Origin of the sequence: Streptomyces sp. NPDC048481, from assembly GCF_043200075.1 — a bacterium.
GTDB lineage: Bacteria > Actinomycetota > Actinomycetes > Streptomycetales > Streptomycetaceae > Streptomyces.
This window is the reverse complement of the sequence record NZ_JBICXC010000002.1, coordinates 851348-909018: the sequence shown is the minus strand read 5'-3', so window position 1 is coordinate 909018 and position 57671 is coordinate 851348. Positions and strand designations below refer to the sequence as shown.

Here is a 57671-nt window from a genome sequence, read left to right as displayed (position 1 = left end):
AGAGGTAGGTGCTCGTCGACGTCCAGACGGGGGCGGTGGCGGTGGCGGGTCCCGGGCCGGTGTTCGTGCCGTGGGCCGCAGCCGTGGCATGGTCGGCGGTGGTTCTCAGCTCGGTGACGACGACCGCCTCCGTCCCCTTGCGGTGCGGGGCCAGCCGGTCGACGTGGACGGCGAGTTCGTAGGTGCCGGTGGCCGGGATCGCGGTACGGCGGGTGATCTCGATCGACGTGTGGACGAGGCCGAGCAGCGGGAGCGGGAAGTCCCGCGCACCCATGAGCCGCATGGCCAGCGGGAAGCCGAGGACGTGCGGATAGGTGAGCGGCAGCGCGTCCTCGCCGGTCGGGAAGGCGCAGACCCGTTCGTAGGCGGCGAGCCGGGCCAGGTCGACGCGCAGCGCGGGCACCACGAGACGGTCGCCGGCGCGGGGGAGCGGCGCACCGGGGCGGGGCCGCTTGAACGGGGAGCGCAGGGCCCCGAGCGCGAGGATCGGGCCGAGCGGCGGGGGCCCGGAGAGTGTGGTCACGGTGCCGGCCACTACGCCCCCAGCAGGCTCTGGCCGCAGACCCGCACGACCTGGCCGTTCACCGCGCCGGAGGCGGGGTGGGCGAGCCAGGCGGCCGTCTCGGCGACGTCGACGGGCAGTCCGCCCTGGGCGAGGGAGTTCATCCGGCGGCCCGCCTCGCGGATGAACAGCGGCACCGCGGCCGTCATCCTCGTCTCGATGAAGCCGGGGGCCACCGCGTTCACCGTGATCCCGTGCTCGGCGAGCGCGCGCGGCGCGAGCGAGCGGACCAGACCGGCCACGCCCGCCTTGCTCGCGCCGTAGTTCGTCTGCCCGGCGTTGCCGGCGAGCCCGGCGATGGAGGCCGTGGCCACGATCCGGCCGCCCCGGCGCAGGGTCCCCTTGGCGAGCAGCGCGTCCGTGGTGCGCAGCACGCTCGCCAGGTTGACGTCCAGCACCGAACTCCAGCGTTCGGACGGCATGTTGACCAGCCGCCGGTCCCGGGTGACGCCGGCGTTGTGGATCAGCACGTCGAGTCCGCCGGGGAGTTCGGCGGCGATCCGCTCGCCCGCGTCGGCGGCGGTGATGTCGAGGGCTAGCGCGGTCCCGCCGAGTTGTCCGGCGACCCGCAGGGCGTCGTCGCGCGCCTGCGGCACGTCCAGCACGACGACATGGGCCCCGTCGCGGGCCAGTGCCCGGGCGACCGCCTCGCCGATGCCGCGTACGCCGCCGGTGACCAGCGCGGTGCGCCCGGCCTGGGGCAGCGACGGGTCGGCGGGGGCCGGGGACCCCTGGGCCGTCACCGCGATCACCTGGCCGCTGACGTAGGCGGACCGGGGGGACAGGAGGAAGCACAGGGTGGACCGGGCGGCTTCGGCGTCGGACAGCCGCAGCAGGTTGACCGTCCTGCCGCGTCCGATCTCCTTGCCGAGGGAGCGCACGAACCCCTCCAGGGCCTGCTGCGCGGCCGCTTGGTGGTGGTCGCCGCCGGTGTCGAGGGGGGAGCCGAGCACCACGATCCGTCCGCTGTCCGCGACCGAGCGCACGACCGGGTGCAGCGCCGCGTGGACCTCGGCGAGCGTGTCGACGTCCCGCACGCCGGTGGCGTCGAGGACGACGGCGGCGAGGGCGGTGTCCGCGGGGCGTCCGGCGGTGGGGGCGGCGAGGGGGAGGCCGGTGCGGGCGAGGACCGGCGCGAGGCCGCGGAGCCCGGACCCGGCCGTAAGGTGAAGCAAGTCGCCGGGGAGACAGGGCTGTTCGGGCGACCAGCGCCGGAGCGCCGCCGGCTGGGGAAGACCCAGCCGCCGGGTGAGGAACCGGCCGGGGGCGGTGGCGGTGAGGCTCAGATAGCGGTCGGCCATGTTCGTCTCGTCTCCCACGGGCTTGACGCACAGGATATTTTACTTACTCCGGAGTAAGGTTACCGCGGGTAAGTCTAGGTCAAAGGTGAGGAGCAGGTCGAGATGAGTACCTCGGAGCCGTCGAAGGTGACCTACCTGAGAGGGGCCCGCAAGAGCCCCCTGGAGCCCCCGCGCGCCCGCCGGGTCGCGATCGTCGGCGGCTCCCGCATCCCCTTCGCCCGCTCCGACGGCCCCTACGCCACCGCCTCCGACCAGGACATGCTGACGGCGGCCGTGAACGGGCTCGTGAACCGCTACGCGCTCGACGTGCCCGGCGTGGTGGGCGAGTTCGTCGCCGGGGCCGTCCTCAAGCACAGCCGGGATTTCAACCTGGCCCGCGAGACCGTCCTCGGCTCGAAGCTCGACTCCCGCACCCCCGCCTACGACGTCCAGCAGGCCTGCGGCACCGGCCTCCAGGCCGTGATCGCCGCCGCCAACAAGATCGCCCTCGGCCAGACCGACTCCGCCATCGCCGGCGGCGCGGACACCGCGAGCGACGCCCCCCTCGGCGTCAACGACGCACTGCGCCGCATCCTCCTGGAGGCCCGCCGGGCGAAGTCCACCGGAGACCGCCTCAAGGCGCTGGCCCGCATCCGCCCCTCCCACCTGGTCCCCGAGATCCCGCGCAACGCCGAACCGCGCACCGGCCTGTCCATGGGCGAGCACGCGGCGGTCACCGCTCGCGCCTGGGGCGTCGGACGCGAGGCCCAGGACGAACTGGCCGCCACCAGCCACCAGCGGCTCGCCGCCGCCTACGAGCGGGGCTTCTTCGACGACCTGGTGGTCCCCTTCCGCGACCTGACCCGCGACCAGAACCTGCGCCCCGACTCCACCGTCGACAAACTCGCCCGTCTGAAGCCGGTGTTCGGCGTCGACGGCCCCGAGCCCACCATGACGGCGGGCAATTCCACCCCGCTGACGGACGGTTCGGCGGTCGTCCTGCTCGCCTCCGAGGAGTGGGCCGAGGCCCGCGGTCTGGAGCCCCTCGCCTACCTGACCGCCTACGAGACGGCGGCCGTGGACTTCGTGCGCGGCGACGCGGCCGGGGGCGAGGACGGCCTGCTCATGGCCCCCGCGTACGCGGTCCCCCGCATGCTGGAGCGGGCCGGCCTGGGCATCGAGGACTTCGACCTGGTCGAGGTGCACGAGGCGTTCGCCTCCCAGGTGCTGGCCACCCTCGCGGCCTGGGAGAAGCAGGGGCTCGCCCCGGTCGACCGGGACAAGCTGAACGTGACCGGCTCCTCCCTCGCCACCGGCCACCCCTTCGCGGCCACCGGAGCCCGCATCACGGCGACGCTCGCCAAACTCCTCGCCGAACAGGGCGGCCCCGCACGCGGGCTGATCTCGATCTGCGCGGCCGGCGGACAAGGCGTCACCGCCGTCCTCGAACGAACGTGAGCACCCCTCACATGATCTCCGAGGTTGCACAGCCCCGACCCCGGAACATCCCCGAACACGCACATGCCTTACACCTACGAGCCGTACGATCCCGTACCTGACCGGGGGTAACCCCTTCTTGGCGGGCATCCCGGTTGAACGCGTCGGTGCGCCAAGCACGTACGTCATGCAGCAAGCAGTTTCGTCGCTGCACGCCAAGGGAGCCGCCCGTGTCCACCCCCTCCTCCGTCGCCGGCTCGGCCCACGCCGACCATGACGCTCCCCCCGTCCTCGTCGCGCCCGAGACCCGCCGGCTGGACGGCGCGGTGCGGGAGGCGTCCGTCCCGGCCCTGGCGCGCCCGGTGACCTACGGCTCGCTCGCCGACCTCCCCTACGACAACGCGGCCGCCGCCCCCGGCGCGGTGGTCCTCAGCCGCAAGGGGCCGGACGGCGACTGGACGGACATCACGGCGGAACGCTTCGCCGCCCAGGTCCACGCGGTGGCCAGGGGACTGATAGCGGAGGGGCTGGTCCCCGGCGACCGGCTCGCCATCATGGCCCGCACCACCTACGAGTGGACGCTGCTCGACTTCGCGGCCTGGGCGGCCGGCCTGGTCACCGTCCCGATCTACCCGACGTCCTCGACCTTCCAGACCCGCTGGATACTCCAGGACTCCGGCGCGGTCGCGCTGGTCACCGAGACGGCCGGCCAGGCCGCCGCCCTGGGCCCCGAACTCGACCGGCTGCCCGACCTGCGCCACCTGTGGGTGATGGACAAGGGCCACGTGGACCGGCTGATCGAGGCGGGCGAGCGCGTCCCGGACGCCGAGGTCGAGATCCGCCGGGGCATGCTCGTCCCCGACACGCTCGCCACCCTCATCTACACCTCCGGCACCACCGGCCGCCCCAAGGGCTGCGCGCTCACCCACGGCAACTTCTTCGCCGAGGTCGACAACGCGATCGAACTCCTCTACCCGATCTTCCGGTCGAAGGACGACGAACTCTCCGTCCTGCTCTTCCTCCCCATGTCCCACGTCTTCGGCAGGATGGTCGCGATCGCCTGCGTACGGGCCCGCGTCCGCCTCGGCCACGCCCCCAGCATCAAGTCCGAGGACCTCCTGCCGGACCTCGCGGCCTTCAGACCCACCTGCCTCCTTGCCATCCCGTACATGCTGGAGAAGGTCTTCAACACGGCCCGCGCCAAGGCGGAGGCGAGCGGCCGGGTGTCGTCCTTCGACCGCGCGGCCGGCGTGGCCCGCCGCTACGGCGAAGCGGTCGAGGCCCACAAGACCGGGAGCGGATCCGGCCCGACGGCCACCCTGCGCGCGGCCCGCGCCCTCTACGACCCGCTCGTCTACCGCCGCATCCGCAACGCCATGGGCGGGCGCGTGCGCCACGCCATCTGCGGCGGCTCCCCGCTGGGCCGCCGCCTCTCCGCGTTCTACCTCGGCGCGGGCATCGAGATCTACGAGGGCTACGGCCTCACCGAGACGACCGCCGCGACCACGGTGACACCGCCGATGAAACCGCGTCTGGGCACGGTGGGCTGGCCGCTGCCCGGCACCAGGATCCGTATCGCGGCGGACGGCGAGATCCTCGTCGCGGGCGAGCACGTCCTGCGCGGCTACTGGGACCCGTCGGCCGGCGGGGTCGTGCCCGCGGCCCCCGACGGCTGGCTGGCCACCGGCGACCTCGGCGAGCTGGACGACGAGGGCTACCTGACGATCACCGGCCGCAAGAAGGAGATGATCATCACGGCCGGCGGCAAGAGCGTCGCCCCCGCGCCTCTGGAGAACTGGCTGCGCTCGCACCCGCTGATCTCCCAGGCCCTGGTCCTCGGCGACGGCCGCCCCTACGTCACCGCCCTGCTCACCCTCGACCCCGACGGCCTCACCCACTGGCGTCAGATGCACGGCAAGCACCCCGTCCCCGCCGAACTCCTCGTCGACGACGAGGAGCTGAAGGCCGTGCTCCAGCGCGCCGTCGACGAGGCCAACAAGCTGGTCTCCCGCCCCGAGTCGATCCGCCGCTTCGCCGTCCTGCCGACCGACTTCTCGGAGCACGCCGGCCACCTCACCCCCTCGATGAAACTGCGCCGCGAGACGATCATGCGCGACTTCGCCGACCACGTGGAGAGCCTCTACCCGCGGTGAAGGGCGGCGCGGCGTGCGCGGCGGGCCGGGGCCGGGAAGGATGCGGTCCGTGAACGGCGTCGAGTTCTTCCACTACCCCTGGGACGGCGGCCCGTCGCTCGCCTGGGGGCTGCGCGTCGACGGCGTCGACCTGCGCGCCCGCACGGCCTGGGCGACGCGCGAGCTGTGGCGGCCGGAACTGCACGACCAGTTCGAGGACCAGGAGCGCGAGTCGGCCGAACTGATCTGGCGCCAGCACGACGGCCTGGGCGTCCTCGACGTGCCCGGGGATCCCTTCCGCGGCACGGGCCGCACCACCGTCCTCGGCTGTTCCTGCGGGATCCCGCAGTGCTGGGCACTGACCGCGCACGTCGAGGCGACCGCCCGCACCGTGACCTGGTCCGCGTTCCGCCAGGTGGAGCGCGAGCAGTGGGGCGAGCTGCCGATCGGCCCGTTCGTCTTCGCGCGCGGCGTACGAGGCGGCCCTCCGGTCGCCCACGCTCCTCACGGCGGACCCCCTGGGCCCGGCCCCCGCCGGGCTGGGGGTGTGAGACGCGCGAGCCCGTCAGGCGCCCGGCCTGCGGGCGATCAGGAAGGCCTGGGGGACCTGCTCGGCGAGAGCGGCGTCCGGCTCCCGCACCGTGCGCGACACCATCGCGAAACCGGCTCCCGTCAGCAGCTCCTCCATCCGCTCCGGGCGGCGGCGCTCGAAGTCGAGGGCGACCGGGCGGCCCCACGGCTGCTCGTGACGGCGGGGCTCGTCGCCCACCTGGAAGGCCAGCAGGAGGTGACCGCCCGGGGCCAGAACCCGGCGGAACTCCGCGAAGAGGGAGGGCAGCTCGTCCACCGGGGTGTGGATCGTGGAGTAGAAGGAGACGACCCCGGCGAAGGCCTCGTCGGGAAATTCCAGCTTCAGCATCGAGCCCTGCTCGAAGGGGATCCCCGGGTTCTCGCGCCGGGCGATCGCCAGCATGGCGGCGGACAGGTCGAGCCCGGACACGTCGAGCCCGAGCGAGGCGAGCCGGCGGGTGGTCCGGCCGGGGCCGCACCCCAGGTCGGCCACCCGCCCGCCGGCCCCCACCAGCTCGGCGTACACGGCGAGCAGGGCCCGCTCCAGCGGCCGGGAGACGAGTTCCTCGCGGAATCGCGCGGCGTAGTCCTCGGCGACGGCGTCGTAGAAGACCCGGGTGGCGGTGACGAAGGCGGGGACGGACGCCGCGGAGGGCGACGTCGAGGGGCCGGGCGCCGAAGGGCCGGAGGCCGTGGTGTCGGTCATGGGCAGCGAGCCTAGGACCCACCGCCGACAAGGCAGGAGCCCCGTGCCGGAAGGCACAGGGCTCCTTGGGTACTGCTCTCAGAGACTTGCGATCTCAGGGTGTGGAGATCAGACGGGGGTGACGTTCTCCGCCTGCGGACCCTTCGGGCCCTGCGTCACGTCGAAGGAAACCTGCTGGTTCTCCTCGAGCGAACGGAAACCCTGCGCGTTGATCGCGGAGTAGTGGACGAAGACGTCGGGGCCGCCGCCTTCCTGGGCGATGAAGCCAAAGCCCTTTTCGGCGTTGAACCACTTCACGGTTCCGGTAGCCATAAGCCCTCCTTGGGCCCAAAGGGTTGCCCTGCTCCAGAACCCTGCAAGCGTGAAAGCAAGTGCCGCACAACTGCATACGTCTGAAAACGACGAGAGCCCGCGGTTACATGCTCCGCAGGCTCTGTACTGCAAGGGAAACCAAACTGCAACTTGCGGCGAGCCTAGCACGCAGGCACCCGGATGCAATAGAGGTCAAGATCACGTCACCCGCAGGTTTGAAGATCCCCGAAAGGGGTTGACCCAGGGGCGAAGACCCGGGAGCGCCCGAAGGGGTCTAGCCTCGCGATGTGGACAATTCTCGCACCCGGCCGCGCGTCGGCCACATCCAGTTCCTCAACTGCCTGCCCCTCTACTGGGGGCTCGCGAGAACCGGCACCCTCCTCGACTTCGAGCTGACCAAGGACACCCCCGAGAAGCTCAGCGAGCGGCTGGTGCGCGGCGAGCTGGACATCGGCCCCGTCACCCTCGTCGAGTTCCTCAAGAACGCCGACGACCTGGTCGCCTTCCCCGACATCGCCGTGGGCTGCGACGGCCCGGTGATGTCCTGCGTGATCGTCAGCCAGGTCCCGCTGGAGGAGCTGGACGGCGCGCGCGTCGCCCTCGGCTCCACCTCCCGCACCTCCGTGCGCCTGGCACAGCTCCTGCTGGCGGATCGTTTCGGCGTCCAGCCCGACTACTACACCTGCCCCCCCGACCTCAGCCTGATGATGCAGGAGGCCGAGGCGGCCGTCCTCATCGGCGACGCGGCCCTGCGGGCCAACCTGCTCGACGGTCCCCGGTTCGGCCTGGAGGTCCACGACCTCGGCGCGCTCTGGAAGGAGTGGACCGGCCTGCCCTTCGTCTTCGCCGTGTGGGCGGCCCGGCGCGAGTACCTGGAGCGCGAGCCCGTCATCACCCGCCAGGTCCACCAGGCCTTCCTCGACTCCCGCAACCTCTCCCTGGACGAGGTCGGCAAGGTCGCCGAGCAGGCGGCCCGCTGGGAGGAGTTCGACGAGCAGGTCCTGGAGCAGTACTTCACCACCCTGGACTTTCGTTTCGGCCCGGCCCAGCTGGCGGCCGTGACCGAGTTCGCCCGCCGCGTCGGCCCGACGACCGGCTTCCCGGCGGACGTCAGGGTGGAACTGCTCCAGCCCCGTTCTGCGTAGTCTGCTGCAAGCCCGCGGCACGTAATCCGGCCACGGGCCGCGGGCCGCGGTCGACGCGGCCCGAGGGTCCTGACGGGGGAGGGGTGGACGCCCATGCAGCCGCTCGGAGACGACGAACCCGCGACCGTGGGCCCCTTCCGGCTGCTCGGCCGGCTGGGCTCCGGCGGGATGGGCCGCGTCTACCTCGGCCGCAGCGCCGGCGGCCGCACGGTCGCCGTCAAGATCGTGCACCCGCACCTCGCGCTCGACGAGGAGTTCCGCGCCCGCTTCCGGCGCGAGGTGGAGGCCGCGCGGCGCGTCGGCGGGGCGTGGACCGCGCCGGTCCTGGACGCCGACCCGGAAGCCGCGGTGCCCTGGGTCGCCACCGGCTACGCGGCCGGTCCCTCCCTCGCTGCGGCGGTCGCCTCCGGCGGGCCGCTGCCCGCACACTCCGTGCGCGTGCTGGGGGCCGGGCTGGCGGAGGCGCTGGCGACCGTGCACGCCCTGGGGCTGGTGCACCGGGACGTGAAACCGTCCAACGTGCTGCTGACCGTGGACGGCCCGCTGCTCATCGACTTCGGCATCGCCCGCGCGATCGACGGCACGGCCTCGCTCACCTCGACCGGCGTCTCCGTCGGCTCGCCCGGCTACATGGCCCCGGAGCAGATCCTCGGCCGGGGCGCGTCCGCTGCGGCCGACGTCTTCTCCCTCGGCGCGGTCCTGGCGTTCGCGGCCACCGGCCTGCCCCCGTTCCCCGGCGACTCCTCGGCCGCCCTCCTCTACCGGGTCGTGCACGAGCCGCCCGAGCTGGGAGCCCCGCAGGGCGCGCTGCGGGGCGAACTGCGGGACGTGGTCGAGGCCTGCCTCGACAAGGACCCGGCCGCACGGCCGGCCCCCGGCGAACTCTGCGCCCGTCTCGCACCCGAGGGCGCGACCCGTCTGGTGGCCGCGGGCTGGCTGCCGGGCCCTCTGGTCGCCCAGGTGAGCCGCAGCGCCGTCCAGCTCCTGAACCTGGAGGGAACGGCGGCGGGGGCCGGGGCGGGGACGGCGGCGGGGACGGACCCGTCGGCGTCCCGCCCGTCCGGTGCGTCGGGTACATCCGGTCCGTCAGGTCCGTCGGGTCCGTCAGGTCCGTCCGTATCCGGGCCGGTGGAGTTCAGCAGTCCGGCGGTGAGACCCGCGGGCGGTTCCCCGGCCGGCTCCTCCCAGCCGGCGGGGAAGTTCGGGCCGCCGCCGGTCATGGACCGGACGCCCCCGGCTCCCGGCGGCGCGCCGGCCGCCGTGCCCGAGCCACGGGACGCCGGGCCCACGGGGGGCGGGGACGGGCGTCCCGGCCGGATGTCCGTCACCGTGGCCGCCGCCGCGACGCCGGGCGAGGGCGGCCGCGGCCGACGGCTGAGCTGCACCGTCGCGCTCGCCGTCGCGGGAGCGCTGGCGGCGGTGACGGTCGGTTCGGCGTTCCTGTTCCACCTGCTTCCCGACGGCGGCGACGGCGACCGCGACTCCGCCTCCGGCAGCGACGCCCACTCCTCCCCGCCCGCGGCCGCCCGGACCCCGGACCCCACCGACGGCGGGACGTCCGCCGCGCTCCCGGCCCGCTACGTCGGCACCTGGGAGGGCCAGGGCGCCGGCCTCGGCGGCTCCCTCCCCATGGGCACGTTCCGGGTGACGGTCCGACAGGCCGGCGTCGGCCAGAAGCTGGGCGAGCTGCGGCAGACGGACGTGCTCGGCGGGGTCTGCCTCGACGTGCTGACGCTCAAGCAGGTGACGCGCGAAGGGGTCGTCGCCACGTCGGCCGGCGCGAAGGGCAACCACGGCGGCTGCAACCCGACGGCCCACACCGTCCGGCTCACCCCCACCGGCGACGACCTGACGTACGCCTCGGACAGCGCGGCCGAGGGCAACCCGGTGGCGCGCATGTCACGGGTGGACCCGTAGCGGGCCGCGGCCCGTGGCCGTGCCCTGCCGCGGATCCCTACGATCGCCGACGATGACCACACCACCCGACGACCTGACACTGGCCGCCGTCGCCGCGCTATGGGGTGCCGTCACGGGCGCGCTGCTGCCCCGGGCGGCCTACCGCTTCTCCACACCCTGGGAGGAGGCGGACGGCGCCTGGCGCACGGCGTGCCCGGCCGGGCACCCGGTCCGCGGGTGGCTCGGACGGGCGCGCTGTCCCCGGTGCGCCCGACACGCCGAGCCGGGTTCCCCGGCGGGATACGCCCCCGGCGGCGTCCTGCTGCCCGTCGCCACCGCCGCCGTGTGCGCGGCGCTGGCCCTCGCCACCGGAGTGCGGCCCGAACTGGCCGTGTGGCTGGCGCTCGCGCCGGCCGGGGTACTGCTCGGCGTCGTCGACCTGCGGGTGCACCGGCTGCCGGACCCGCTCACCCTCCCGCTCGCGGCCGCCGCCCCGGCCCTGCTGGGCTGCGCCGCGCTGCTGCCCGAGCACGCGGGTCACTGGACGACGGCCCTGCTGGGCGCGCCCGCCCTCGGCGCGGCCTATCTCGTCCTGCACCTGGTGAACCCCGGCGGCATGGCCTTCGGCGACGTGAAGCTGGCGCTCGGGGCGGGCGCCGTCCTCGGCTGGTACGGCTGGTCCACGGTCGTGCTGGGCACGTTCGCGGCGTTCCTGTCCGGCGCGCTGTACGTGGGCGTGCTGGTCGTCGCGCGGCGGGCGGGGCGCAAGACGCTGGTGCCGTTCGGGCCGTTCATGCTCGCCGGGACCCTCGCGGGCGTGCTGATCGGGGCGTACGCGGCCTGAGGTCGGGACGCCGGGACGGCTGGCGTAGGCTGGCTTGGTCTGTCCACAACCCTTGACGAAAGGGACGCTCCCGGTGACCGAGAAGGCCGACCTTCAGTCCGTCCTCGACCGTGCCGCCGCCGGTGGGCGGATCACTCCGGAGGAGGCGCTCGACCTCTACCGCGACGCGCCCCTGCACGCGCTCGGCGCCGCCGCCGACGCCGTGCGCCGCCGGCTGTACGCGGGAACCGAGCACATCGCCACGTACATCATCGAGCGGAACATCAACTACACGAACGTGTGCGTCACGGCGTGCAAGTTCTGCGCCTTCTACGCGGCCCCCAAGGACACCGCCAAGGGCTGGTCGCGCGACCTCGACGACATCCTGCGCCGCTGCGCCGAGACCGTCGAACTGGGCGGCACCCAGATCATGTTCCAGGGCGGCCACCACCCGGACTACGGCGTCGAGTACTACGAGAAGCACTTCGCGGCCATCAAGGAGGCGTTCCCCCAGCTGGTGATCCACTCGCTGGGCGCGTCCGAGGTCGAGCACATGGCGCGGATCTCGAAGGTGACGGTCGAGGAGGCCATCACCCGGATCCACGCGGCGGGTCTGGACTCGTTCGCGGGTGCCGGCGCCGAACTGCTCCCCGCGCGGCCGCGCAAGGCCATCGCGCCGCTCAAGGAGTCCGGCGAGCGCTGGCTGGAGATCATGGAGATCGCGCACGGACTGGGCGTCGAGTCCACGTCCACGATGCTGATGGGCACCGGCGAGACCAACGCCGAGCGCATCGAGCACCTGCGGATGATCCGGGACGTCCAGGACCGCACGGGCGGCTTCAGGGCCTTCATCCCGTACACGTACCAGCCCGAGAACAACCACCTGAAGGGCCGCACCCAGGCGACCCTCTTCGAGTACCTGCGGATGATCGCGATCGCCCGCCTGTTCCTCGACAACGTCCGCCACATCCAGGGCTCCTGGCTGACGACGGGCAAGGAGGTCGGCCAGCTCTCCCTGCACTACGGCGCGGACGACCTCGGCTCGATCATGCTGGAGGAGAACGTCGTCTCCTCGGCGGGCGCCAAGCACCGCTCCAACCGCATGGAGATCATCGACCTGATCCGCAAGGCGGGCCGGGTGCCGGCGCAGCGCGCGACGACGTACGAGCACCTCGTCGTCCACGACGACCCGGCGAACGACCCGGTCGACGAGCGGGTCATGTCCCACATCTCGTCGACGGCGATCGCGGGCGGCACGGCCCACCCCGAGCTGAAGCTGCTGGCGTCCAACTAGCCGCCGCATGCTGACCATTCACGCGGATTCCCGGGGCCGGGCCCTCGCCGTCGAGGGCGCCTGGATCACCGGCGCCGGGTCGCGGGACGAACTCCTCGCCGTCCACCCCGGCGCACGGGTGCGGACGTGGCCCGGCATCCTGACGCCGGGCCTCATCAACCTGCACGGCAACGAGCTGCTGGAGGAGGCGTACCACCCGGACCCGCGCGAGGCCGGCGAACTGGGCGTCGAACCGGTGACCGGCGACGCGCTGGCGGCGCTCGCCATGGACGACGCCCGCTGGAACGCGAGCGTCCGGCGGGGCGTGCAGCGCATGCTGGCGCACGGCACGGTCCGTGCGGCCTGCGAGGAACTGCGCAACCCCGTGGTGCGCAAAGCCCTGAGCCGCTCCGCGCTGGCGGGCATGGGGCGGATCGGACGTCCCGGCGGTACGCCCGCGCTCGATCCGTACGCCGCCGGCATCCCGGTGGAGTTCGCCGAGCCGCGGGAGCGGCACTCCTCGGCCCGCTTCGCGGTGTTCGACGTACGGGACGAGGCCGAACTCGCGGAGCGCGGCGCGAGCACCTGCGTGGCCACGGTGGCGGAGGGCCGCCTCGTCTACAGACGCCGGTAGGGCCCGTAGGGCAGGTAAAGCCGGCAGAGGCTTCGGCGATGCGGCGATGCGGCGATGCGGAGATCCGGCGGGGCTGCGGGGTTTTCGCGGGCGGGGCGTCACCTCGAGAACGCCTCCGCGAACGCGCCCGGACTCTGCTTCACCCCGCTGCAGTTCGTCAGGGCGTCGTCCTTCGCCGAGTCGGCCGCCGAGCACTGCCGGTCCCGGAACGTCGACCACATGGAGACCCAGGAGATCCCCTTCTGCACGGCGAACGCCCGCACCTGTGCCGCGTCGGCCAGCGAGAACGTCTCGCCCGCGACGTCGTTGGTACCGATCATCGACGTGAGCGCCATGCCCTTCCACGCGTCGGCGTCCGTCGTGCCGAACGCCTTCCTCAACTGGGCCTGGGCCGCCGTCGCTGAGGCGATCGCGTATCCGCCCATGTCGGCGGCGTACGACTCGCCGTAGTTCATCGTCATGAGGTTGACGGTGGAGACCTGCACGTCGTACTTGTTCGCGGACGCCAGCAGCGCGAGACCGTCGGCGTCCAGTCCGGACGGCATCACCGGGAGCGTGAAGGAGACCTCCAGGTCCGGGCGTTCCTTCTGCAACGCGGCGATCGCCCGGGAGCGCAGGTCCACCGAGCCGGCGTCGGTCAGCTCGTCGCCCTCGACGTCGAAGTCGGCCTGGGCGGAGCCTGCCGCGTCGAGCGCCTGGCCGTAGGCCCTCGCCAGCGCGGAGACGCTGTCGCAGGAGGCCGCCAGCTCGGTGCCGGAGGCGCCGCCGAAGGAGACGCGTGCCGTGGCGCCCGTCGTCGTCAGCTTCGAGATACGGGACGTCACGACCGGGTCGCCGATGGCGTCGACGCCGTTCCACGTCGGGGTGCAGGCGCTGCCGCGGGAGATGACGAACGCCAGGTTGTACGCCGTCGGCGAGCCGGCCGAGTCGGTGTCCGAGGCCTCCGCCGCGCTCACGTAGGGCGCGTAGGAGGTGCCGGCGGCGGCGGGCGACGCGGTCCCGTCCCCGGGTGAGGGACCGCCGGAACTGTCGCCGCCGGTCCGCCCGGCGGCCGGGGGCGCCGCGTCCGACGTGGCGCCGGATCCCGCGGAGCATCCCGTGACGGCCAGGGCGAACAGGCAGACCGCCCCGGCCGTCGGCATCAGGAAACTCCTCATTGCGTATGCACCCGCTCTCATGGATTCCGTCCCGGCCGGGAACAATGCCTGCGCCCGAAAGGGAAATGTCTCACATGCGGGCGGCCCGCGCGGGAACAGCGGGCACGCGGTCGCTTCATGGACGCAAGCGCGCAAAAGGTGACAACTGCCTGTACGAAAAGGGGCAATCAACCCTGCTGTAAGGATTGAATGCGGTGCGGGATATCCCCGGACTCTCAGGCGGGGGACAGGTTCGGGCGTTTCTCATCGGCCTTTCACAAGCAGCGCAGAGTTTGCACCGCATAAAGGCTCCCTAACATCCGGGGAATGCAATCCGAGCCTGTCATCGAAAGCCGTGCCGCCGCTCGCGGCAGCCGTCACGGCCGCAAACGTGACGACGCCTGCGCCGAGGGGCCCGTGTTCGTCGACAACTCCGGACGCAGATCGAGGCTGCTGCGCCGTATCGGCCTCCTGCTGGGCGTGGGCTGTCTCGCCTACGCGACCGTCCTCGGCGCCGCGTTCCTGGGCTGGGGCACCTCGCTGACGCCGTCCTCGCTGCTGCCGTTCGGCGGCGGGAGCCCGCGTGGCGCCCAGGACTCCGGGCCCGGCGGCTCCGGGCCGCCGGGCGGCGCGGGCACCCCGCCCGCCCGTCCCACCGGCGCCCCGCCCGAGGGCGCCGCCACCGGCGGGGCGCCCGGCCCGGCCCCGACCGCCGCGACCGCGACCGGGACCGCCTCGACCGGGACCGCCGCCGCGGCCGCCAACTGACCGGAGCACAGCCACTTCCATGACGACCACCACCTCCCGCGGCCGCGGCCGCCGCCGCGCCCCGACCCGTATCGAACGGGCGGCGGGCAGGGCCGCCGCGCTGCAGAAACCGCGCGTCATCCTCGCCCTGCTGCTCCTGCTCGCGCTCACCAGCGTGATGCTCCTCGACGGCTATCTGCGTGCCGAGGTCGGCGGCGACCAGCGCGTGCGCACCGGGGCCAGTGCCGACGACGTCCCCGACGAGGTCCTCGACGGCGGCCCCGTCCTGACGTTCCGGGGCGGCAGGGCCGTCACCGTCTCGGTGCCGGACAAGACGATCGCGCTGACCTTCGACGACGGTCCCGACCCGACCTGGACCCCCCAGGTGCTGCGCATCCTGCGCGAGTACGACGTGCCCGGCACGTTCTTCCTGGTCGGCTCGATGGTCTCGCGCCACCCGGACATCGTCGCGGACATGGTCGGACAGGGCGAGGAGGTGGGCATCCACACCTTCACCCACGTCGACCTCTCCTACCAGTCGGCCGCCCGCGTCCGGCGCGAGATGACGCAGACCCAGCTGGCGCTGGCCGGAGCGGCCGGCATCACGACGACGCTGTTCCGCGCCCCGTACTCCTCCGAGACCGACGCCGTCGACGACTACAGCTGGCCTGTCTACAAGGAACTCGGCGAGGACGGCTACACCAGCGTCTTCGTCGACACCGACAGCGACGACTGGAAGCGGCCGGGCGTCTCGAAGATCGTCCAGTGGGCCACTCCGGCCGGCGGCAAGGGCGCGTCGGTGCTCTTCCACGACGCGGGCGGCGAACGCTCGCAGACGATCGAAGCCCTGCCCGCCTACATCAAGAAGATGAAGGCCGCGGGCTACACCTTCACCACCATCAGCGGTGTGCTCCAGCAGCAGGACACCGCGGCCGGCGGCGCCCCGGGCGCGGCGCCGGGGCAGACGACGAAGCAGACGACGAAGCAGACGACGGAGCAGACGGCGGGGCAGGCGGCGGGCGGTTTGCAGGCCGCCCACCGCAAGGCCACCGGCGTCACCCTGTACGAGGGCAAGGCCCTCGTCGCCGCCGTCACCGTGGCCGAGTGGACCGTTCCGGCGCTGTCCGTGGGGCTGATGGTCGTCGGCGTGGCCGTCCTGGGCCGCTTCGCGATGATGCTGCTCCTGGCCCGCCGCCACTTCCGGCAGCGCAACAGACGCCGGTTCGGCTGGGGGGCCGCGGTCACCCGGCCGGTGAGCGTGATCGTCCCGGCCTACAACGAGAAGGAGTGCATCGCCAACACCCTGAGGTCGCTGGCGGGGAGCACCCACCCGATCGAGGTCGTCGTCGTGGACGACGGCTCGACCGACGGCACGTCCGAGATCGCCCGCGAGGCGGCGCGGTCCCTCGGCATGACCGACGTGCGCGTCATCCGCCAGGACAACGCAGGCAAGCCCGCCGCCCTCAACAACGGCGTCCGCGCCGCCCGTCACGACATCGTCGTGATGATGGACGGCGACACGGTCTTCGAGCCGGACGCCGTGCACCGGCTGGTGCAGCCCTTCGCGGACCCGGAGATCGGCGCGGTCGCGGGCAACGCGAAGGTCGGCAACCGCGACACGGTCATCGGCGCCTGGCAGCACATCGAGTACGTGATGGGCTTCAACCTCGACCGCCGCATGTACGACCTGCTGCGCTGCATGCCGACCATCCCCGGCGCGATCGGGGCGTTCCGCCGCGACGCCGTGCTGGAGGCCGGCGGCATGAGCGAGGACACCCTCGCCGAGGACACCGACATCACCATCGCCATGCACCGGGCGGGTTGGCGGGTCGTCTACCAGGAGCACGCCAGAGCCTGGACGGAGGCGCCGGGCTCCCTGAAGCAGCTCTGGTCCCAGCGCTACCGCTGGTCCTACGGCACGATGCAGGCGCTGTGGAAGCACCGCGGGTCCCTGACGGACCGGGGGCCCTCGGGCCGCTTCGGCCGGGTGGGCATGCCGCTGGTGGTGCTCTTCCAGATCGTCACACCGCTCTTCGCACCGCTCATCGACGTCTTCACCGCCTACTCGATGATCTTCATCGACTTCCGGGCGTCCCTGCTGGCCTGGCTGGCCGTCCTCGGCGTCCAACTGGTCTGCGCCGCCTACGCGTTCCGCCTGGACGGTGAGAAGTACCGCTACCTGCTGATGATGCCGCTCCAGCAGCTGGCCTACCGCCAGATGATGTACCTGGTCCTCATCCACTCCTGCGTCACCGCCCTCACCGGCGGCCGGCTGCGCTGGCAGAAACTGAAGCGCACGGGCGAGGTCGGCACCCCGGCGGGAGCGGCCCGATGAGCCCGGACCGGCGCGGGCAGGACACCCGGCCCGCCCGGCGGCACGCCCGCGGGCCGCAGCCTGCTGACGGCCAAGCCCCCCAGCGCGACCGCTACTTCGACACCCTGCGCGCCCTCGCCCTGATCAGAGTGGTCGCCTATCACACCTTCGGCTGGGCCTGGGCGGGCATGGTCTTTCCCTCCATGGGGGTCATGTTCGCCCTGGCAGGCACCCTCATGGCGAAGTCCCTGGAGCGGCCGGCCGTGCCGGTGGTGCGCAGCCGTCTGCGCCGGATCCTGCCGCCGTTCTGGTTCTGGGGCGTCTTCGTCGTCCTGGCGATGCTGGTGCACGGCTGGATACCGGGCTGGGACATCGTCTACTGGGTGGTGCCGCTGGGCGACCCGCCGGGCGAGGCCTGGGCCGAGCAGGCCTGGGAGATCCTCTGGTACCTGCGGACGTACCTCTGGTTCGTCCTGCTCTCGCCGCTGCTGCTGCGCCTGTTCCGGCTCGCCCCCGCGCCCGTCCTGGCGCTCTCCCTCGCGCCCGTCCTGGTACTGGCCTTCGTACGGGCGGGCCCGGACGGCCGGGTCGGCACCGCGCTGTGGGACCTGGCGACGTACCTGTGCTGCTGGATGCTCGGCTTCGCGCACCGCGACGGGCTCCTGCGGCGCATGAGACCGGCCCTGGTGGCCGTCGCGTCCCTGGCGGCGCTCGGCGTCGGCGGCTGGCACGCCTTCGCGCACCGGGCCGAGGCCGGAACGTACGACCTCGACGAGAACCCGCTCGCGCAGGCCTTCTGGTCGGCCGGCTTCGTCCTGCCGCTGATGTGGGCGAAGACGTACTTCGGCATCGACTTCGCCGGGCTCACCCGCCACCGGCGGGCGAACCGGATCGTGACCGTCTTCAACGCGCGCGCGGTCACGGTCTACCTGTGGCACGAGATCGCCCTGATCCTGGCCGTGCCGCTGATCGACCGGTTCTGGGACGTCCCCGCGTTCGAGACGTACCTGCCGCTGGACAGCCAGTGGTTCCTGTTCGGCGTGGGCTGGCTGCTGATCGGCGCCTTCGTCCTGCTGTGCGGGTGGGTCGAGGACGTCGCGGCACGGAAGAAACCGAGGCTCCTGCCGTGAGCCGCCGGGGGCCGGGCTGCCACAATGGGCGGGTGACCCGCGCCTCCCTGAACAAGCAGCCCAACGAAGTCGCCTCGATGTTCGACCGCGTGGCGGAACGGTACGACGTGACCAACGACGTGCTGTCCCTCGGCCAGGACCGCAGGTGGCGCAAGGAGGTCGCCAAGGCGGTCGACGCCCGGCCCGCGCAGAAGGTCCTGGACCTCGCGGCCGGCACGGCCACCTCGTCGCTCCCCTTCGCCCGGACCGGCGCCTACGTCGTCCCCTGCGACTTCTCGCTCGGGATGCTCAAGGTCGGCAAGCGCAAGCACACCTGGCTGCCCTTCACGGCGGGGGACGCGACGAGGCTGCCCTTCAAGGACGACACCTTCGACGCCGTCACCATCTCCTTCGGCCTGCGCAACGTGCAGGACTTCGACGCCGCGCTGCGCGAGATGCACCGGGTGACCAGGCCCGGCGGCCGGGTCGTCATCTGCGAGTTCTCGCACCCCACCTGGGCGCCCTTCCGGACCGTCTACACCGAGTACCTGATGCGTGCCCTGCCGCCGGTCGCCCGCGCGGTCTCCTCCAACCCGGACGCCTACGTCTATCTCGCCGAGTCCATCCGCGCCTGGCCCGACCAGCCCGCCCTCGCCGGGCATCTGCGCAAGGCCGGCTGGTCGAAGGTCGCCTGGCGCAACCTGTCCGGCGGCGTGGTCACCCTCCACCGGGGCTTCAAGGAAGCCTGAGGGGCCCGAGCGGGTTCCGGCCGGGGACCCTCGGGCGGCACCCGCCCTCTCCAGGTCCCCGGCCGGGGTCCCTCCCGGTCAGCGCGGGATCGCCTCGAAGGGATCCTGGGCACGGTCCAGTTCGCGCCGGAGCCCGCCCCCGCCCGGTCCCGGCACGCGCGGTTCGCGCACGCCCGCGCCTCCGCCGCCCTCCCCCTCGGTGAAGTCGAACCACACGGTGACCACGGCCCCGCGCGGCACCTCGACGCCCGGCGGCGGGTACTGGCGTACGACGTGGTCGACCACCGCGCCGCGGAAGTCCGGCCGGTCCGGCGCGGCCAGCAGCACGCCCTGCGCCGCGGCCGCCTCACGGGCGTCCACGGCCATCAGGCCGACCAGCCTGGGCACACGCACATCGGGTGTCTTGGGCGGTATGAGCACAGATGTCACCCCCAGCGGTACTGGAAGGGTAACCGCCCCGCAGGCCGCCGGGAAGCGTCAGGTGTCGTTCTGTAGCCGACGGTGACGCGGGGTCACCAGGCGAGGCGGTAGCAGTGCCCCTCCCGTTCGGGCTCGGGGGTCGTGAAGACCTCCGCGAGCCGCATCCCCAGCCGCTGCGCGACGGCGATCGACCGCTCGTTGCGCGCGTCGACCATCGCCACCACGCCCGGCGCCCCGGCCGCCCGAACCCGCTCCAGGGTCATCCGCGCCGCCGCGGTCACATACCCCTGCCCCCAGTGCGGCCGCCCGAGCCGCCATCCGATCTCGATCTCGCCCCGCGGGCCCCACTCCCAGGGCCACGGCTGGGCGCCGGTGAAGCCGAGCACCCGGTCGTCGCGGTCCAGCACCGTCCACAGGCAGAAGCCGCGTTCGGCGTCGTGCCGGCGCTGGCGGGCGGTGAGCTCCTCGTAGACCGACAGCTCGGCGGACCTGCCACCGTGGAACTCCATGACCTCCGGGTCGTCGAAGACCCGGTGCCAGGCGACCGCGTCCTCGTCCGTCGGAACGCGCAGCCGTACTGCGGGCAGAGCTCGGTTCACAGGGCAGCCCTTCAGCCAGGTGATCAATTCTGCTGAATAGACTGCCCGTGTCCAGTGCCGGTCGGCACGCAGATTCCGAACTTGGGGAGATCCCGCCGTGACCGCCGTGAACGAGCCCCACGCCGAGCCCTTCTCCGAGACCACCGCCGACGTGATCGTCGTCGGCGCGGGACCGGCCGGCTCCACGACCGCCTACTACCTCGCCAAGGCCGGCCTCGACGTGCTCCTGCTGGAGAAGACCGAGTTCCCCCGGGAGAAGGTCTGCGGCGACGGCCTCACCCCGCGCGCCACCAAGCAGCTCGTGGCCATGGGCATCGACATCTCCGAGGAAGCCGGCTGGCTGCGCAACAAGGGTCTGAGGATCATCGGCGGCGGGGTGCGGCTTCAGCTCGACTGGCCCGACCTCGCCTCGTTCCCCGACTACGGGCTCGTCCGCAAGCGCGACGACTTCGACGAGCAGCTCGCCCGGCAGGCCCAGAAGGCCGGCGCCCGCCTCTACGAGCGCTGCAACGTCGGCGCCCCGATCCTCGACGACCGCACCGGCCGCATCACCGGCGTGCACGCCAAGCTGGGGGAGGACAAGCGCGAAGTCACCTTCCGCGCCCCGCTCGTGGTGGCCGCCGACGGCAACTCCACCCGCCTGTCGCTGGCGATGGGCCTGCACCGCCGCGAAGACCGCCCGATGGGCGTCGCGGTCCGCACCTACTTCACCTCCCCGCGCCACGAGGACGACTACCTGGAGTCCTGGCTGGAGCTGTGGGACCGCCGCGGCCCGGGCGAGGACCGGCTGCTGCCCGGCTACGGCTGGATCTTCGGCATGGGCGACGGGACGTCCAACGTCGGCCTGGGCGTGCTCAACACCTCCGACTCCTTCAAGGAGCTGGACTGGCGCGAGGTCCTCAAGGCCTGGTGCGCGTCCATGCCGGAGGACTGGGGATACACCCCCGAAAACATGACCGGCCCGATCCGCGGGGCGGCCCTGCCGATGGCCTTCAACCGCAAGCCGCACTACACCAAGGGACTGCTGCTGGTCGGCGACGCCGGCGGCCTGGTGAACCCCTTCAACGGCGAAGGCATCGCATACGCCATGGAATCGGGGCAGATCGCCGCCGACGTCATCGTCCAGGCCCACGCCCGCGCCACCCCCGGCCAGCGTGAACTCGCCCTCCAGCGCTACCCGCGGATCCTCGCGGACACCTACGGCGGCTACTACACGCTGGGCCGCGCGTTCGTGAAGCTCATCGGCAACCCCAAGGTCATGAAGATCGCGGCCCAGCGCGGCCTGACCCACCCGATGCTGATGAAGTTCACCCTGAAGATGCTCGCCAACCTGACCGACCCCACGGGCGGCGACGCCATGGACCGCATCATCAACGGCCTGAGCAAGGCGGCCCCCAAGGCCTGACCCGACCGAGGCCGCCCGACCCACCATCGGGCGGCCCGGCCCCCGAGGGTTCCGCCTCCCCCGGGGCCGTCCTGCCGGTTCACCGCACTGACGGCGTGTCCGACATGTCCGACACTCCTGCGGTGCGCCAGGTAGGCGCGAATGTCCGTCGTGCGACACCGATTTGGCTTTCGTCGGGCTTCGCTCAGGTTCGCCCGATCGGCCGCCGGGCGGCCCGATATCGCCGCCTGGTCGGCTGCTCCTGCCGCCGGACGGCCCGGCGCCCGAGGACTCCGCCGCCCCGCCGGCCGTCCTCCCGGTTCGCCGCGCTGACGGGGTCTCCGACATGTCCGACAGGCTCGTGGTGTCCTCATTAGGCACCTAATGCCCCGCGCGTGAGGCTGATTTGCTTCCGTCAGCCGTCGCTCCGGACCGCCTGATCGCAAACCCACCGGACGATCCGGTCTCCCGGTCCCCCGGCCGTCCGTGCGGCGCTCGCGCTCGCGGAGCGCACCCGCAGCCTTCCGTACGGGCTCCGGCGGGCTTCGCCGGCTCGGGCGGCCTCCCGGGCGGCGCGGGCCCGTTCGGGCTCCCCCAGGGGGCGCTGAGGGCCGTGTGGGGCCGCACCGGGGCAGCCCGAAGGGCCGCTGCCCCCGAGCGGCTGCGGCCCTTGCGTGCGTGCGGCGCCCTCGCGGGAGCGCCGGGTGGGTGTCAGAGCACCCGGACCGCGCCGGACGGCGGGTCGTAGGACAGCGGCTTCTCCACGACGCCGGTGGAGGGGTTCTGCGCGCCCACGAACATGCCGTCGCCGACGTACACCGCCACGTGGTACGCGCTGCCCGCGCTGCCCCAGTACAGGATGTCGCCCGGCTGAAGGTTGTCCAGCGAGACCTGGGTGCCGGCGGTCGACTGGTCCTGCGAGACGCGCGGCAGGTCGATGCCGACCTGCTTGAAGGCGGTCTGCATCAGCCCCGAGCAGTCCCACGAGTTGGGGCCGGTGCCGCCGGAGACGTAGGCGTCGCCGATCTGCGCCCTGGCGAAGGCGATGACGGCCGCGGCCGAACCGGTCGCGGTGGAGCTGCTGGTGTGGGTGACGCTGTTGCTGCTCGCCGGGGCGGAGAGCGTGGTCCGCTCGGCGGCGCGCGTGGCGCGCTCGGCGGCGGCCTTGCGGGCGGCCTCCGCCTTCTGCTTCGCCTCGGCCTTGGCGTGCGCGAGGTCCTTCTTGGCTTCCTTGGCGGCCGCCGCAGCGGCGGCGTCACGCTCTGCGTGAAGCTGGTAGTTCGCCGCGGCCTGCTGCGTGGCCTGGGCGGACTGTGCGACCTGGGCGGCCAGGTCGCCGGTGAGCACGGGCAGTTCGAGCGTCTGCGTCACCGGCTCGGCGGCGTTGGCCGTGCCGGCTGCTGTGGCGACGGCCAGCGTGCCGAGGACACCACTGGCGACTCCGGCCCGCATCGCGATCGTCGACGCGCTGCGGCGGGGTTTCCGGTGGCTGCGTATGTGAGCGGTGTGGGACATGGGTACAACCGGTATCAGGGGCTCCTCCATACCTTCAAGAAACGTGTGCTGCGCCACAGTTGTTCAACGGGTGGCCCAAATACCTGTCCCACCGTTCTTTATTGACGCCGTAACGGACATTGCGGACGCACGTGATCAAGCCTGTGATCATGGGTTTTCGTCGTTACGCCCGGATTGCCCGCTGCCTACCATCGGTGACGACCGTTGGCCAAGCCCGCTTCTTAGCCGGGCCTCACGAATGTGGCGGAGGTCACGGAACGGTTACCTGGGCGGCCGCGTCTCGCGCATGCGGCGCGACGGGTTCCGCTCGTGAACGGGTGCACACGTCCACAGCGCGAGCCGGACTCCCTCTGATGTGTGAACGCGGACCTCTATCAGGAGGCGGCGTCCAGCTCCAATTTGCATGCAAGGGAACCCTCTTGATATTGAGACGCCCCCTGCCGCCTGCGGTGACGAGCGAAAATGTCACTTCTTGTGATCACTCTGACGCTTCGCGTATGAAGATCACTGCTGATACGACTTCATGATCGTTCGTCAGGTGGTGGAGATCACAAAGCTTGTGTAATACCCCGTGTCGCAGATCACAGAGCGGCGGGCATAGGATGCGAGGCAGTTGGGCTTGTGACCTGCTTCACATGTTCGCGATCTTCGTCGGGACGGACGGGGTGGGCGGCGCGATGGGGTGGCCGCGGGTCCGACGTCATCGCCAGCAGTCAGTGCCGACTGAGAGGAGCGAGGAGCGGTGAACGCTTATGCGCCCATCCTCGTACTGGGAGCCCTCGGAGCAGGCTTTGCGATCTTCTCCGTGGTCATGGCCACGCTGATCGGGCCGAAGCGCTACAACCGCGCCAAGCTCGAGGCCTATGAGTGCGGAATCGAGCCGACCCCCACGCCGGCGGGCGGCGGGCGCTTCCCGATCAAGTACTACCTGACGGCGATGCTCTTCATCGTCTTCGACATCGAGATCGTCTTCCTCTACCCCTGGGCCGTCACCTTCGACGCCCTGGGTGTCTTCGGGCTCGTGGAGATGCTGCTCTTCGTGCTCACCGTCTTCGTGGCGTACGCGTACGTATGGCGGCGCGGCGGCCTGGAATGGGACTGAGGGGCCTTTAAGTCATGGGACTCGAAGAAAAACTGCCGAGCGGCTTCCTGCTGACGACCGTCGAGCAGGCCGCGGGCTGGGTGCGCAAGGCGTCCGTCTTCCCCGCCACCTTCGGCCTCGCCTGCTGTGCCATCGAGATGATGACCACGGGTGCGGGCCGCTACGACCTTGCGCGCTTCGGCATGGAGGTCTTCCGGGGTTCGCCCCGCCAGGCGGACCTGATGATCGTCGCCGGCCGGGTGAGCCAGAAGATGGCGCCGGTGCTGAGGCAGGTCTACGACCAGATGCCGAACCCCAAGTGGGTCATCTCCATGGGCGTGTGCGCCTCCTCCGGCGGCATGTTCAACAACTACGCGATCGTCCAGGGCGTCGACCACATCGTGCCCGTCGACATCTACCTCCCGGGCTGCCCGCCACGCCCCGAGATGCTGATGGACGCGATCCTCAAGCTCCACCAGAAGATCCAGAACACCAAGCTGGGCGTGAACGCCGAGGAGGCGGCCCGCGAGGCGGAGGAAGCGGCGCTCAAGGCCCTGCCTATGATCGAGATGAAGGGGCTGCTGCGGTGAGCGACGCGAACGGCACCCACGGCGCAGACGGCTCCTCGAACGGGGTGAACCCCGAGAAGGACCTCTCCGCCTCCAACCTCCCCGGCCAGCGCGGCCAGGGCGGGGAGGAGGTCCGCGTCCAGCGCGGCATGTTCGGCGCCGCAGGCGGGGGCGACACCTCCGGCTACGGCGGCCTGGTCCGCTCGGTCCGGCTCCCCGGTGCGGCGAACCGCCCCTACGGCGGCTGGTTCGACGAGGTGGCCGACGAACTCGAGGGCGCGCTGGAGGAACAGGGGCTCCTCCCCGAGAACGCGATCGAGAAGACGGTCGTCGACCGCGGTGAACTCACCTTCCACATCGAGCGCGAGCACCTGCTTCGCGTCGCCGCCACCCTGCGCGACGACCCGGCCCTGCGCTTCGAACTGTGCACCGGCGTCTCGGGCGTCCACTACCCCAACGACAAGGGGCGCGAGCTGCACGCCGTCTACCACCTGCGCTCGATCACCCACAACCGGCTGATCCGCCTGGAGGTCAGCGCCCCGGACGCCGACCCGCGCATCCCGTCCCTGGTCTCCGTGTACCCCACGAACGACTGGCACGAGCGCGAGACCTACGACTTCTTCGGGATCGTCTTCGACGGCCACCCGGCGCTGACGCGGATCATGATGCCCGACGACTGGCCGGGCCATCCGCAGCGCAAGGACTACCCCCTCGGCGGCATCCCCGTCGAGTACAAGGGCGCCCAGATTCCGGCTCCGGACCAGCGGAGGTCGTACTCGTGAACCCGCAGTCAGCATCCGCAGCCTCCGCCGCCTCGGCGCGCGAGACCACCGAGGGCACGGTCTACACCGTCACCGGTGGCGACTGGGACGAGGTCGTCCAGTCCGCGGCCCGCGCCGACGACGAGCGCATCGTCGTCAACATGGGCCCCCAGCACCCCTCCACCCACGGAGTGCTCCGCCTCATCCTGGAGATCGAGGGTGAGACGGTCACCGAGGCCCGCTGCGGCATCGGCTACCTCCACACCGGCATCGAGAAGAACCTCGAGTACCGCACGTGGACCCAGGGCACCACGTTCGTGACGCGCATGGACTACCTGACGTCCTTCTTCAACGAGACCGCCTACTGTCTCGCCGTCGAGAAGCTCCTGGGCGTCGAGGACCAGATCACCGAGCGGGCCAAGATCATCCGGGTGCTCCTGATGGAGCTGAACCGGCTCTCCTCCCACCTGGTGTGCATCGCCACCGGCGGCATGGAACTGGGCGCCACCACGATCATGATCTACGGATTCCGTGATCGTGAAATGATTCTCGACATCTACGAGCTCATCACGGGCCTGCGGATGAACCATGCGTACATCCGCCCCGGCGGACTCGCCCAGGACCTGCCGCCCGGCGCGGTGGACCAGATCCGCGAGTTCGTGAAGAAGATGAAGAAGAACCTCCCCGAGTACGACAAGCTCGCCACCGGGAACCCCATCTTCAAGGCCCGCATGCAGGACGTCGGCTACCTCGACCTGGCCGGCTGCATGGCCCTCGGCGCCACCGGCCCGATCCTGCGCTCCACCGGCCTGCCCCACGACCTGCGCAAGACCCAGCCGTACTGCGACTACGAGACGTACGACTTCGACGTCCCGACCGCGGACTCCTGCGACTCCTACGGCCGCTTCCTCATCCGCCTGGAGGAGATGCGGCAGTCGCTGCGGATCGTCGAGCAGTGCCTGGACCGGCTCCAGCCCGGCCCGGTCATGGTCGCCGACCGGAAGATCGCCTGGCCCGCCCAGCTCGCCCTGGGCCCCGACGGTCTCGGCAACTCCCTCGACCACATCAAGAAGATCATGGGCACCTCCATGGAGGCCCTCATCCACCACTTCAAGCTGGTCACCGAGGGCTTCCGCGTACCGCCGGGACAGGCGTACGCGGCGGTCGAGTCGCCCAAGGGCGAACTCGGGGTGCACGCCGTCTCCGACGGAGGCACCCGCCCCTACCGGGTCCATTTCCGGGACCCGTCCTTCACCAACCTTCAGGCCATGGCGGCGATGTGCGAGGGCGGCCAGGTCGCCGACGTCATCGTCGCCGTCGCGTCCATCGACCCCGTGATGGGAGGCGTCGACCGGTGACCACCTCTTCTTCCGAGCGGGGCGTCAGCCTGGGCATGCCCGAACTGCCCGCGCCCGCCTACCCGGACGACGTCCGAGCACGGCTGGAGGCGGACGCGCGCGAGATCATCGCCCGCTACCCCGACTCCCGGTCCGCGCTCCTGCCGCTGCTGCACCTGGTGCAGTCGGAGGAGGGGCACGTCACGCGGACCGGGATGCGGTTCTGCGCGGACGTGCTCGACCTGACGACGGCCGAGGTCACGGCGGTCGCCACCTTCTACACCATGTACCGCCGCCGCCCCAGCGGCGACTACCAGGTGGGCGTGTGCACCAACACGCTGTGCGCGGTGATGGGCGGCGACGCCATCTTCGAGGAGCTCCAGGAGTACCTGGGTGTCGGCAACGGTGAGACCACCGACGACGGGAAGATCACTCTGGAGCACATCGAGTGCAACGCGGCCTGCGACTTCGCGCCGGTCGTGATGGTCAACTGGGAGTTCTTCGACAACCAGACCGTGCAGAGCGCGAAGCGCCTCGTCGACGACCTGCGGATCGGACGCACCGTCTCACCCACGCGCGGTGCGCCGCTGTGCACCTTCAAGGAGACCGCCCGGATCCTGGCGGGCTTCCCCGACGAGCGCGAGGGGGCCGTCGAGGCGAGCGGCGGAGCGGGACCGGCGTCGCTGGTGGGTCTTCGCCTGGCGAGGGGAGAGACCGCACCCGCGCGCGTGGTCCATCCGCGCGACGGCGGCCCGCACGACGAGCCGCAGGACAGGACGCCGGGCGACGCGACGCCGCACGACCCCTCGCCCACCGAGCACCTGAGTTCGCACGACGCGCCGCAGGACACGTCGGCCTCCGACCCCGCCCACCCGGCAGGGCCTACCGCCGAGGAGGGGGAGTGATGACCTTGGCACCCGAGCTGAAAGGCAGCAGCCCCGAGAAGCTGCTCGCACCCGTGCTGTCGGCCTTCTGGGACGAGGACCGGTCCTGGACGCTCGACGTCTACCGGAGGCACGAAGGGTACGAGGGCCTGCGCAAAGCGCTCGCCATGTCGCCGGACGACCTGATCGCCTACGTCAAGGACTCCGGTCTGCGAGGGCGGGGCGGCGCGGGATTCCCCACCGGAATGAAATGGCAGTTCATTCCGCAGGGAGATGGAAAACCGCACTATCTAGTTGTCAACGCCGACGAATCGGAGCCCGGGACCTGCAAGGACATCCCGCTCCTCTTCGCGAACCCGCACAGCCTCATCGAGGGCATCGTGATCGCGTGCTACGCCATCAGGTCGTCTCATGCCTTCATCTATCTTCGCGGTGAAGTCGTCCCGGTTCTGCGGCGGTTGCACGAGGCCGTGCGCGAGGCCTACGCGGCGGGATACCTCGGCGAGAACATCCTGGGCAGCGGACTCGACCTCCAGCTCACCGTGCACGCCGGCGCCGGCGCGTACATCTGCGGTGAGGAGACCGCGCTGCTCGACTCGCTCGAAGGCCGCCGTGGTCAACCGCGGCTCCGTCCCCCCTTTCCTGCGGTCGCGGGCCTCTATGCGTGCCCGACTGTGGTGAATAACGTCGAATCGATCGCGTCAGTTCCCGCCATCCTGCACAAGGGCAAGGAATGGTTCAGGTCGATGGGAAGCGAGAAGTCCCCCGGCTTCACGCTCTACTCCCTCAGCGGCCATGTCGCCAGCCCCGGCCAGTACGAGGCGCCGCTCGGCATCACCCTGCGCCAGCTCCTGGAGATGAGCGGCGGAATGCGCCCCGGGCACCGGCTCAAGTTCTGGACGCCGGGCGGCTCCTCGACGCCGATGTTCACCGACGAGCACCTCGACGTCCCTCTTGACTACGAAGGAGTGGGCGCCGCGGGTTCCATGCTGGGCACGAAAGCCCTTCAGTGCTTCGACGAGACGACGTGCGTCGTGCGGGCCGTGACCCGCTGGACCGAGTTCTACGCCCACGAGTCCTGCGGCAAGTGCACCCCGTGCCGTGAAGGCACCTACTGGCTGGTGCAGTTGCTGAGGGACATCGAGGCCGGCAAGGGCGTCCTGTCCGACCTCGACAAGCTCAACGACATCGCCGACAACATCAACGGCAAGTCCTTCTGCGCCCTCGGCGACGGCGCCGCCTCGCCGATCTTCTCCTCCCTGAAGTACTTCCGCGAGGAGTACGAGGAGCACATCACGGGCCGAGGCTGCCCCTTCGACCCGGCCAGGTCGACGGCCTGGGCGGACAAGCACACGGAGGTGAACGCATGACGGTGACCACCAGCGCTCCCTCCGGAGGCGGCGAGGCGGCGGTCCCGCCGGAAGATCTCGTCACACTGAGCATCGACGGCGCCGAGATCAGCGTGCCCAAGGGCACCCTGGTCATCCGGGCCGCCGAGCAGCTCGGCATCGAGATCCCCCGCTTCTGCGACCACCCCCTCCTCGACCCGGCCGGCGCCTGCCGGCAGTGCATCGTCGAGGTGGAGGGCCAGCGCAAGCCCATGGCGTCCTGCACCATCACCTGCACGGACGGCATGGTGGTGAAGACCCACCTCACCTCGCCCGTGGCCGAGAAGGCGCAGCACGGCGTGATGGAGCTGCTCCTCATCAACCACCCGCTGGACTGTCCGGTCTGCGACAAGGGCGGCGAGTGCCCCCTTCAGAACCAGGCCATGTCGCACGGCCAGGCCGAGTCCCGGTTCGAGGGCCGCAAGCGCACCTACGAGAAGCCCGTCCCGATCTCCACCCAGGTGCTCCTCGACCGCGAGCGGTGCGTGCTGTGCGCCCGCTGCACCCGGTTCTCCAACCAGGTGGCGGGCGACCCGATGATCGAGCTGATCGAGCGGGGCGCGCTCCAGCAGGTCGGCACCGGCGAGGGCGACCCCTTCGAGTCGTACTTCTCCGGCAACACCATCCAGATCTGCCCGGTCGGCGCTCTGACGTCGGCGGCCTACCGGTTCCGCTCCCGGCCCTTCGACCTGGTCTCCTCGCCGTCGGTCTGCGAGCACTGCTCCGGCGGCTGCGCCACCCGCACCGACCACCGGCGCGGCAAGGTCATGCGGCGTCTGGCCGCCGAGGACCCCGAGGTCAACGAGGAGTGGATCTGCGACAAGGGGCGGTTCGCGTTCCGCTACGCGCAACAGCGCGACCGGCTGGACACGCCCCGGGTGCGCAACGCCGAGGGGGACCTCGTGCCGGCCTCCTGGCCGGAGGCGTTGCAGATCGCCGCCCAGGGGCTGCTGGCCTCGCGCGGCAGGACCGGCGTGCTGACCGGCGGCCGGCTCACCGTCGAGGACGCCTACGCGTACAGCAAGTTCGCGCGTGTGGCGCTCGACACCAACGACATCGACTTCCGCGCGCGGGTGCACAGCAGTGAGGAGGCCGACTTCCTGGCCGCCCACGTCGCCGGCCGCGGCCGGGACCTCGACGGCGGGGGCGTCACGTACACCCTCCTGGAGAAGGCGCCCGCGGTCCTGCTGGCCGGGTTCGAGTCGGAGGAGGAGGCGCCCGGCGTCTTCCTGCGGCTGCGCAAGGCCTGGCGCAAGCACGGGCAGCGGGTGTTCTCGCTGGCCACGCATGTCACCCGGGGGCTGGAGAAGGCGGGCGGCACGCTGCTGCCTGCCGCTCCGGGCACCGAGACGGAGTGGCTGGACGCCCTCGCGAGCGGCGTCGGCCTCCAGGACGCGGGCGCCGGGGCCGCCGAGGCGCTGCGGACCCCGGGCGCGCTGATCGTCGTCGGGGAGCGGCTCGCCGGGGTGGCCGGTGCGCTGACCGCCGCGGTGCGGGCGGCCTCGGCGACCGGCGCCCGGCTGGTGTGGATTCCGCGCCGGGCGGGGGAGCGGGGCGCGATCGAGGCGGGCGCCCTGCCGTCGCTGCTGCCGGGCGGCCGTCCGGCCACCGACCCCCGCGCGCGGGACGAGGTCGCCGCGGCCTGGGGCCTGGCCGAACTCCCGCACCGCTACGGCCGGGACACCGGGCAGATCGTCGAGGCGGCGGTGTCCGGCGAACTCCAGGCGCTGCTGGTCGCGGGCGTCGAGGTCGCGGACCTGCCCGACCCGGCACGCGCGCGTGCCGCGCTGGCCGAGGCCGGGTTCGTGGTGTCGCTGGAGCTGCGGCCCGGTGAGGTCACGGAGCACGCCGACGTCGTCCTGCCGGTGGCCGCGGTCGCCGAGAAGGCCGGCGCGTTCCTCAACTGGGAGGGCAGGGTGCGCTTCTTCGACGCGGCGCTGAAGCCCGACCAGATGACCCGGCGCGGGGCTCCGACGGACGCGCGCGTGCTGCAGATGCTCGCCGACGCCATGGACGTCCACCTCGGACTGCCGGACCTGCGCACCGCGCGCGCGGAGCTGGACCGGCTCGGCGCCTGGAGCGGACCGCGCGCCGCCGCCCCCGAGGAGACGGCCGCCCAGCTGCCGCGTCCCGCCGCCGGGGAGGCGGTGCTCGCCGGGCACCGTCTGCTGCTCGACCAGGGTGTCCTCCAGCAGGGCGACGAGGCGCTCGCCGGGACCCGGCACGCCGCACGCGCGCGGGTGTCGGCCGCCACGGCCGCCGAGGCCGGCGTCGAGGACGGCGGCCTGCTCGCGGTGACCGGTCCGGCCGGCGTGGTCGAACTGCCGTTGCAGATCACCGAGATGCCCGACCGGGTGGTGTGGCTGCCGCTGAACTCCACCGGCAGGGGCGTCGCGTCCGACGCCGGGGCCACGCCCGGTTCCCTCGTCCGCATCGGTCCGGCGACGGCCGCCGCCGACGCCCCCAAGGAGGTGGAGGCATGAGCCCGTACTTCGCCGCTGAAGACCTCTCGATGTTCGGCCGCGACCCGTGGTGGCTGGTCGTCGTCAAGGCGGTGTTCTGCTTCGCCTTCCTGATGGTGACCGTGCTGTTCTCCATCGTGTGGGAGCGCAAGGTCGTCGCCTGGATGCAGTTGCGCATCGGCCCCAACCGGCACGGCCCCTGGGGCATGCTTCAGTCGCTCGCCGACGGCATCAAGCTGATGCTGAAGGAAGACCTCATCGTCAAACGCGCGGACAAGGTGGTGTACGTCCTCGCGCCGATCGTGGCGGCCGTCCCGGCCTTCATGGCGATCGCGGTGATCCCCTTCGGGCCGGCGGACAACGAGGTCTCGATCTTCGGCCAGCGCACGACGATGCAGCTCACCGATCTGCCGATCGCGATGCTGTACGTCCTCGCGGTCGCCTCGGTCGGCATCTACGGCATCGTCCTCGCGGGGTGGAGCTCCGGCTCCACCTACCCGCTGCTGGGCGGTCTGCGGTCGTGCGCACAGATGATCTCCTACGAGATCGCCATGGGCGCCGCGTTCGCGTCGGTCTTCCTCTACTCGGGGTCGATGTCGACGTCGACGATCGTCGAGCAGCAGCACGACCGCTGGTACATCCTGCTGCTGCCGGTCTCCTTCATCCTGTACATCGTCACGATGGTCGGCGAGACCAACCGCGCCCCCTTCGACATGCCGGAGTCCGAGGGCGACCTGGTCGGCGGCTTCAACACCGAGTACTCCTCGATCAAGTTCGCGATGTTCATGCTCGCCGAGTACGTGAACATGGTGACGGTCTCCGCGGTGTCGACCACGCTGTTCCTCGGCGGCTGGCGGGCTCCCTGGCCGGTCAGCAGCTTCTGGGAGGGCGCGAACCACGGCTGGTGGCCGATGCTCTGGTTCGTCGTCAAGGTGCAGCTGCTGCTGTTCTTCTTCATCTGGCTGCGCGGCACGCTCCCCCGCGTCCGCTACGACCAGTTGATGAAGCTGGGCTGGAAGGTCCTGATCCCCGTCTCGGTGACGTGGCTGATGCTCGTCGCGACCGTGCGGACGCTGCGCAACGAGAACTACGACTTCGCCGACATCTTCCTCTACGTCGGCGGCGGTGTCCTGGTCCTGCTGCTGCTCTCCTTCGTCGTGGACATGTTCCGCAACGGCGGGAAGAGCGCGCAGGCGCCCGCCGAGCCGGTGGGCTTCGACCCGATGGCGGGCGGGTTCCCCGTGCCGCCGCTGCCGGGGCAGGAGCTTCCGCCGGTGCCCAGGCGCGGTCCGCGCCGGGAGCGGGAGCTCATTGTCAGTGGCGGGGTGGACACTGTGAGTGACGGATCGCGAGACGGAAAGGAGGCGTCCGATGGCTGAGGAGCCCAAGGAGGCCGGGCACACGACGCCCGGTTTCCAGAACCCGGTGGCCGGCTTCGGCGTGACCTTCAAGGCCATGTTCAAGAAGCGGCTGACCGAGCAGTACCCGGAGCAGGAGAAGACCACGGCTCCCCGGTTCCACGGACGGCACCAGCTCAACCGCCATCCGGACGGCCTGGAGAAGTGCGTGGGCTGTGAACTGTGCGCCTGGGCCTGCCCGGCCGACGCCATCTACGTGGAGGGCGCCGACAACACCGACGAGGAGCGCTACTCGCCGGGCGAGCGGTACGGGCGCGTCTACCAGATCAACTACGCCCGGTGCATCCTGTGCGGCCTGTGCATCGAGGCGTGTCCCACGCGCGCGTTGACGATGACGAACGAGTTCGAGCTGGCCGACTCCAGCCGCGCCAACCTGATCTACACCAAGGAGCAGCTGCTCGCCGGCCTCGACGACGGCATGGTGGACTCCCCCCACGCCATCTACCCCGGCACGGACGAACAGGACTACTACCGCGGTCTGGTGACGGAGGCGGCGCCCGGCACCGAGCGCCAGGTCGCGGTCTCCAAGGGTGAGGTCCCGCAGGAAGCCGACTCCACCTTCGGCGCCGACGAGCCCGCCTCGGAGGAGGTGATCCGCCGATGAGCGCGCAGCTCGCCGCCTACTCCACCTCCACCGGTGAGGCCTTCCAGTTCTGGGTGCTCGGCACCGTCGCGGTGATCGGCGCCCTGTGCACCGTGTTCATGCGGAAGGCCGTGCACAGCGCGCTCTGCCTCGCCGGAACCATGATCATCCTGGCGGTCTTCTATCTCGCCAACGGCGCCTATTTCCTGGGCATCGTGCAGATCGTCGTCTACACCGGCGCGATCATGATGCTGTTCCTGTTCGTGGTGATGCTGGTCGGCGTCACCGCCGCGGACTCCCTGAAGGAGACCATCAAGGGGCAGCGCTGGCTGGCCCTGCTCAGCGGCCTCGGTTTCGGCGTCCTGCTGATCGCCGGCATCGGCCACGCCTCCCTGACGGAGTTCGACGGCCTGACCGAGGCGAACGGACACGGCAATGTGGAGGGCCTCGCCGCCCTCATCTTCACCAAGTACGTGTTCGCCTTCGAGATCACCGGCGCCCTGCTCATCACGGCCGCGGTGGGCGCCATGGTGCTCACCCACCGCGAGCGCACCGAACGCGCCCTGACCCAGCGCGAACTCGCCGAGCGGCGGGTGCGCGAGGGCAAGCACGTGCCGCCGCTGCCGGCGCCGGGCGTGTACGCGCGGCACAACGCCGTGGACGTCCAGGGCCTGCTGCCCGACGGAACGCCCTCGGAGCTCACGGTCAGCAGGACGCTGCGCGAGCGCGGTCAGATCAGGGACGTGTCCGCCGAGGCGCTCAGCGACCTCAAGGCCCTGGAGCAGCGCGCCGAGGAGCGCCTGGAGCGGGCCGCGATCGAGCCGCCGCACCTGAAGCGGACGGAGGAGGCGTCGAAGTGAATCCCGTCAACTACCTCTACCTCTCCGCCCTGTTGTTCACGATCGGTGCGACGGGCGTGCTGATCAGGCGCAACGCGATCGTCGTCTTCATGTGCATCGAGCTGATGCTCAACGCCTGCAACCTCGCGTTCGTCACCTTCTCCCGGATGCACGGCAATCTCGACGGCCAGATCATCGCCTTCTTCACGATGGTCGTCGCCGCCGCGGAGGTCGTGGTCGGACTCGCGATCATCGTGTCGCTGTTCCGTTCCCGCCACTCGGCCTCGGTCGACGACGCCAGCCTGATGAAGCTGTAAGGGGTCGGAAGAAACGTGGAGAACCTGATTGCGCTGCTCGTCGCGGCGCCCCTGCTCGGAGCGGCCGTCCTGCTGGTCGGCGGCCGTCGGCTCGACGCCGTCGGCCACTGGATCGGCACGCTCCTGTCGACCGTGTCCTTCGTGCTCGGTCTCGTCCTGTTCGCCGACCTGCTGGGCAGGAGCGCCGAAGACCGGACGCTGACCCAGCACCTGTTCAGCTGGATCCCGGTCGAGGGCTTCCAGGCGGACGTCGGCTTCCGCCTCGACCAGTTGTCGATGACGTTCGTGCTGCTGATCACGGGCGTCGGCTCGCTGATCCACCTGTACTCGGTCGGGTACATGGAGCACGACGAGCGGCGCCGCCGCTTCTTCGGCTACCTGAACCTGTTCCTCGCGGCGATGCTGCTGCTCGTCCTCGCCGACAACTACCTTCTGCTGTACGTCGGCTGGGAGGGGGTGGGCCTCGCGTCCTACCTGCTCATCGGCTTCTGGCAGCACAAGCCCAGCGCCGCCACCGCCGCGAAGAAGGCCTTCCTGGTCAACCGCGTCGGCGACATGGGCCTGTCCATCGCCATCATGCTGATGTTCACCACCTTCGGCACGTTCGCGTTCGGCCCGCTGCTGGGGGCGGAGGGGGAGACCGGCATCGCCGGTGACGCCTCGGAGGGCAAGCTCACGGCCATCGCCCTGATGCTGCTGCTCGCCGCCTGCGGCAAGTCCGCGCAGGTGCCGCTCCAGTCCTGGCTCGGGGACGCGATGGAGGGCCCGACCCCGGTCTCGGCCCTCATCCACGCCGCCACCATGGTCACCGCGGGCGTGTACCTGATCGTCCGGTCGGCCGCGATCTTCAACGGGGCCCCGGACGCGCAGCTGGTCGTCACCGTCGTCGGCGCCGTCACGCTCCTGTTCGGTGCGATCGTCGGTTGCGCGAAGGACGACATCAAGAAGGCGCTGGCCGGCTCGACGATGTCGCAGATCGGCTACATGGTGCTGGCCGCGGGCCTCGGCCCGATCGGCTACGTCTTCGCGATCATGCACCTGGTGACGCACGGCTTCTTCAAGGCCGGCCTGTTCCTCGGCGCCGGTTCGGTCATGCACGGCATGAACGACGAGGTCGACATGCGCAAGTACGGCGGCCTGCGCAAGTACATGCCGGTCACCTTCGTCACCTTCGGACTCGGCTACCTCGCGATCATCGGGTTCCCGGGGCTGTCCGGCTTCTTCTCCAAGGACAAGATCATCGAGGCTGCGTTCGCCAAGGGCGGCGCCGAGGGCTGGATCCTCGGCGCGTGCGCCCTGCTCGGCGCGGCCATCACCGCGTACTACATGACGCGCGTGATGCTGATGACGTTCTTCGGCGAGGAGCGCTGGAGGAACCGGCCCACCCGCTCGCCCGAGGCGCCCAGCGCGGAGCCCGCCGCAGAGCACCACGGCGAGCACGCCGAGCCGCACCCGCACGAGTCGCCCAAGGTCATGACGATCCCCATGATCGTGCTGGCCTTCGGTTCGGTCTTCGCCGGCGGATTCTTCAGCATCGGCGACCGCTTCCTGCACTGGCTGGAACCCGTCACCGGGCACAGCGAGGGCGACTCGCCGCTCAGCGTGGCGACGGTCACCGGAGCGACCATGGTCTGCCTGCTCATCGGCGTCGGCATCGCCTACGCCCAGTACGGCCGCCGTCCCGTCCCCGCCGTCGCCCCGCGCGGGTCGCTGCTCACCCGGGCCGCCCGGCGGGACCTGCTCCAGGACGACTTCAACCACGTCGTCCTGGTACGCGGCGGCGAGCACCTCACACGCTCCCTGGTCTACGTCGACCACACCCTGGTCGACGGCGTCGTCAACGGCACGGCGGCCTCGGTCGGCGGCCTCTCCGGGCGGCTGCGCCGACTGCAGAACGGCTTCGCGCGGTCGTACGCGGTCTCGATGTTCGGCGGTGCGGCACTCCTCGTCGCCGCGACCCTGCTGATGAGGGCGGTCTGATACCGATGTCCTTTCCTCTGCTGACAGCGACGGCGGCGCTCCCCGCGATCGGGGCGGTCGCCACGGCCGCCGTCCCGGCCGCCCGGCGCAACGCCGCCAAAGCACTGGCCCTGCTGTTCTCCCTCGCGACACTGGCCCTCGCCGTCGTCGTCCTGGTCCGCTACGACCCGGACGGCGGCCGCTACCAGCTCACCGAATCCCACTCCTGGATCAAGGATTTCGGGGTCAGGTACGAGCTGGGCGTGGACGGCATCGGGGTCGCGCTCGTCGCGCTGACCGCCCTGCTGATCCCGTTCGTCATCCTCGCGGGCTGGCACGACGCCGATCCTCTGGAGACGGGCAACAAGCGCTGGCGGCCCACGCAGGGCTTCTTCGCCCTGATCCTGGCCGTCGAGGCGATGGTGATCCTCTCCTTCGAGGCCACCGACGTCTTCCTCTTCTACATCTTCTTCGAAGCCATGCTCATCCCGATGTACTTCCTCATCGGCGGCTTCGGGGACCGCGCCCACGAGCACGGCGAGGAGGCGGCGTCCACCCAACGGTCGTACGCGGCCGTGAAGTTCCTCCTGTACAACCTGGTCGGCGGGCTGATCATGCTGGCCGCGGTGATCGGCCTCTACGTGGTCGCCGGAAACTTCTCGCTCACGGAGATCGCCCAGGCCCGCGCCGACGGCACGCTCCACATGGCGACCGGCACGGAACGCTGGCTGTTCCTCGGGTTCTTCTTCGCCTTCGCGGTGAAGGCGCCGCTGTGGCCGCTGCACACCTGGCTGCCCAACGCCATGGGGGAGGCCACCGCCCCGGTCGCCGTCCTCATCACGGCGGTCGTCGACAAGGTGGGCACCTTCGCGATGCTCCGTTTCTGCCTCCAGCTCTTCCCGGAGGCCAGCAAGTGGGCGACGCCCGTCATCCTCGTCCTCGCGGTGATCAGCATCGTCTACGGGGCGCTGCTCGCGGTCGGCCAGCGTGACATCAAGCGGCTGGTGGCGTACGCGTCGATCTCGCACTTCGGGTTCATCATCCTGGGCATCTTCGCGATGACCAGCCAGGGCCAGTCCGGCGCGACGCTGTACATGGTCAACCACGGGATCTCGACGGCCGCCCTGATGCTGGTCGCCGGATTCCTCATCTCGCGGCGCGGCTCGCGGCTCATCGCCGACTACGGCGGGGTGCAGAAGGTCGCCCCGGTGCTCGCCGGCACCTTCCTGATCGGCGGCCTGGCGACGCTGTCGCTGCCGGGGCTCGCGCCGTTCGTGAGCGAGTTCCTCGTCCTGGTCGGCACGTTCTCGCGCTATCCGGCCATCGGCATCGTCGCCACCTTCGGCATCGTGCTCGCCGCGCTCTACACGCTCGTGCTCTACCAGCGGACGATGACCGGCCCGGTGAAACCCGAGGTCTCCGCGATGCCCGACCTGCGCGCGCGGGAACTCGTGGTCGTCACCCCGCTGATCGTGCTGTTGATCTTCCTGGGCGTCTACCCGAAGCCCGTCACCGACATCGTGAACCCGTCGGTCAAGCAGACGCTGTCCGACGTACACAAGAAGGACCCCAAGCCCGAGGTGGAGGCGGCCAAGTGAGCGCATCAGCCGTCCACAGCCTGTGGACAACGGCGGCAACCGCGGCCGACCCGATCTCGAAGATCGACACCCCGAAGATCGAATACGGGCAGCTCTCGCCCACGCTGATCATCCTGGGCGCCGCGATCATCGGAGTGCTGGTCGAGGCGTTCGTGCCGCGCAAGCACCGCTACTACGCACAGCTCTTCGTCTCCGTCGTCGCCCTGATCGCCGCGTTCGCCGCCGTGGTCGCCCTGGCCGCGGACGGATACGGCACCACCAAGGCACGCATCGCGGCCATGGGCGCGATCGCCGTCGACGGGCCCGCCCTCTTCCTGCAGGGCACCATCCTGCTGGCCGCCCTGGTCGGACTGTTCACCTTCGCCGAACGGCGCCTCGACCCCGAGGCGCACGGGGCCCGCGTCGACTCCTTCGCCGCCCAGGCGGCCTCCGTGCCCGGCAGCGAGAGCGAACAGGCCGCCGTCAAGGCCGGGTTCACGACGACCGAGGTCTTCCCGCTGCTCCTCTTCGCGGTCGCCGGAATGCTCGTCTTCCCGTCGGCCAACGACCTGCTGACGCTCTTCATCGCCCTGGAAGTCTTCTCGCTGCCCCTGTACCTCCTGTGCGCCCTGGCCCGCCGCAAGCGGCTCATGTCGCAGGAGGCCGCGGTCAAGTACTTCCTCCTCGGTGCGTTCGCCTCCGCCTTCACCCTCTTCGGCATCGCCCTGCTGTACGGCTACGCGGGCTCGGTGTCGTACGGGACGATCGCCCAGGTCGTCGACGGCACCGTCCAGAACGTCAACCCGGCGCTCGCCGACACCATGGGCAACGACGCACTGCTCCTCGTCGGCGCCGCGATGATCGTCATGGGCCTGCTGTTCAAGGTGGGCGCGGTGCCGTTCCACATGTGGACGCCCGACGTCTACCAGGGCGCTCCCACCCCGGTCACCGGCTTCATGGCCGCGGCGACCAAGGTGGCCGCCTTCGGCGCGCTTCTGCGCCTGCTCTATGTGGTCCTGCCGGGCCTGCGCTGGGACTGGCGGCCGGTGATGTGGGGCGTCGCGATCATCACGATGCTGGGCGGCGCGATCGTCGCGATCACCCAGACCGACATCAAGCGGCTGCTGGCGTACTCGTCCATCGCGCACGCCGGATTCATCCTCGCCGGCGTCATCGCGACCACCCCGGACGGCGTCTCGTCGGTCCTGTTCTATCTGGCCGCGTACTCGTTCGTGACGATCGGCGCCTTCGCCGTGGTCACCCTCGTACGCGACGCCGGCGGAGAGGCCACGCACCTGTCCAAGTGGGCCGGACTCGGACGCAGGTCGCCCTTGGTGGCGGCCGTCTTCGCGGTGTTCCTGCTGGCCTTCGCCGGCATCCCGCTGACCTCCGGTTTCGCCGGGAAGTTCGCCGTGTTCAAGGCGGCGGCGGAGGGCGGTGCGGCCCCGCTGGTCGTGGTCGGCGTGATCTCGTCGGCGATCGCCGCCTTCTTCTACATCCGGGTGATCGTGCTGATGTTCTTCAGCGAGCCGAGGGCCGACGGCCCCACCGTCGCCGTCCCGTCGCCGCTGACGATGATGGCGATCGCGGTGGGAGTGGCGGTCACGCTGGTCCTCGGCGTGGCGCCGCAGTACTTCCTGGACCTGGCGAACCAGGCGGGAGTGTTCGTGCGCTGAGCCACGGCGCCGCCCAGCCGCGGCGGTGCGTACGGTGGGCCCGGTACCTCGGCACGGGGGCCGGGCCCATCCGCGTGGGCGGCCGCCATCCACCGGGCCGTCACGCAGAGTCACCGGAACGGGGCTGTGGATAACTCCGGCGCTGTCAGTCCGGAGCCCTATCGTGGAGGCAGTGGTCGAAGGACGACGTACGGGGGACCAGTCGATGGGCGCGACGGGCGGGATCAGCGAGATGACAGGTATCACCGGGACACCGGAGCGGACCGAGAGCGAGGCACTGGCCACGCTGCACCGGGTCTTCGGGTACGACGCCTTCCGCGGCGAGCAGGAAGCGGTCATCGAACACGTGGTGGCCGGCGGCGACGCGGTCGTCCTCATGCCCACCGGCGGCGGCAAGTCCCTGTGCTATCAGATCCCCGCGCTGGTCAGACCAGGTACAGGTGTCGTCGTCTCCCCGCTGATCGCGCTGATGCAGGACCAGGTGGACGCGCTGCGGGCGCTCGGCGTCAACGCCGGGTTCATGAACTCCACGCAGGACTTCGACGAGCGGCGCGTGGTCGAGGCCGAGTTCCTCGCGGGAGAGCTGGACCTGCTGTACCTGGCGCCCGAGCGGCTGCGGCTTCAGTCCACCCTCGACCTCCTCTCGCGCGGCAAGATCTCCGTGTTCGCGATCGACGAGGCGCACTGCGTGTCCCAGTGGGGCCACGACTTCCGCCCCGACTACCTCTCCCTCTCCCTCCTCGGCGAGCGCTGGCCGGACGTCCCGCGGATCGCGCTCACCGCGACGGCCACCCACGCCACGCACCAGGAGATCACCCAGCGGCTCGCCATGCCGGCGGCCCGCCACTTCGTCGCCAGCTTCGACCGGCCCAACATCCAGTACCGGATCGTGCCGAAGTCCGACCCCAAGAAGCAGCTGCTGAGCTTTCTGCGCGAGGAGCACGCGGGCGACGCGGGCATCGTCTACTGCCTCTCGCGCAACTCCGTCGAGAAGACGGCCGAGTTCCTCACCCGCAACGGCGTCGAGGCCGTGCCCTACCACGCGGGCCTGGACGCGGGCACGCGCGCGGCGCACCAGTCCCGGTTCCTGCGCGAGGACGGCCTGGTCGTCTGCGCGACCATCGCCTTCGGCATGGGCATCGACAAGCCCGACGTCCGGTTCGTCGCCCACCTCGACCTGCCCAAGTCGGTCGAGGGCTACTACCAGGAGACCGGACGCGGCGGACGCGACGGCCTGCCCTCCACCGCATGGATGGCCTACGGCCTCAACGACGTCATCCAGCAGCGCAAGATGATCCAGAGCGGTGAGGGCGACGAGGCCTTCCGCCGGCGGGCCGGCGCCCACCTGGAGTCGATGCTCGCGCTGTGCGAGACCGTCCAGTGCCGACGGGGCCAGCTCCTCGCCTACTTCGGCCAGGAGCCGGACGCGGCGGGCTGCGGCAACTGCGACACCTGCCTCACCCCGCCGGAGACCTGGGACGGCACGGTCGCGGCCCAGAAGGTGCTGTCGACCATCGTGCGGCTGCAACGGGAACGCGGCCAGAAGTTCGGCGCGGTGCAGATCGTCGACATCCTGATGGGCAAGCGCACCGCGAAGGTGATCCAGTTCGACCACGACCAGCTGTCCGTGTTCGGTATCGGCGAGGAACTCACCGAGGGCGAATGGCGAGGAGTCGTCCGGCAGTTGCTGGCCCAGGGGCTGCTGGCGGTCGAAGGGGAGTACGGCACCCTGGTGCTCACGGAGGCCAGCGGCGCGGTACTGCGCCGGGAGCGGGACGTCCCGTTGCGCAAGGAGCCGAAGAAGGCGGCGACGTCGAAGGGGTCGGGCTCCTCGTCCGGCCGGGGCAAGGCCAAGGCCGTCGCGGCCGAGCTGCCCGAGGCGCTCCAGCCAGCCTTCGAGGCCTTGCGCGCCTGGCGCGCCGAGCAGGCCCGTGAGCAGGGCGTACCGGCCTACGTCATCTTCCACGACGCGACGCTGCGCGAGATCGCCCTGGCCTGGCCGACGTCCGTGGAGCAGCTCGGCGGCGTCAGCGGCGTCGGCGAGAGAAAGCTGGCCACGTACGGGGAGGGCGTCCTCGCCGTGCTGGCCTCGCTCGGCGGCCCACCGGACACGGCCGCCGCGGCCCCCACGGCTCCCGCCGCGAGCGCCGACCGTGCAGCCGGCGCCCCCACCCACACGGACCCGGACGACCCGGATCACTGGCCCGAGATGGACGCGGAACCGGAGCCCGAGGACTGGATGTAGCGGGGGCCGGCTTCGGGACCACATGGGGTTCGGTCGGACCGGCGCCTCTGACCGACCGGCGCCTCTGACCGACCGATCCCACCGATCCCACCGGTCCGTCGGGGCGCATGGAGTCGTCAGGGCGCGTCGACTGCCAGGGCTGACCGATCCGACCGACCGGGCGTGCGGTCCTGACCGTCCGGACGGATGTGACCGGGCGTTCCCGGACGGGCCGGTCTACAAGGCCCGGGCGGCGTATGCCCTGACGTCCGCGTCGGCGTCCGTCGTCGCCGTGGCCAGGGCGGCCCGGGCGGCCTCCGTGTCGCGGTGACGGGTCAGGGCCAGGACGGCGGCCTTGCGGACGTCGGCGTTCGGGTCGGCCAGCGCCTTGGCCAGCACGGGAACGGCCGTGTCGGGGTGGGTCACGGACAGTGCGGTCGCGGCGCCCGCCCGTACCTGCCACGCCGGGTCCGACAGCGCGGCCACGGCCCGTACGGCGAGCGGTTCCGGGCAGCCGGTGGCGCCCAGCGCGCCGTAGGCGGCGGCCCGGACCAGGGCATCGGGGTCGTCGACGAGGGCGACGAGAGCCGTGTGCACGGCGTCGGGAGCGGGCCCGGCATCGGCTCCCGGTTCGGCGTCGGCGTCGGCGCCCGCAGCAGTGCCCGCCCCCGTGGCCTCGCCCGCGAGGGTGTCGTTCAGGCGGCCGGCAGCCACCGTGGCCAGGGACTTGGCCATGGCGACGCGGACCTCGCGGGACGGGTCGGCGGTGGCCGCCCGGGCCAGTTCGTCGGCGGCGTCGACGGAGACCAGGGCGCGGACGGCCTCGATGCGGACGGCGATGTCGGCGTCGGCGAGGGCGTCGGCGAAGAGGGCGGCGTCGCCGAGACGCAAGGCGCGCAGCACGTCCAGGGCCGCGGCGCGGACCACCGGGTCGGAGTCGGTCAGTGCGGCGGTGAGCCCGTCGCGCAGGGCCGGCTCGGGCGGCAGGGTCTCGACGAGTTCCCGGAGCGAGGCCGCCGCGGTGGCCCGTACCTCCGAGGTGGGGTCGCGCAGTGCCTGGGCGAGCGCGGGGCCGGTGCCCGACGGCACGGTCTCGGTGAGTACCGCGACGGCCTCACGCCGGACGGCGGGCGCCGGATCGGTCAGGTAGGGGAGCAGGGCGTCGAGTTCGGGTTCCTCCTCGGCGAGGGCCACGAGTTCGAGGAGACGGGAGGAGGAGTGGAGGGCGGAGGACTGGAGGGACGCGGAGTGGAGGGAGGAGGACGACTCGGGGTCGTCGGGACCGGAGCCGGACGCCGAGGCGCCGTTCGCCGTCGAGGCGGCCGCGTCGGGGAGGGACTCGGGGCCGGCGGCGACGGGGGCCACGTCGCGTGAGCCGGCCGTGGCCACGTCCTCGGGGCGGACCTCGCCGAGATGGCGTGAGGGGCCGCCGACGGGGCTGAACTCGTCGACCGGAACCAGATAGGGAGCCACGGGTCTGGCCGTGAACTCCATAGCGCCGGAGGGGGACTTGTGCAGATCGAGGTGGTGGAACCAGGACTCGTCGTCGCGGCGGGGGTGGTCGAGGCGTTCGTGGTAGAGGCCCCAGCGGGACTCGGTGCGGGCCAGGGAGGCGCGCGCGGCCATCTCCGCGCAGTCGCGGATGAAGGAGACCTCGGCGCAGCGCATCAGCTCGTGCGGGGTGCGCGCGCCCATCTCGGCGATGTCGTCCCGCATGCGCTCGAAGGACTCCAGGGCCAGCGACAGCCGCGCGCCCGACTTCGGCGGCGCCACGTAGTCGTTCACGAAGCGGCGCAGCTTGTACTCGACCTGGGGCTGCGGCGGGCCGTCGGGGTTGCGCAGCGGGCGGTAGATCAGCTCGTGCGCCTCGCGCAGCTGGTCGGCGGGCAGCTCACCGTCGTACGCCGTGTACCGGGCCGCGTCCGCGCCCGCGAGGTCGCCGAAGACGAACGCGCCGATCATGTAGTTGTGCGGGACGCAGGCCAGGTCGCCGGCCGCGTACAGGCGGGGGACGGTCGTGCGGGCGTGCTCGTCCACCCGTACGCCGGAGGCCGAGTGGCCGCCGCACAGGCCGATCTCCGAGATGTGCATCTCGATGTCATGGGTGCGGTAGTCGTGACCGCGACCGGAGTGGAAGGTGCCGCGGGTGGGCCGCTCGGTGGAGTGCAGGATCGTCTCCAGGGCGGAGAGCGACTCCTCGGGCAGATGGCTGAGCTTCAGGTAGACGGGGCCGCGGTCGCTGGCGACCTCCGCGGCGAATTCGGCCATCATCTGCCCCGACCAGTAGTCGGAGTCGACGAAGCGCTCGCCGTGCCGGTTGACCTGGTAGCCGCCGAAGGGGTTGGCGACGTAGGCGCACGCGGGACCGTTGTAGTCCTTGATCAGCGGGTTGATCTGGAAGCACTCGATGCCGGTCAGCTCGGCGCCGGCATGGTAGGCCATGGCGTAGCCGTCGCCCGCGTTGGTGGGGTTCTCGTACGTGCCGTACAGGTATCCGGAGGCGGGCAGTCCGAGGCGGCCGCAGGCGCCGGTCGCGAGGACGACGCCGCCCGCGCGGACGGTGACGAACCGTCCGGTGCGGGTGTTGAAGCCGACGGCGCCGATGGCGCGTCCGTCCTCGGGGGAGGTCAGCACCCGCACCGGCATCACCCGGTTCTCGATGCGGATCCGCTCCCGCATCTCGCGCCGCCGCAACTGCCGGTACAGGACCTTCTTGACGTCCTTGCCCTCCGGCATCGGCAGCACGTAGGAGCCGGACCGGTGGACCTGGCGGACCGCGTAGTCGCCGTGTTCGTCCTTCTCGAACTTCACGCCGTACGACTCCAGCCGCTGCACCATGGCGAAACCGCGGGTCGCGGTCTGGCGGACGGTCGCCTGGTCGACGATGCCGTCGTTGGCGCGGGTGATCTCGGCGACGTAGTCGTCGGGCTCGGCCCGGCCTGGGACGACCGCGTTGTTGACGCCGTCCATGCCCATCGCGAGCGCCCCGGAGTGGCGCACGTGCGCCTTCTCCAGGAGGAGTACGCCGGCGCCGCGCTCGGCGGCGGTGAGGGCCGCCATGGTGCCGGCGGTGCCGCCGCCGATGACGAGGACGTCGCAGGTCAGCTCCTCGGCGTCGCCGAGCGCGGGGATCTGCACAGGGGTGTCCACCGGGGTGCCTTTCAGGTGTTCAGTGAGGTCAGGACGGCCCGCCGCAGGGCCACGCGCGCGGGGTCGTCGTGGGCGGCGCGATCGCGGGGGCGCGGCACGTCCCGTACGGCGACGAGGCGGCCCGCCCCGAGGAGTGCCACGCGGTCGCCGAGGAACAGGGCCTCGTCCACGTCGTGGGTGACGAAGACGACGGTCGCGCCCGTGCCGCGCAGTACCTCCACCAGGAGGTCCTGCATGCCGGCGCGGGTCTGGGCGTCGAGGGCGCCGAAGGGTTCGTCCATGAGGACGGCGCGCGGGCCCGCGGCGAGCGCCCGGGCCAGTTGCGCGCGCTGGCGCTGGCCTCCGGAGACGCGGTGCGGCAACTGCCGTGCGCGGTCGGCGAGTCCGACTCGGGTGAGCCAGTCGGCGGCCTGCTTGCGGCGCGTCGCGCGGGGCGTGCCCTGGATGGCGAGGGGGAGTTCGACGTTGGCCAGCAGGGTGCGCCAGGGCAGGAGGGCGTCCTCCTGGAAGACGAGCGCACGGTCCGCGGCGGGTCCGGTGATCGGCCGGCCGTCCTGCTCCACGGCGCCGGCCAGCGCGGGCAGCAGTCCGGCCAGGGTGCGCAGCAGCGTCGACTTGCCGCAGCCGGACGGGCCGACGACGGTGAGGATCTCGCCGGGCGGGACGTCGAGGTCGACGTCGGCCAGGGCGGCGGCGTCGGGACGGCCGAGGGTGGCCGCCCGCAGGGTGAGCCGGGTGCCGCGCTCGGCGGACCCGGTGCTCCCGCGCACGGGCGTGTGGGCGTCGCCGGGGGCGGCGGCACCCGTGTCGTCCAGCACGGTCGCCACGGAGTTCCCACCCGAGGCCCGACCGGGGCTCGCCCCGACGGCCGTGCCCGACGAGTCGGACGGGTTGGACGGCTCGGACGCGTCGGACGGGTCGGACCAGTCGGTTGCGCCGGTCAGGTTGATCGTGCCGGTGGCGCCGTTCGGGCCGGCGGCACCGTTCGGGCCGATGGCGCTGTTCGGGCCGGTCGAGTCTGCTGTGCCGTCGGCGTGGGTGGTGCCGCCGGGCGGGCCGGTCGTGTCGCGGGTCTCAGACGAGGTGTTCATCGCGCGCCCCCTCGGGCTCGGTTCCGGTGCCGGCGGTGGCGGAGGCGGCCGGTTCCGGAGGCCTTCGCACTGCCGCGGCCGTACGAAGGCCCGCCGTCCGGGGCCGGCCCGCGGGGACGTAGGACGTGCGGGGCAGCCAGCGGGTCAGGCGGCGGCCGAGGAGTTCCACGGCCGTGGAGGTCGCCCAGCCGAGCACGCCGATCGTGGCCATGCCGACGAACACGCCCGGGTAGTCGACGACGGTGTAGTCCTGCCAGGTGCGGTAGCCGACGCCGTACTGGCCGGAGATCATCTCGGCGGAGATCACACAGATCCACGAGACGCCGAGGCCGACCGAGAGGCCGCCGAAGATGCCCGGCAGCGCGCCCGGCAGCACCACCGAGGCGAGGATCCGCCACCGGCCGCCGCCCATGGTGCGCACCGCCTCCTCCCAGCCGGGGGCCAGGGCGCGGACCGCGTGCCGGGTGGAGACCATGACGGGGAAGAACGCGGCGGTGAAGGTGATGAAGACGATGCCCTGCTCGTTGGAGGGGAAGAGCAGGATCGCGACGGGCACCAGGGCGATCGCGGGGATGGGGCGGACGACTTCGAGAACCGGCCCGAGCAGGTCCTCGGCGAGCCGCGAGCGCGCCACGAGCACGCCCGTGGCGACGCCCACGACGGCGGCGAGGAGGAAGCCGGTGAGGATGCGGGTGAGGCTGTCGGTGAGGTCGGTCCAGTAGTCGTCGCCGGCCAGGCGGTCCGCGAAGGTGCGGGCGACGTCCGCCACCGTGGGGAACTGCGAGAAGCGCAGCCACAGGTCGACGTTCAGGCTGGTCAGCAGCTGCCACAGGCCGAGGGCGGCCGCCACCGACGCCGCCCGCAGGGCATACCGGGTCACGAGGCCCGCCCCAGCGCGTCGGCGTACGGGACGACCCGGGAGCCGGCGTGGGCGTCGACGTAGGCCCGGGCGGTCGCCGGGGCGACGAACGGCAGGAGCGTCGTGCCGTCGGCGACCCAGACGGCCTTGTCGGCGAACCACAGGGTGCCGGTGGTGGCGTCGGGGACGTAGGCGGCGCGGACGCCGTCCTTGTGCCGGGCGACGTAGGCCAGCAGCGCGCCCGGCGTCGCGAAGGAACGGGTCCGCGTGGCGCCCTTGGGCCACACCTCGCTCGCGGCGGGCGCCGGCGCGGCGGCGAGCCGGCGGGCGTAGGACGGGCCGAGGGCCTTCTTGACGTAGCGGTCGTCGACGAAGGAGTCGACGTCGACGTCGCCGGTCAGCTTCGCCGCCTTCAGGATCGACACGTCCTCCTTGAGCGCCGAGACGAGCCCGGGCTTGACGGCCGGGTCGAAGGTGGCGATGCCGTGGGCGCCGTTGTAGAGGTAGACGACCTCGGCGGGCAGGCCGGTGGCCTTCGCGACGCTCTCGGCGGCCGCCACGGGGTGGGCGTTCAGGTAGGTCGTGGCCTGCTCCTGGGCCTTCAGGAACGCCTCCAGCACGGCCGGGCGGTTCTTCGCGAAGTCCTCGCGGGCGGTGACGCCGTGGAAGGTGGGCAGATCGAGCTGGGCGCCGTCGTAGAGCGCTGTCGCCTTGCCCTGGTAGGCGAGCAGACCGGGCCAGGCGACGAACTGCGAGAGCGCGTCGGCGCTGCCCGCGGAGAGCGCCGACGCCCCGACGGCGGGCTGCTGGTTGAGTTTCTCGACGCCCTTGTCGGGGTCGATGCCGGCGCGCTTCAGGGCGCGGACCAGGGTGCCGTCGGCGGCGGACCCGACGCTCGTGGAGACCTTCCTGCCCTTGAGGTCGTCGATCGAGGCGAGCGGGGAGCCCGGGGCGGTGACGATGGTGTTGAGGCCGCCGCGCAGGTTGTAGCCGGTGACCGACACCAGACGGGTGGGCTTGCCGAGCTGCCTGCCGCGGGCCGCGTTGATGAGGAGCGGGAAGTCGCCCATCGAGCCGATGTCGATCTTCCCCGCGGTCATCTGGGCGGTGATGGGGGCGCCGGTGGCGTAGTCCTGCCAGTCGACCTTGTAGCTCTTGCCGTCGCCGAGGGCGTTCAGCTGCTTCTCGAAGTAACCGAGGGACCGCAGGAGGGTGCCTGCCGTGACCGTGTTGATGGTCTTGGACTGGTAGCCGACGGTGACGGTGACCGTGGAGCCGTCACCGGCCTGGGCGCTGCCGCATCCGGTGAGCGGGAGCAGGAGGAGGGCGGCGGCGGACGCGGCGGTCGTTCGGGGTTTCATCGGGGATCGGGCCTTTCACCGGAGCAGGTAGGGCATGTTGACCGTGACGGCTCCGGTGGGACAGCGGGCCGCGCACGGGCCGCAGTACCAGCATTCGTCGACGTGCATATAGGCCTTGCCGTTGCTCTCGTCGATGGCGAGGGAGTCCAGCGGGCACATGTCCACGCAGAGGGTGCAGCCGTCGATGCACTTCGACTCGTCGATGGTCACGGGCACGTCGGCCCGCTGGGGTGCCAGGGTCATGGCTGTCTCCGAAAAGGTCCCGGGGAATTCTGGGAAAAACCGTGCGGCGGCGAACCGATGGGGCCTCGCCGAACGATGAAGGGATGAGAGCGGGAAGCAGGGCGGACGGCTGACAGAGGGGGCGGGAGATGGAAGGTCACAGCGAGCGGTGCAGCCGGCCGCTCATCGAGATGCGGTCGCCGCGGAAGCGGATGAACTCCAGATCCACCGGGCGTCCGTCATCGAGGTGGGTGAGGCGTTCGAGCATCAGGACGGCCGACCCTCGTGGCGCCTCCAGGACGGCGGCGGAGTGGGCGTCCGCGTTCACGGCCTCCAGAGTGATCTCGGCGTGGCCGAGTCGCCGCCCGGTGAGGGCCTCCAGGAGCCGGAAGACGTCGGTGTTCTCCAGGTCGGCGCCCAGCAGGTCGACGCCGATGTCGAGCGGGACGTAGGTGAGGTCGAGGGAGAGGGGGACGCCGCCCAGCCGGCGCAGGCGTTCGATGTAGAGGACGTCGGCGCCGGGCCGGACACGGAGGCGTTCGGCCACCGGGGCGGGTGCGGCGACGGGGCCCATCGTGCGGACCTCGTTGGTGACGTGCCCGTGCTCGTGCAGGGTCTCCGCGAGGCCCATCAGGCGATCCAGGCCGTGCGGGAACTTCTGCGCCACGACGACCGTGCCGACGCCGGGCAGCCGTTCCACCAGGCCTTCCGCGCGCAGCAGGTCGAGTGCCTGGCGGACGGTGTTGCGCGAGGCGCGGTAGTCGGCGGCGAGCGTCGACTCGTGGGGGAGCGTGCCCGCCGGGAAACCGCCGGTGAGCAGCTGGCGGCGCAGGATGTCGGCCAGTTGACGGGCCTGGTCAGCGCGCAGCCGACGGCGTGCACGGTGGGCGGCGACGGTGGTCGCGCCCTGGCCGGCGTGCTCTCGGACACGGTCGCTGGATGGCATGGCTCGAACCATAGCGAGAAGGTAGGGAAAGGGGTGTTGCCAGAGTGTTGCGCCACCTGCGGCACCGTCAGAAACCGCCCTGACCTGCTGGAACGACTGGCCGTCGGGTGAGAAACGCCAGCTCATGACGGTGCGGGCGGACTGGCGGGCGGGCCGGATCGGGTGGACGCGGACCGGCGGGGCTGCTCAGGTCAGTGCGGCCAGGCCGGGGACGAACGTGATCAGCAGCGGCAGCAGGGGCACCAGTGCGGCCGCCGTGGTCGTCAGCGCACGCTGTCTGCGCAGCAGGCGCGGGGGCGGCTGGAGGAGGCGGTCGACGCGCTCCCCGAGCAGACGGCGGCTGGACGCGCAGGACAGCACGCCCCGGTGCTGGTTCAGCTCGATCAGGGCCAGCGCCGTGGTCAGGTGACCGCAGCGGCGCGAGGCCGTGTCGTCGGCGGCGAGTTCGACCAGGCGGTGGGTCTGGTCGCAGAAGTGGGCGAAGAGCGGGATGCGGGGGAAGCCGGTGGCGAGGGCGGTGGACAGATGGAGCAGCCAGTCGTGGTGGGCGCGGGCATGGCCGCGCTCATGGGTGAGGACGGCGTCCAGCTGGTGGGAGGTGAGGCGGTGCAGAGCGCCGGTCGTGACGATCAGCTGGGCCGGACTGCCGGGCATCCACCAGGCGTCGGGGTACTCGTCCTCCAGGACGAGAAGCGGGCCGCGGGCCGACGGCAGACCGGCGGGCAGGTCGGGGGCGCGCTCCCGCAGGAGGGCCCTCTCCCGGCCGCGTCGCCGGCGCGCCTCGAACAGCTCGCGGGCCAGCATCGCGGTCGTCCAGGCGGCCCCGCAGGCCAGCAGCAGGGTGAGCGTCGCCGTCCACGGCGAGGAGGCCGACAGGTCGTACGCCTCGGTGACCGACGGCGGCGCCGGCGCGAAGACCCGCACGCGGACGGTGTGGAAGACGGCCGCCGCGCCCAGCACCAGGGCGGTCAGACAGCACAGCAGGACGGTGGCGACCAGGCATTGCCACACCCACAGCCCCACCACCGGCTCCCGCTCGGGCCAGGCGGAGCGGGTGAGCGCACGCGGGACCGGCACGGCGGCCGTCAGCGCGACGACGCTGAGCAGGAGCAGGCAGACAGTCATGCCACGGGCTCCGGATCCTGGTCGGGAAGGGGGCGTGCCGGTCGCGCGGGGCGTAGCGCTCGCTCACGCGCGCGGTTCCGCCACGGGCGGCGGGCCCGGCCCGAGAACCGTGCCCGTCGCCAGTATGACGCCGGTTATCCCCCGAGTCAGCCCACGAAGGCGCTCCGATTCGGCCTTGGTAGGAGGCCGAGGCAGGCCGGCGCGGGTCGGGGGCAGGTCAGGGCGGCCGGGGCACTCGGGGCGACTGGGCGGCGTCCGGGTATGCGCCCCTGGGCGCAGGCCCCGGCCCTGGGTGCAGGCCCCGGCCCTTCAGGACCACGGCCCCGGCCCCCGGCCTTCAGACCCGGCCCCCGGCCCCCGGGACGGGCGGCCGGGCCCGAGGGGCACCCCGCAAGGTCACTCCGCCGGGCCGCCCTGCCCGACCGGTCCTGAGCCTGCGCCGGTCCCGCCGGGTGCGCAGGTACGCAGTTGCCGCTCCGCCGCTCCGCCGCTCCGCCGCTCTGCTCCTGCGCCGGGGTCTCGACTGCCCGCCCGGGTGTCTGCCCGCCGCCTGCCCGCCTCTCCCCCTGCATGGCTGCCTGCCCGCCCGGCGCACCCCGGCCGCCTGGGTGACTGCGCGCCGGGGCCGAGGCCGAGGCCGGGGGCCTGGGCCCGGGCCCTAGCCGGCGATGATTCGTCCGCTCACCTCGCCCAGGCCCACCGGGATGCCGGCGGGGCCGGGGGCCTGGGCGGAGAGGGTCACGACGTCGCCGTCCTCCAGGAACGTCCTCTTGCCGTCGGGGAGTTCGAGCGGGTCGCGGCCGTTCCAGGTCATCTCCAGGAGAGAACCGCGCTGGTCGGGCTCCGGGCCGCTGACCGTGCCCGAGCCGTACAGGTCTCCGGTGCGCAGGGACGCGCCGTTGACGGTGAGGTGGGCGAGCTGCTGGGCGGCCGTCCAGTACATGGTGGCGAAGGGCGGCTCGGAGACCGTGTGACCGTTCAGCGCGACGGAGATCCGCAGGTCGTAACCGGCGGGCTCGGCGGCCGCGTCGTCCAGGTAGGGGAGGAGGGCGTGGGTGCGCGCCGGAGGAGCCACCCGCGCGGCGTCCAGCGCCTCCAGCGGGGTGATCCACGCCGAGACGGAGGTGGCGAACGACTTGGCCAGGAACGGGCCGAGCGGGACGTACTCCCATGCCTGGAGGTCACGGGCCGACCAGTCGTTGAGCAGGCACAGGCCGAACACGTGCTCCCGGAAGTCGCTCATGGCGACCGGGCTGCCCTGCGGCGAGGGCGTCCCGACCACGAATCCGACCTCGGCCTCGATGTCGAGCCGCACGGAGGGGCCGAAGACGGGGGCCGGGTCGGAGGGGCCCTTGCGCTGGCCCGAGGGCCGTACGACGTCCGTGCCGGAGACGACGACGGTGCCGGACCGTCCGTGGTAACCGATCGGCAGGTGCTTCCAGTTGGGCAGCAGCGTGTCGGGGGTGTCCGGGCGGAAGATCGCGCCGACGTTCCGGGCGTGGTGCTCGGAGGAGTAGAAGTCGACGTAGTCGGCGACCTCGAAGGGGAGGTGCAGGGTCACAGCGGACAGGGGCCGGAAGAGGGGCTCGACGGTGGCCCGGTGCGCCGGGCTCGTCACCCACTCCGTCAGCTCGCGACGCACCTGCGTCCAGACCGGACGGCCCGCCGCCATCAGCGGGTTGAGGGTCGGCGCCGCGAGCAGCTCGGCGTGGGACGAGCCGAGCGCGCGGGCCGCCGCACCCGCGTCGAGGACGTGGTCGCCGAGCCGGACGCCGACGGTCCGCTCGGCGGAGCCCGGCAGCGAGAAGACGCCGTACGGCAGGTTGTGCGGACCGAAGGGATCGCCCTCGGCAAGGTCGAAGGGGGGCATCGGGTACTGCCTCTCTTTCGTGTTCGTGCGCTCTGTGGTGCTCGCCAGGTGAGCCCGCCGGATTCCGCGCGGATGCCGCGGGTGCGCCGAGCCGGGCCACACGTTACGGCCGACCTCGGGGAAGCGACACGGGGGCGGGCCGTCGAGGCGGCGCCGGGCGGAAGCGCCGGGCGGTGGCGGGGGAGGCGCTGCGGGCGCGGCCGACCACGCGACGCCCGGCCGGGCACGCGCCGCCCGACCGCGCGGCACCCGGCCGACCACGCACCCGCCCGGCCGGGCGGGTGCCGGAAAGGCGCTTCTTCGAGCCGGTCGTCAGCCACCGTCGGTCAGTCGTTGGAGGGGAGTTGGCAGAACCGGACCGGACCCGGTCGCTGTTCGGTTCCCGTCGAACCCGGGGGGTGCGGGGTCCGTATTCTCTGATCATGGCCGCACCCACCGCATATGCCGCGCGCACCGCGTACGCCCTCATCGCCACCGACCTGGACGGAACGCTGCTCCGCGGCGACGACACCTTCTCCGACCGGTCCCTCGACGCGCTCGCGCGGGTGACGGCCGCCGGCGCACGCCACCTGGTGGTGACGGGACGCCCCGCGCCCCGCGTGCGCCCGCTGCTCGACCGCCTGCACAGCAGGGGGCTCGCGGTGTGCGGACAGGGGGCGCAGCTGTACGACGCCGGTGCGGACCGTCTGCTGTGGTCGGTCACCCTGGACCGGGAGCTGGCCGAGACCGCGCTCGGCAAGATCGAGGCGGAGGTCGGGCAGCTGTACGCGGCCGTCGACCAGGACGGCGTCGACGGGTTGACGCTCATCGAGCCGGGCTACCGGATGCCGCACCCCACGCTGCCCGCCCTGCGCGTCGGCCGCCGCGACGACCTGTGGTGCGAGCCGATCAGCAAGGTGCTGCTGCGCCACCCGTTCCTGTCGGACGACGAGTTGGCGGCGACGGCCCGCTCGGTGGTCGGCTCGCTCGCGACGGTCACCATGTCGGGGCCGGGCACGGTGGAACTCCAGCCCTGCGGGGTCACCAAGGCGACCGGGCTGGCGCTGGCCGCCGAACACCTGGGGCTGCGGCCCGAGGACACCGTCGCCTTCGGGGACATGCCCAACGACATCCCGATGTTCGACTGGGCGGCCCGCGGTGTCGCGATGGCCAACGCGCACCCGGAACTCAAGGCGATGGCCGACGAGGTCACGACGTCGAACGAGGACGACGGCGTGGCCGTCGTCCTCGAAAGACTGTTTCCCTGAGCCGGGGGCCGGCTGTCAGTACGCGCTGAAGACGTTGTCGATGGAGCCGTAGCGGGCGGCCGCGTAGTTGCAGGCGGCGGTGATGTTCGCGACCGGGTCGTAGGAGTCCCAGGACGTGCCGTCGACGTGGTAGGCGCGGAAGGTGGGGTCGATGACCTGGAGCAGGCCCTTGGAGGGAATGCCCGCGGCCGCGTTGGAGTCCCACAGGTTGATGGCGTAGGGGTTGCCGGACGACTCGCGGATGACGTTGCGGTAGATGCCGTTGTACGTCCCCGGGATGCCGTGCTGCGCCATGACGTGCAGCGAGGCGCGGATCCACCCGTCGAGGTTGTTGGAGTACCCCAGGCTGGTGGCGGTCGCGACGGTCGGGGTCGCGGCGGAGGCGGTGCTGGCGCCGATGAGCGGGAGTGCCAGCACGGCGACTCCGGTGCCGGCGACGGCGAGCTTGCGGGCGAGGCGGGCGGTGCGGGTGCGGCGGTGAGCGGCAGCGGGCATGACGGTTTTTCCTCTCCAGCGCCTGCGAGGTGAGCTGTCGGGTTCGGGCGGGGAGCTGCCCGGTCGCGTCCTGACGGTCGCGACTTCACCCCGAGCCGCGACGGACCGCCCTGAACGTCCGGAAAACATCCGGGACGTCAGGAACATCCGTTGCGGCGACTTACCTGGTTCCCCCGCTCCTGCCGTGCGTTCTCGATGGGTGTCATGGGCGGCGGCAGGATTAGGCGTCCGCCCGACAGGCCGGGAACGTATGCGAGAGCACATGTCCGGAACAAGTACCGGATTCACAGATCACCCCTATTGACCTTGGTCTGCGGTCTATGGGGTGCTTGATCCTTTGTGGGTGCAAAGGGTCAACTTGCTTGAGGCGTGCGGAGAATCGGTGAAGAGCGGGCCGGTGTGGACCGGTCTCGTGGAGTGAGCCAACTCACCCGGGTCCACAAGGGCGGCGAAACGGGCATTAGCCCCAACTCGTAGTTAAAAGAATGCCGATGAGCTGTCGTCCGCCATGTCGCGTCGCGCCGCCCGCCGAGGGCGGCTGCTCCGCCCGTTCCAGTGGGCTGCTCCGCCCTTTCGGGGAGGCCGCTCCGCCCTTTCGGGGAGGCCGCTCCGCTCTTTCAGGGAGGTGGCGCCATCGCCCCGGGGGCGGGGAGCGGGCGACGGTCGCGGAGGGGGAGGCGCGTGATAGTCGTCACGCCGGGTGGGGTGGGTGGGTGCGGGCCGGGTCCGGCGGGAGGCGGGGGGCGCAGGCGCGCGTGGGCAGCGTGAGCCCGCCCTGATGCCTTCGCGCGCGTGCGGGTCCGTGCTCAAGGGTGAGCGGTCGGCGGGACGGGGGCGGGCGGTCCGGCGTCGGGGGCGTGTGGCTCCGGCGTCCGCGGGTGGGGATCCGCGACCCGTCGTGTGCGGGTCCGGCGTCCGGTGTGTGCGGGTCTGCGGCCCGGTGTGTGCGGGTCTGCGGCCCGGTGTGTGCGGGTATGTGGTCGGGCTTGTGCGGGTCTGTGGCCGGGGGCGGCCGCGTGCGGCCGCATGATTCGCGGCGCCGGGGTAATCCGATGGGTGTTCCGGCGGATGCCCGGCGTACGAGCTGATCAGGAACTCGGCAGGTGGAATCCGGTACCGCCCCGCCTGACGGAGACGCTTCCCGGGCGAGCCCATTCGAGCCCGGGGGACGTGGGGGCTATCGGTGATCGAAACGTGACCGGATACGCTGACTTGAGTGGTGGCAGCGACCTATCGACAAACCGCGTAATCGCCAGTGGACACCAGCAGACAGGAGACCCCTCGTGACCGTCGTCGGGCCGTTCGGGCTGAGCGTGCGGGACCAGGCTCTGGAAGCCGATGTCCAGGCCGGATTGGCGGCTGTCGAGGAAGGCTTGCTCGAGGCCACCAAGAGTGAGGTCCCCTTCATCACGGAGGCCGCCCAGCACCTCGTGCGGGCGGGCGGGAAGCGGTTCCGGCCGCTGCTCGTGGTGCTCGCGTCGCAGTTCGGGGACAAGCACGCGCCGGGTGTCGTGCCGTCGGCCGTGGTGGTGGAGCTGACCCACCTGGCCACGCTGTACCACGACGACGTGATGGACGAGGCCGCCGTGCGGCGCGGGGTGCCCAGCGCCAACGCCCGCTGGGGGAACTCCGTCGCCGTCCTCACGGGCGACTTCCTCTTCGCCCGCGCCTCCCACATCCTGGCCGACCTCGGCCCGGAGGCGGTGCGGGTGCAGGCGGAGGCGTTCGAGCGGCTGGTCACCGGGCAGATCCTGGAGACGGCCGGTCCGACGGACGGCCGGGATCCGGTCGACCACTACCTCGACGTCCTCGGCGGCAAGACGGGCTCGCTGGTGGCGGTGGCCTGCCGGTTCGGGGCGATGATGTCGGGCGCCGACGAGACGGTCGTCGACGTCCTGACGCAGTACGGCGAGCGGCTGGGCGTCGCGTTCCAGCTGGCGGACGACGTCCTGGACATCGCGTCCGACTCGCGCGAGTCGGGCAAGACGCCCGGCACGGACCTGCGCGAGGGCGTGCCCACGCTGCCGGTGCTGCGGCTGCGCGAGCGTGCGGCGCGGCTGGCGCTGCCCGAGGACATCGCGCTGTGCGAGCTGCTGGACTCCGACCTCAGCGACGACGCCCGCCTCGACGAGGCCCTCACGGCGCTCCGGGCCCACCCGGCCCTGGAGCAGGCCCGCCGGGACACCGTGCGGTACGCCAAGGACGCGCGCGCCGCGCTGGCGCCGCTGCGGGAGTGCGACGCCAAGGCCGCCCTGATGGAGCTCTGCGACGCGGTGGTCCACCGGGCGGGCTGACCCCGCCTGCTCTGCCTCCTGATCCGCCTCCCCCTCTGCCTGCCTCGCCGTCCCCTCTTCCCTGCTTCCTCCCGTCCCGTCAGGGGTGCCCGCCCTCCGCACCCCTACGGGCCGTCCCCGTCACGTCAGGGTCGTGTCATACCGCAGGCGTATGTGGAGTTGAGCCCTCGGGTTGACGCCTGTCGTCGGCTGATTTGGTCAGATGGGGACTACGGAAAACACCACTCCTCACCGATTCGGGTGAGAATGGCGGCTTGGGGCGGGGAACGCAGCGCGAGACGACCAGCCGCCGCCGACGACGGAGGTAAGGCACACATGGCACCGAAGGAATCCGACGCCACCATGACCGGCGGGGAGGCGACCGGCGGGGAGGCCGACGACCTGCGCCTCCGACGCCGCAAGGCCGCACGGTACGTCGTTCCGGTCACCGTGATCGGTGTCGCGGCGGCGACGATCGGGCTCGTCCCGGCGCTCGCCGACTCCGGCGACCCCGACCTGCCGAAGATCACCGCGCAGCAGCTCCTCGACAAGATCGCCGCCTCGGACGTGCAGCAGCTGTCCGGAACGGTGAAGATCACCACCGACCTCGGGCTGCCCGACCTCGGCGGGCTGGAGAGCGGGCTGCTCTCCGGAGCGGCGCAGGGCGGCGACGGCTCGTCCGCCGACCCCCAGGCCAAGCTCACCGAGCTGGCGTCCGGCACGCACACCCTGCGCGTCGCGGCCGACGGCCCGGACCGGCAGAAGGTCTCGCTGCTGGAGCGGGCCGCCGAGTACAGCGTCGTCCACAACGGCAAGAACGTGTGGGGGTACGACAGCGCGTCCAACGAGGTCTACCACTCCACCGTCGACGAGAGCGCGGGCAAGGAGCCGGGCAAGGGGCGCACCCCGGTCCCGGCCACGCCGAAGGACCTCACCGAGGACGCGCTCAAGGCGGTCGACAAGACGACCTCCGTGACCGTCGACGGCACGGTCCAGGTCGCGGGCCGCGACGCGTACAAGCTGCTCGTCAAGCCGAAGCAGTCCGGCTCCACCGTGGGCGCGATCAGCGTCGCCGTGGACGCGGAGACGGGCCTGCCGCTGAAGTTCACGCTGACCCCCGCGAGCGGCGGCGCCGCCGTCGTGGACGCCGGCTTCACCCAGGTGCACTTCGCGAAGCCCGCCGCGTCCACCTTCGACTTCACCGCCCCCAAGGG

Annotated in this window: 47 protein-coding genes and 1 riboswitch (2 of these 48 running past the window's edge); of the genes, 30 read left to right on the top strand and 17 right to left on the bottom strand. The window is 71.8% G+C overall.

Annotation, left to right across the window (positions count from 1 at the left end):
* A protein-coding gene (locus ACGFSH_RS10255) for a MaoC family dehydratase (protein WP_393346779.1) crosses the window boundary here: on the bottom strand, positions 1-523 show its 5' portion. The gene continues 425 nt to the left of window position 1, outside the view; the window shows 523 of its 948 coding nt (coding positions 1-523); its start codon is at positions 521-523; its stop codon lies beyond the left edge, outside the window.
* An 11-nt stretch (positions 524-534) separates the two neighbouring features.
* Entirely contained in the window at positions 535-1863 is a 1329-nt protein-coding gene (locus ACGFSH_RS10250; RefSeq protein WP_393346992.1) for a 3-oxoacyl-ACP reductase, read from the bottom strand.
* 102 nt (positions 1864-1965) lie between these two features.
* Here ACGFSH_RS10250 and ACGFSH_RS10245 point away from each other — a divergent pair, with 102 nt between their 5' ends.
* Together ACGFSH_RS10245 and ACGFSH_RS10240 are read left to right on the top strand one after the other, a co-directional pair.
* Positions 1966-3300: an acetyl-CoA C-acetyltransferase gene (locus ACGFSH_RS10245; RefSeq protein WP_393346777.1), complete on the top strand. Its 1335-nt coding sequence runs from the start codon at positions 1966-1968 to the stop codon at positions 3298-3300.
* A 209-nt stretch (positions 3301-3509) separates the two neighbouring features.
* Positions 3510-5432 (top strand): AMP-dependent synthetase/ligase, encoded by a 1923-nt coding sequence (locus ACGFSH_RS10240; RefSeq protein WP_393346775.1) that lies wholly within the window; start codon positions 3510-3512, stop codon positions 5430-5432.
* Positions 5433-5976: 544 nt separating this feature from the next.
* On the opposite strand, the gene ACGFSH_RS10235 is transcribed toward ACGFSH_RS10240, so the two are convergent.
* Both ACGFSH_RS10235 and ACGFSH_RS10230 read right to left on the bottom strand, forming a co-directional pair.
* Entirely contained in the window at positions 5977-6687 is a 711-nt protein-coding gene (locus ACGFSH_RS10235) for a methyltransferase domain-containing protein (protein ID WP_393346773.1), read from the bottom strand.
* Positions 6688-6795: 108 nt separating this feature from the next.
* Entirely contained in the window at positions 6796-6999 is a 204-nt protein-coding gene (locus tag ACGFSH_RS10230; protein WP_003974443.1) for a cold-shock protein, read from the bottom strand.
* A 287-nt stretch (positions 7000-7286) separates the two neighbouring features.
* Here ACGFSH_RS10230 and ACGFSH_RS10225 point away from each other — a divergent pair, with 287 nt between their 5' ends.
* The 5 genes from ACGFSH_RS10225 (at position 7287) to ACGFSH_RS10205 (ending at position 12770) form a co-directional block, all read left to right on the top strand.
* On the top strand, positions 7287-8144 hold the full coding sequence (locus ACGFSH_RS10225) for a menaquinone biosynthesis protein (protein ID WP_329412543.1): 858 nt from the start codon (positions 7287-7289) through the stop codon (positions 8142-8144).
* Between the two features lie 93 nt (positions 8145-8237).
* Positions 8238-10061: a serine/threonine-protein kinase gene (locus ACGFSH_RS10220; RefSeq protein WP_393346771.1), complete on the top strand. Its 1824-nt coding sequence runs from the start codon at positions 8238-8240 to the stop codon at positions 10059-10061.
* A gap of 52 nt (positions 10062-10113) precedes the next feature.
* A complete protein-coding gene (locus ACGFSH_RS10215) occupies positions 10114-10884 on the top strand; it encodes a prepilin peptidase (protein WP_393346769.1) in 771 nt (256 codons plus the stop codon).
* 73 nt (positions 10885-10957) lie between these two features.
* Entirely contained in the window at positions 10958-12157 is a 1200-nt protein-coding gene (gene mqnC / locus ACGFSH_RS10210; protein ID WP_393346767.1) for a cyclic dehypoxanthinyl futalosine synthase, read from the top strand.
* Between the two features lie 7 nt (positions 12158-12164).
* Positions 12165-12770: a hypothetical protein gene (locus ACGFSH_RS10205; protein ID WP_393346765.1), complete on the top strand. Its 606-nt coding sequence runs from the start codon at positions 12165-12167 to the stop codon at positions 12768-12770.
* Between the two features lie 98 nt (positions 12771-12868).
* Here the strand turns inward: ACGFSH_RS10205 and ACGFSH_RS10200 are convergent, their stop codons facing one another.
* Complete coding sequence (locus tag ACGFSH_RS10200) at positions 12869-13927, bottom strand: chitinase (RefSeq protein ID WP_393346763.1); 1059 nt, start codon at positions 13925-13927, stop codon at positions 12869-12871.
* A gap of 306 nt (positions 13928-14233) precedes the next feature.
* Here ACGFSH_RS10200 and ACGFSH_RS10195 point away from each other — a divergent pair, with 306 nt between their 5' ends.
* The 4 genes from ACGFSH_RS10195 to ACGFSH_RS10180 are packed head-to-tail and all read left to right on the top strand — an operon-like array spanning position 14234 to position 18825.
* Positions 14234-14674: a hypothetical protein gene (locus tag ACGFSH_RS10195; RefSeq protein ID WP_393346761.1), complete on the top strand. Its 441-nt coding sequence runs from the start codon at positions 14234-14236 to the stop codon at positions 14672-14674.
* Between the two features lie 19 nt (positions 14675-14693).
* Positions 14694-16988 (top strand): bifunctional polysaccharide deacetylase/glycosyltransferase family 2 protein, encoded by a 2295-nt coding sequence (locus ACGFSH_RS10190; RefSeq protein ID WP_393346759.1) that lies wholly within the window; start codon positions 14694-14696, stop codon positions 16986-16988.
* Positions 16985-18097: an acyltransferase gene (locus ACGFSH_RS10185; protein ID WP_393346758.1), complete on the top strand. Its 1113-nt coding sequence runs from the start codon at positions 16985-16987 to the stop codon at positions 18095-18097. The genes ACGFSH_RS10190 and ACGFSH_RS10185 overlap by 4 nt, the downstream gene beginning before the upstream one ends.
* A gap of 32 nt (positions 18098-18129) precedes the next feature.
* A complete protein-coding gene (locus ACGFSH_RS10180; protein WP_393346756.1) occupies positions 18130-18825 on the top strand; it encodes a demethylmenaquinone methyltransferase in 696 nt (231 codons plus the stop codon).
* 78 nt (positions 18826-18903) lie between these two features.
* On the opposite strand, the gene ACGFSH_RS10175 is transcribed toward ACGFSH_RS10180, so the two are convergent.
* A complete protein-coding gene (locus ACGFSH_RS10175) occupies positions 18904-19218 on the bottom strand; it encodes a PASTA domain-containing protein (protein ID WP_393346754.1) in 315 nt (104 codons plus the stop codon).
* Between the two features lie 119 nt (positions 19219-19337).
* On the bottom strand, positions 19338-19844 hold the full coding sequence (locus tag ACGFSH_RS10170) for a GNAT family N-acetyltransferase (RefSeq protein WP_393346752.1): 507 nt from the start codon (positions 19842-19844) through the stop codon (positions 19338-19340).
* 97 nt (positions 19845-19941) lie between these two features.
* Here ACGFSH_RS10170 and ACGFSH_RS10165 point away from each other — a divergent pair, with 97 nt between their 5' ends.
* Positions 19942-21249: a geranylgeranyl reductase family protein gene (locus ACGFSH_RS10165; RefSeq protein ID WP_393346750.1), complete on the top strand. Its 1308-nt coding sequence runs from the start codon at positions 19942-19944 to the stop codon at positions 21247-21249.
* 690 nt (positions 21250-21939) lie between these two features.
* Here the strand turns inward: ACGFSH_RS10165 and ACGFSH_RS10160 are convergent.
* Complete coding sequence (locus tag ACGFSH_RS10160) at positions 21940-22743, bottom strand: C40 family peptidase (protein WP_329412563.1); 804 nt, start codon at positions 22741-22743, stop codon at positions 21940-21942.
* 742 nt (positions 22744-23485) lie between these two features.
* On the opposite strand from ACGFSH_RS10160, the gene ACGFSH_RS10155 reads away from it, so the two are divergent.
* From ACGFSH_RS10155 to recQ, 15 genes are all read left to right on the top strand, one after another.
* Positions 23486-23845: an NADH-quinone oxidoreductase subunit A gene (locus ACGFSH_RS10155; protein WP_007383963.1), complete on the top strand. Its 360-nt coding sequence runs from the start codon at positions 23486-23488 to the stop codon at positions 23843-23845.
* Between the two features lie 14 nt (positions 23846-23859).
* Entirely contained in the window at positions 23860-24414 is a 555-nt protein-coding gene (locus tag ACGFSH_RS10150; RefSeq protein ID WP_069769172.1) for an NADH-quinone oxidoreductase subunit B family protein, read from the top strand.
* Positions 24411-25175 carry an NADH-quinone oxidoreductase subunit C gene (locus ACGFSH_RS10145; RefSeq protein ID WP_393346747.1) on the top strand — a complete coding sequence of 255 codons (765 nt, stop codon included), beginning with the start codon at positions 24411-24413 and terminating at the stop codon, positions 25173-25175. Before ACGFSH_RS10150 ends, ACGFSH_RS10145 begins: the two co-directional genes overlap by 4 nt.
* The gene (locus ACGFSH_RS10140) at positions 25172-26512 is read left to right on the top strand and encodes an NADH-quinone oxidoreductase subunit D (RefSeq protein WP_393346745.1); all 1341 of its coding nucleotides are present in this window, start codon (positions 25172-25174) and stop codon (positions 26510-26512) included. Before ACGFSH_RS10145 ends, ACGFSH_RS10140 begins: the two co-directional genes overlap by 4 nt.
* Positions 26509-27396 (top strand): NADH-quinone oxidoreductase subunit NuoE, encoded by an 888-nt coding sequence (gene nuoE / locus ACGFSH_RS10135; RefSeq protein ID WP_393346744.1) that lies wholly within the window; start codon positions 26509-26511, stop codon positions 27394-27396. The genes ACGFSH_RS10140 and nuoE overlap by 4 nt, the downstream gene beginning before the upstream one ends.
* Positions 27393-28745 (top strand): NADH-quinone oxidoreductase subunit NuoF, encoded by a 1353-nt coding sequence (gene nuoF, locus ACGFSH_RS10130; protein ID WP_393346742.1) that lies wholly within the window; start codon positions 27393-27395, stop codon positions 28743-28745. Before nuoE ends, nuoF begins: the two co-directional genes overlap by 4 nt.
* Positions 28742-31246 carry an NADH-quinone oxidoreductase subunit G gene (locus ACGFSH_RS10125; protein WP_393346740.1) on the top strand — a complete coding sequence of 835 codons (2505 nt, stop codon included), beginning with the start codon at positions 28742-28744 and terminating at the stop codon, positions 31244-31246. Before nuoF ends, ACGFSH_RS10125 begins: the two co-directional genes overlap by 4 nt.
* Positions 31243-32604 carry an NADH-quinone oxidoreductase subunit NuoH gene (nuoH, locus tag ACGFSH_RS10120; protein WP_393346738.1) on the top strand — a complete coding sequence of 454 codons (1362 nt, stop codon included), beginning with the start codon at positions 31243-31245 and terminating at the stop codon, positions 32602-32604. Before ACGFSH_RS10125 ends, nuoH begins: the two co-directional genes overlap by 4 nt.
* Positions 32597-33247, top strand: coding sequence for an NADH-quinone oxidoreductase subunit NuoI (gene nuoI / locus ACGFSH_RS10115; protein ID WP_393346736.1), 651 nt, complete (start codon positions 32597-32599; stop codon positions 33245-33247). The genes nuoH and nuoI overlap by 8 nt, the downstream gene beginning before the upstream one ends.
* A complete protein-coding gene (locus ACGFSH_RS10110) occupies positions 33244-34086 on the top strand; it encodes an NADH-quinone oxidoreductase subunit J (RefSeq protein ID WP_393346734.1) in 843 nt (280 codons plus the stop codon). The genes nuoI and ACGFSH_RS10110 overlap by 4 nt, the downstream gene beginning before the upstream one ends.
* A complete protein-coding gene (nuoK, locus tag ACGFSH_RS10105; RefSeq protein ID WP_242779136.1) occupies positions 34083-34382 on the top strand; it encodes an NADH-quinone oxidoreductase subunit NuoK in 300 nt (99 codons plus the stop codon). Before ACGFSH_RS10110 ends, nuoK begins: the two co-directional genes overlap by 4 nt.
* Positions 34383-34397: 15 nt before the next feature.
* Positions 34398-36362 carry an NADH-quinone oxidoreductase subunit L gene (gene nuoL / locus ACGFSH_RS10100; protein WP_393346731.1) on the top strand — a complete coding sequence of 655 codons (1965 nt, stop codon included), beginning with the start codon at positions 34398-34400 and terminating at the stop codon, positions 36360-36362.
* A gap of 5 nt (positions 36363-36367) precedes the next feature.
* The gene (locus ACGFSH_RS10095; RefSeq protein WP_393346729.1) at positions 36368-37939 is read left to right on the top strand and encodes an NADH-quinone oxidoreductase subunit M; all 1572 of its coding nucleotides are present in this window, start codon (positions 36368-36370) and stop codon (positions 37937-37939) included.
* Positions 37936-39594 (top strand): NADH-quinone oxidoreductase subunit NuoN, encoded by a 1659-nt coding sequence (gene nuoN / locus ACGFSH_RS10090; protein ID WP_393346727.1) that lies wholly within the window; start codon positions 37936-37938, stop codon positions 39592-39594. Before ACGFSH_RS10095 ends, nuoN begins: the two co-directional genes overlap by 4 nt.
* 205 nt (positions 39595-39799) lie before the next feature.
* The gene (gene recQ / locus ACGFSH_RS10085) at positions 39800-41839 is read left to right on the top strand and encodes a DNA helicase RecQ (protein ID WP_393346990.1); all 2040 of its coding nucleotides are present in this window, start codon (positions 39800-39802) and stop codon (positions 41837-41839) included.
* A 216-nt stretch (positions 41840-42055) separates the two neighbouring features.
* Here recQ and ACGFSH_RS10080 read toward each other — a convergent pair whose 3' ends face one another.
* The 8 genes from ACGFSH_RS10080 to fahA all read right to left on the bottom strand — a co-directional run bounded on the left by ACGFSH_RS10080 (position 42056) and on the right by fahA (position 52442).
* Positions 42056-44968, bottom strand: coding sequence for a fumarate reductase/succinate dehydrogenase flavoprotein subunit (locus tag ACGFSH_RS10080; RefSeq protein WP_393346725.1), 2913 nt, complete (start codon positions 44966-44968; stop codon positions 42056-42058).
* An 11-nt stretch (positions 44969-44979) separates the two neighbouring features.
* Positions 44980-45738 (bottom strand): ABC transporter ATP-binding protein, encoded by a 759-nt coding sequence (locus tag ACGFSH_RS10075; RefSeq protein WP_393346988.1) that lies wholly within the window; start codon positions 45736-45738, stop codon positions 44980-44982.
* A gap of 304 nt (positions 45739-46042) precedes the next feature.
* Positions 46043-46939, bottom strand: coding sequence for an ABC transporter permease (locus tag ACGFSH_RS10070; RefSeq protein WP_393346723.1), 897 nt, complete (start codon positions 46937-46939; stop codon positions 46043-46045).
* Positions 46936-48279 carry an ABC transporter substrate-binding protein gene (locus ACGFSH_RS10065; protein ID WP_393346721.1) on the bottom strand — a complete coding sequence of 448 codons (1344 nt, stop codon included), beginning with the start codon at positions 48277-48279 and terminating at the stop codon, positions 46936-46938. Before ACGFSH_RS10065 ends, ACGFSH_RS10070 begins: the two co-directional genes overlap by 4 nt.
* Positions 48280-48294: 15 nt before the next feature.
* Positions 48295-48522: a ferredoxin family protein gene (locus ACGFSH_RS10060; RefSeq protein ID WP_020130156.1), complete on the bottom strand. Its 228-nt coding sequence runs from the start codon at positions 48520-48522 to the stop codon at positions 48295-48297.
* A gap of 136 nt (positions 48523-48658) precedes the next feature.
* Positions 48659-49447 carry a GntR family transcriptional regulator gene (locus ACGFSH_RS10055; protein ID WP_393346719.1) on the bottom strand — a complete coding sequence of 263 codons (789 nt, stop codon included), beginning with the start codon at positions 49445-49447 and terminating at the stop codon, positions 48659-48661.
* Positions 49448-49633: 186 nt separating this feature from the next.
* Positions 49634-50572 (bottom strand): M56 family metallopeptidase, encoded by a 939-nt coding sequence (locus ACGFSH_RS10050; protein ID WP_393346717.1) that lies wholly within the window; start codon positions 50570-50572, stop codon positions 49634-49636.
* A gap of 658 nt (positions 50573-51230) precedes the next feature.
* Positions 51231-52442: a fumarylacetoacetase gene (gene fahA / locus ACGFSH_RS10045; RefSeq protein WP_393346715.1), complete on the bottom strand. Its 1212-nt coding sequence runs from the start codon at positions 52440-52442 to the stop codon at positions 51231-51233.
* Between the two features lie 422 nt (positions 52443-52864).
* Here fahA and ACGFSH_RS10040 point away from each other — a divergent pair, with 422 nt between their 5' ends.
* Positions 52865-53689: an HAD family hydrolase gene (locus ACGFSH_RS10040; RefSeq protein ID WP_393346713.1), complete on the top strand. Its 825-nt coding sequence runs from the start codon at positions 52865-52867 to the stop codon at positions 53687-53689.
* Positions 53690-53704: 15 nt separating this feature from the next.
* On the opposite strand, the gene ACGFSH_RS10035 is transcribed toward ACGFSH_RS10040, so the two are convergent.
* Positions 53705-54184 carry a transglycosylase SLT domain-containing protein gene (locus ACGFSH_RS10035; RefSeq protein WP_393346711.1) on the bottom strand — a complete coding sequence of 160 codons (480 nt, stop codon included), beginning with the start codon at positions 54182-54184 and terminating at the stop codon, positions 53705-53707.
* Between the two features lie 4 nt (positions 54185-54188).
* Positions 54189-54411: riboswitch (cyclic di-AMP (ydaO/yuaA leader) on the bottom strand.
* Between the two features lie 1056 nt (positions 54412-55467).
* Here ACGFSH_RS10035 and ACGFSH_RS10030 point away from each other — a divergent pair.
* Positions 55468-56478 (top strand): polyprenyl synthetase family protein, encoded by a 1011-nt coding sequence (locus ACGFSH_RS10030; RefSeq protein ID WP_393346709.1) that lies wholly within the window; start codon positions 55468-55470, stop codon positions 56476-56478.
* A 315-nt stretch (positions 56479-56793) separates the two neighbouring features.
* Positions 56794-57671 carry the 5' portion of an outer membrane lipoprotein carrier protein LolA gene (locus tag ACGFSH_RS10025; protein ID WP_393346707.1) on the top strand. Its footprint extends 406 nt past the window's final position, so only the first 878 of its 1284 coding nucleotides appear in the window; it begins with the start codon at positions 56794-56796; the stop codon falls past the right edge of the window.

Bases quoted from the DNA above. Each gene is read 5' to 3' on its own strand.
- ACGFSH_RS10250 (WP_393346992.1), bottom strand. From the start codon at position 1,863: ATGGCCGACCGCTATCTGAGCCTCACCGCCACCGCCCCCGGCCGGTTC.
- ACGFSH_RS10245 (WP_393346777.1), top strand. From the start codon at position 1,966: ATGAGTACCTCGGAGCCGTCGAAGGTGACCTACCTGAGAGGGGCCCGC.
- ACGFSH_RS10235 (WP_393346773.1), bottom strand. From the start codon at position 6,687: ATGACCGACACCACGGCCTCCGGCCCTTCGGCGCCCGGCCCCTCGACG.
- ACGFSH_RS10230 (WP_003974443.1), bottom strand. From the start codon at position 6,999: ATGGCTACCGGAACCGTGAAGTGGTTCAACGCCGAAAAGGGCTTTGGC.
- ACGFSH_RS10220 (WP_393346771.1), top strand. From the start codon at position 8,238: ATGCAGCCGCTCGGAGACGACGAACCCGCGACCGTGGGCCCCTTCCGG.
- ACGFSH_RS10215 (WP_393346769.1), top strand. From the start codon at position 10,114: ATGACCACACCACCCGACGACCTGACACTGGCCGCCGTCGCCGCGCTA.
- ACGFSH_RS10205 (WP_393346765.1), top strand. From the start codon at position 12,165: ATGCTGACCATTCACGCGGATTCCCGGGGCCGGGCCCTCGCCGTCGAG.
- ACGFSH_RS10200 (WP_393346763.1), bottom strand. From the start codon at position 13,927: ATGAGGAGTTTCCTGATGCCGACGGCCGGGGCGGTCTGCCTGTTCGCC.
- ACGFSH_RS10195 (WP_393346761.1), top strand. From the start codon at position 14,234: ATGCAATCCGAGCCTGTCATCGAAAGCCGTGCCGCCGCTCGCGGCAGC.
- ACGFSH_RS10190 (WP_393346759.1), top strand. From the start codon at position 14,694: ATGACGACCACCACCTCCCGCGGCCGCGGCCGCCGCCGCGCCCCGACC.
- ACGFSH_RS10185 (WP_393346758.1), top strand. From the start codon at position 16,985: ATGAGCCCGGACCGGCGCGGGCAGGACACCCGGCCCGCCCGGCGGCAC.
- ACGFSH_RS10160 (WP_329412563.1), bottom strand. From the start codon at position 22,743: ATGTCCCACACCGCTCACATACGCAGCCACCGGAAACCCCGCCGCAGC.
- ACGFSH_RS10150 (WP_069769172.1), top strand. From the start codon at position 23,860: ATGGGACTCGAAGAAAAACTGCCGAGCGGCTTCCTGCTGACGACCGTC.
- ACGFSH_RS10125 (WP_393346740.1), top strand. From the start codon at position 28,742: ATGACGGTGACCACCAGCGCTCCCTCCGGAGGCGGCGAGGCGGCGGTC.
- nuoH (WP_393346738.1), top strand. From the start codon at position 31,243: ATGAGCCCGTACTTCGCCGCTGAAGACCTCTCGATGTTCGGCCGCGAC.
- nuoI (WP_393346736.1), top strand. From the start codon at position 32,597: ATGGCTGAGGAGCCCAAGGAGGCCGGGCACACGACGCCCGGTTTCCAG.
- ACGFSH_RS10110 (WP_393346734.1), top strand. From the start codon at position 33,244: ATGAGCGCGCAGCTCGCCGCCTACTCCACCTCCACCGGTGAGGCCTTC.
- ACGFSH_RS10095 (WP_393346729.1), top strand. From the start codon at position 36,368: ATGTCCTTTCCTCTGCTGACAGCGACGGCGGCGCTCCCCGCGATCGGG.
- recQ (WP_393346990.1), top strand. From the start codon at position 39,800: ATGGGCGCGACGGGCGGGATCAGCGAGATGACAGGTATCACCGGGACA.
- ACGFSH_RS10065 (WP_393346721.1), bottom strand. From the start codon at position 48,279: ATGAAACCCCGAACGACCGCCGCGTCCGCCGCCGCCCTCCTCCTGCTC.
- ACGFSH_RS10060 (WP_020130156.1), bottom strand. From the start codon at position 48,522: ATGACCCTGGCACCCCAGCGGGCCGACGTGCCCGTGACCATCGACGAG.
- ACGFSH_RS10055 (WP_393346719.1), bottom strand. From the start codon at position 49,447: ATGCCATCCAGCGACCGTGTCCGAGAGCACGCCGGCCAGGGCGCGACC.
- ACGFSH_RS10050 (WP_393346717.1), bottom strand. From the start codon at position 50,572: ATGACTGTCTGCCTGCTCCTGCTCAGCGTCGTCGCGCTGACGGCCGCC.
- fahA (WP_393346715.1), bottom strand. From the start codon at position 52,442: ATGCCCCCCTTCGACCTTGCCGAGGGCGATCCCTTCGGTCCGCACAAC.
- ACGFSH_RS10040 (WP_393346713.1), top strand. From the start codon at position 52,865: ATGGCCGCACCCACCGCATATGCCGCGCGCACCGCGTACGCCCTCATC.
- ACGFSH_RS10035 (WP_393346711.1), bottom strand. From the start codon at position 54,184: ATGCCCGCTGCCGCTCACCGCCGCACCCGCACCGCCCGCCTCGCCCGC.